The sequence below is a fragment of the Micrococcus sp. genome (genome assembly GCF_034179925.1).
Classification (GTDB): Bacteria; Actinomycetota; Actinomycetes; order Actinomycetales; family Micrococcaceae; genus Micrococcus.
This window is the reverse complement of record NZ_JAXFPG010000016.1, coordinates 1-57,123: the sequence shown is the minus strand read 5'-3', so window position 1 is coordinate 57,123 and position 57,123 is coordinate 1. Positions and strand designations below refer to the sequence as shown.

Here is a 57,123-nt window from a genome sequence, read left to right as displayed (position 1 = left end):
CAGCGGGGCGTCGTCCTCGGATCCGTCGCGGCCGCGCTCGCTGGCGGCCAGGCCGGCCTCCACGCGCACAGTCAGCCGTTGCACGGCGGCGCTGAGCTGCCTGCGGTAGACGATCCGGGTCGTCTCCTCCACGGGGGCGATGATCCGCGGCAGGATCCCGACGGCGGCGCGTCGGGCGGCGGGGTCGCCCATACCCTCGGTGGAGATCTTGTCCTCCACGAGGGCCTCGATCTGCCAGACCACCATGCGGTCGGTGAGCTGGCCGATGGAGCGGGCCAGGGACAGGGCGGTCTCCTCGTTGAGCACACCGTCCTGCACGAGCCCGACCATCGCTCCGAGCGCCTCGGCGTCCTCCTCCGAGAACGCGGGTGCGCCCTCCTGCGGGGCCGTGTAGCCGAGGGCGCGGCCGATCCGGCGCACGGTCTGCACGGGCATGCCGAACCGGGCGGAGAGGTCCGCGAGGGAGTGCACGCGCCGGCCCGCCACAAGGCCGGCGTCGAGGGCGCGCACCGCTGTGGCCCATCCGTGCTCGTCGGTGTCGTGGTCGGTGCTCATCGTGCTCCTGCTGATCCTGCGGGGTGGGGGGCCGACCATGCGGCGGCGTGGGCCTGGCGGGTGACCTCGGCGAGCGCATCCTCGAAGCGCGCAGGCTCGGGCAGGCCCGTCAGGTGCCAGATCTCCTGCCGGGACGGGTCCTGGGGGTCGGCGTGGCCGAAGACGACCACCAGCTCACCGGCGGAGCTGCGGCCGCGTCGCCGGACGTCTGCGATGTGCACGAGCGGACGGGCACGGTCCCGGCCGCCGCCCCAGCCCGGGCGCACCACCAGGCAGCGGTCGGTGACGACGACGGCACCGGTGGCCCACCGGAGCACAGGCCGCAGCGTGCCGGCGGCAACGGCGAGCGCGGCGGCGATCCACACGGCCGCCTCGAGGCCGGGGCGCACGCCCGCCAGCACGGAAGGCAGTCCGGGGCGGGCCAGGGCTCCGAGGGCGAGCCCGACGGCGAATGCGACGAGCACGAGCACAGCGGCCGGTCCCAGCAGGGACCGGGTGCGGGTGCGGGCGAGGACCATGACTCGCTCACCGGGCTCCAGCCGCACGGCATTCCCTTCTCTGCTCCTGGGTTCCCCAGTCCTGGCCTCATCCTGCGTCCGCGGAGGGCTCAGCGGCCCCGACGCACATCCCCACGGAGGTGGACGACGTCCCCGGCGCTGATCTCCCGCTCCATTCTGTCATGTCTGTCACGTCCTTCGTCGAGCGGCCGGACCCGCAGGGTGCCGCCGGGGCCCAGCCCGAGGGCCTCGGCCTCGAGGACCTCCCCACCGGGAAGCTCCGCACGCACGGTGCGCCCCACCGTGGACAGGCGGGCACGCACCGCCGCGACCGCCGGGTGCCCGCCGTCCACCGGCTCGTCGACCCCGCTGAGCTCCGCGGCGAGCCGGTCGGACGCTGCCACGACAGCCTCCCGGACTCGGACGGCCAGCTCACGCGGGGCGGGCACGCGGCCGGCGTCGACCCAGTCCGCCAGGGCGGTGGCGGTCTCCACGGGGGCTCCGCCGGAGTGGTCGAGGTTCACGCCGATGCCCACCACCACGCCGCCGTCCGGGGTGAGGGTGGCGAGGATCCCGCACATCTTGCGCCCGTCCGCGGCGAGCACGTCGTTGGGCCACTTCACGTGCACGTCCGCGCCGAGCTCCTCGAGGATCCCGGCGACGGCGGCCGCGGCCACGAGCGAGAGCCAGCTCAGGTGCACGGCGGGCAACCGGCCGGCGGGGCCGGTGGGGCGCAGCAGCACGGACAGGGCGAGCGCGGAGCCGGGCGGGGCCGTCCACACGCGACCGCGGCGGCCATGCCCGGCGCCCTGGTCCGCGGTGGCCACGGCGGTGCCGTGCGGCAGGTCGGGGCGGTCGGTGAGGCGGCGCAGCAGCTCGTCCTGCGTGGAGCCGATGGAGTCGAGCCAGTCGAAGGTGTCCATGCCCCACATATATCGGACCCGGACCTCGTGCGGCGCCGACCGGCCCACGGCACAGCCCCCCGCGTAGACTTGGCGCCGCATCGACCACCCACGAGGAGAGCCGCGTGACCGATCCCGCCCAGAGCACCACCGCCGGCCGCCTGGCCGACCTGCACCGCCGCCTCGAGGCGACGGCCGCTCCGGGTGGTGAGGCCGCCGTCGAGCGTCAGCACGCCCGCGGCAAGCACACGGCCCGCGAGCGCATCGACCTCCTCCTGGACGAGGGCTCGTTCGTGGAGCTGGACGCGTTGGCCTCCCACCGCACCACCGCGTTCGGCATGGATGCCAAGCACCCGGCCGGCGACGGCGTCGTCTCCGGGTTCGGCACCGTGGACGGACGCCAGGTGGCCGTGTACGCGCAGGACTTCACGGTGTTCGGCGGCTCCCTCTCGGAGCGCAACGGGCAGAAGATCGTGAAGGTCCAGGAGTGGGCCGCCCGCAACGGCTGCCCCGTGGTGGGCATCCTCGACGGCGGCGGCGCCCGCATCCAGGAGGGCGTGGCCTCCCTCGCACAGTTCGCGGACATCTTCCGGAACAACGTGCTGGCCTCCGGGATGATCCCGCAGATCTCCCTGATCATGGGCCCGTCCGCGGGCGGGGCGGCGTACTCGCCGGCGCTGACGGACGTCGTCGTGATGGTGGACCGGACCTCGCACATGTTCATCACCGGCCCGGACGTGATCAAGACCGTCACCGGTGAGGACGTGGACATGGAGACCCTCGGCGGAGCCCGCGCCCACAACACGACCTCCGGCACCGCGCACTACATGGCGACCTCCGAGGAGGACGCGATCGCCTATGTGCAGGAGCTGCTGGAGTTCCTGCCCTCCAACAACCTCGCCGAGCCGCCGCAGTTCGAGCCGGTGGACGTGGACCGGACCACCGAGGAGGACCTCGCCCTCGACACACTCATCCCGGACTCCGCCAACCAGCCCTACGACATGCTCGAGGCGATCGGGGCGATCGTGGACGACGGCCACCTGCTGCAGCTGCAGGAGCTGTACGCGCCGAACGTGATCACAGGCCTGGCCCGGCTCGACGGCATGAGCGTGGGCGTGGTGGCCAACCAGCCGCTGCAGTTCGCCGGCACCCTGGACATCGCCGCCGCCGAGAAGGCCGCGCGGTTCGTGCGCCTGTGCGACTCGTTCAACCTGCCGATCCTCACCTTCGTGGACGTCCCCGGCTTCCTGCCCGGCACGGACCAGGAGTTCCAGGGCATCATCCGTCGCGGCGCCAAGCTGATCTACGCCTACGCGGAGGCCACCGTGCCCAAGCTCACCGTGATCACCCGCAAGGCGTTCGGCGGCGCGTACATCGTGATGGGCTCCAAGAAGCTCGGCGCCGACCTCAACCTGGCCTGGCCCACCGCCCAGATCGGCGTGATGGGTGCCCAGGGTGCCGTCAACATCCTCTACCGGCGCGAGCTGGCCGAGGCTGAGGCCGCAGGCGAGGACGTGGAGGCCCGGCGCGCCGAGATCGTGGCGGAGTACGAGTCCGAGCTGCTGAACCCGTACCAGGCCGCGGACCTCGGCTATGTGGACGCCGTGGTGGCTCCGCACCAGACCCGCGCCCAGCTCGTGCGTGCCCTGCGGGCCACATTCCACAAGCGGGAGGCGCGGCCCGCCAAGAAACATGGGAACATGCCGCTGTGAGCACCGAACGGCAGGACACACAGGAGCCTCAGGAGCCTCAGAAGACCGGCGAGGCCGGCCCGGACCAGCCCGTGCGGGTGGAGGGCTCGTCCCTCGGACCTGAGGAGATGGCTGCGCTCACGGCCGTGCTGGCCCAGCTCAGCGCGGAGGAGGCCGCCGTGGGCACGCAGTCCCGGCGCACCCGCTCTGGCCGCCCGGACCGCACCCTGCTGCGCCGCGGCGACCTCGGCCTGTGGGCACGGCCCGGCAGAGGCGAGTGGCGGCGGGCAGGAGGGTGGCGATGAGTACGGCTCATGGTGACGCGGTCGTCCGCCGCAAATCCCTGCCCTGGGTCGAGGAAGGCTCAGGGGCCGTCTTCGTCTCAGTGGGAGCCGAAGCTCCGCTCCGCTTGGAAGGGCCCGCCACATTCCTCTGGCACGCACTCGAGGAGCCCTGTGCGGAATGCACCCTGACCGACATGGTCGTCCGTGAGACCGGTGCGCCAGTCAGTGAAGCACTGCGACTGCTCCGCACGCAGCTCGCCGTACTCAAGGAGCTTTCCCTTGTGTGCGACGCTCCGCAGCGTCCCGGTCCCAACGGAGGGCCCGCCACGACTCCTGTCAACCGTATGATGGACGACTGAGACGTCAGATGACGGGACAACCGTAACCGTGCACGACGTGCTTCCTGTGAACCTACCCACCCCGAAGGGTCTCCACTTTGACGACTGACGCTGTTCCTCCGACGACGGCACCGCCGCTGATCTCCTTCCGAGACCTCCTGGCGACGATCCGGCGACACTGGCGCGTCGTGGTCACGGCCCCCCTGATCGGCCTCCTCATCGCGACGCTGTGGACTATGGCGCAGCCGGCCCGCTACACCTCCACTGCTTCCGCTCTGGTGTCGATCGGCAGTGGCGACAACATTGGCGTAGCGCTCACGGCCGACAACCTGGCCAAGTCCAAGGCCCGACAGTACGCCGAGCTGGGTCGTTCCCGCAGCGTGGCCGAGAATGCCCTCAGCCGTGTCAATGCGGACATCAGCACGTCCGAGGCGCTCGAGGATATCGAGGTCTCCAACACAGAGCAGAGCGCCCAGCTGACGATCCGGGCCACCGCCTCCTCTCCTGAACTGGCTCAGCAATTGGCTTCCGCTTGGGTAGCGGCACTGGGAGAACAGGTGGCCTCCCTCGAATCTGGCAACCTGACCAGTCCCGCACCGGGGGCCCCGACCTCCTCCAGCCCGATCCGCGTGGCTCCCCTGTCCGACGCAACGCTCCCGGGCACTCCCTCGAGCCCGAACGCCCCCTTGGCGCTAGCGCTGGGTTTCCTCGCCGGACTCGCCATCGGGCTCCTTTACGCGCTGGTCCGCAAGGTCCTCGACAACCGGGTTCGGTCTGCACGAGCCCTGGAGGAGCGGTTCGGACTGACCATCCTTGGGACCATCCCCGAGGTCAGCGGCTCCCGCCGCGGCGGGTCTCAGGCTCAGCGGACACATACGAATCGCGTCATGATGAACCATGACGAGTCCTCTCTGACTGCCAGCGAGAAGCGAGCACGGTTCCGGACCGTGGAGTCCTTCAAGGAGCTCCGCACCAACATCCAGTTCCTCCGGCCCGATCATGCTCCCCGAGCCGTTACCATCACGTCATCCCATCCAGCTGAGGGCAAGTCCTCGGTGGCTTCGAACCTAGCCCTGGCCCTGGCCCAGTCCGGCACTCCTGTGGTGCTGGTCGACGGAGACCTCCGCCGCCCGGTGCTGGCCAAGTCCTTCGGCCTGGTGGAGGGTGTGGGTGTCACCGATGTCGTCCTGGGTCAGGCATCCGTGGACGATGTGCTCCAGTATCTCCCCGACGTCCCTGGGTTCGCACTCCTGGGGGCCGGCCGGGTACCGCCCAATCCGTCCGAGATTGTCGCCTCCGACCGGTTCAACAACCTCATCCGAGAGCTCTCCGGGGAGGCCTTCGTAGTCATCGACGCGCCGCCTTTGCTGCCCGTGACCGACGCTGCCATCATGGCGCGACGCTTCGACGGATGCATACTCGTCGTAAGTGCCGGGCGCTCCACCTTCGACGAGCTCGAAAAGGTCGTCTCCAGCGTCCACAAGATCCAGGGCGAGATCCTCGGTGCTGTGCTCAATCGTGTGCCCACCTCCGGCTCGGAGGCGAGCAGCTACCAGTACTACGGTGACTCCTACTACTCGTCCACGACGGGCGACCAGTCGCCTACAAGAGGGCGGCGGAAGCTGTTCGATCGGAAGGATCCCCGATCCTGAGCACCAGCACTGAAGGAACGGGGGCGTCGGGTCACCTGCGCCCCCCGAGCGTTGACCTCCCTCTCCATGTAGCTGTGGACCTCGGCTATGGGATGGTTGCGAGGGCTCTAGAGGACGTGGACGGCCGAGGCCTTTTCTTCAAGGGGCCCACCGCTCAGACGGCAGGCCTGAGGCCCCGCAAGGTATCCTCCGACGTGGATGTCCTCGTGGCGCGTGAGTGTCGAAACGACCTCATCGCACTGCTGCGAGCCTCCGGCTGGGGGCCCCGTCCCAGCGGCGGTGCCCACGGTGTCGCCCCGACCCATGCCATCACACTGATCCACCCCCAGTGGCCCATTGACATCGACGTCCACGAGCGGGTGCCGGGATGCGATCAATCGCCCGATGCGGTGTTCGACTGCCTGTGGAGCTCCCGGACGAGCATGGAGCTGGCTCATACCCCCCTTCCCGTTCCCTCCCGTATCGACCATGCCCTCCTGCTGGCGCTCAACGCATTGAGGTCCCCGTGGGATCCCACCAGCACCGCCCTCTTGGAGTCCCTGCCCGCTGCGCTGTCCGTCGACGATGCGTCTGCCCTGCTGCAACGGGCCCATGCCCTCGGGGCTGCTGCTAGCGCGGCCCCCTTCCTCCGCCCTCTGGTGGGCAGCGACGCCGGCCCGTTCCAGACTCCCAGTCGAGAGTGGGTGCTCTACCAGCACATGGAGCACCCCGCCGTCACCTGGCTGGCAGCCCTGGAGGAGACCCCCTGGAGGAAACGCCCAGCCCTGCTGCTTGCCGCGATCCTCCCGTCACGAGCGCTCATGGCCAAGCGGAACATCCAGATGTCTCAGGCCGACGGCATCACCCTGACCCGAGAACGCCTCCGTCGCCTGGCATCGTTCACACGGCGCGCTTACCCGGCGTTTCGGGCCTACATGGACTTCAAGCGCTCTTTGCGCGCGCGGTCGCGAAACCCACAGAAGCACTGAACGAGGCCCCTTAGGGTAGGGCACCATGACCGGCACCACACCTGCACCCACCGGATCCCGCACCCCCACCGCCATCGACGCGCTCGCCGAGCGGCACGTCGCCGAGTACCTCCGTCTACGTCCGGACGAGGCCACCGCGATGGGCTTCCCCGGCGGGGAGACGGAGTACGGCGACCTCTCCCCCGCCGGACGGCGGGCCCTGGACGAGCTCAACGCGCGCACCCTCGCCGAACTGGACGGGCTCGAGCCGGCCGACGGCGTCGACCGCGTCACCAAGGCCACCCTGCAGGAGCGCCTCGGCCTGGCCCGCGAGCTCCACGCGGCCGGGCGCACCGAGCTGAACAACATCGCTTCCCCCGCCCAGAGCATCCGTGCCGTGTTCGACCTCATGCCCACGGACACCGCCGAGCAGTGGGGGCACATCGCCGGCCGCCTGGAGAACCTCCCGGCCGCCCTGCGCGGCTACACCACCTCCCTGCTGGCCTCCCGCGACGCCGGGCATGTGGCCGCGGTGCGTCAGGTGGACATCGTGGTCGAGCAGGCTCGCGCCCATGGTGCCGAGAGCGGGTTCTTCCCCAGCCTGGCAGCGCGGGCCGAGGCTGCCGACGTCGTCGACGGGGCCCTGGTGGAGCGCATTCGGGCCGGAGCGGAGGCCGGTGCCCGGGCCTATGCGGACTTCGCGGACACGCTGGAGGCGGAGCTGCGCCCGCACGCCCCGCAGGCGGATGCCGTCGGGATCGAGCACTATCGCCTCGCCTCGCGCGTGTTCCTCGGCGCTGAGATCGACCTTGAGGAGACGTACCGCTGGGGCCAGGAGGAGCTCGAGCGCATCATCGCCGCCCAGCAGGCGGATGCCGAGCGCATCCGCCCCGGCGCGAGCATCGAGCAGGCCCGCGCGATCTTGGACGCGGACCCGACGCGTCGGCTGGAGGGCGCCGAGGCCCTGCGTGAGTGGATGCAGCGGCTCTCAGACGAGGCCATCGAGGCCATGAAGGAGCACTTCGAGATCCCGGCCCCCATGGACCGGGTGGAGTGCATGATCGCCCCCACGCAGGAGGGCGGCATCTACTACACCGGCCCGTCCGAGGACTTCTCCCGTCCGGGCCGCATGTGGTGGTCCGTGCCCGCCGGCGAGGACGAGTTCACCACGTGGGCGGAGACCACCACCGTCTACCACGAGGGCGTGCCCGGCCATCACCTGCAGATCGCCACGGCCATGTTGGAGCGGGAGAACCTGAACCTGTGGCGGCGCAGCTTCTGCTGGACCTCCGGCCATGGGGAGGGCTGGGCGCTCTACGCGGAGAAGCTCATGGAGGAGCTCGGCTTCCTGGAGGACCCGGGCGACCACCTGGGCATGCTGGACATGCAGCGGATGCGGGCGGCCCGCGTGGTGTTCGACATCGGCTACCACTGCGGCTTCGAGATGCCGGCCTCCGAGGGCGGCGGCCCCTGGACCCCGGAGAGGGGGTACGCGTTCTTGGCCAAGCACCTGAACATCTCCGAGGGCCAGCGCCGGTTCGAGTTCACCCGGTACCTCGGCTGGCCCGGCCAGGCCCCCGCCTACAAGGTGGGTCAGCGGATCTGGGAGCAGATCCGCGCCGAGCACGAGCGGCGCGAGGGCGCCGACTTCGACCTCAAGGCCTTCCACACCCGGGCCCTGCGTCTGGGCGGCATGGGCCTGGACACCCTGCGCGAGGCCCTCGCATGAGCACGCCCGCGCACGACGACGGCGCCGGCACCCCCGGCGCGGGCCTCACCCTGGTGCTGGGCTCGGCCTCGGCCGGCCGCGCGGATGTGCTGCGTCGGGCACTGCTGCCGTTCCGCGTGGTGGTCTCCGAGGTGGACGAGCAGGCCCTGGGCCGGGCGCACCCCGGGGCCTGCCCGGCCCGGCTGGCCGAGCTGCTCGCCGAGGCCAAGGGCCGGGATGTGGCGGCCCGGGTGGCCGCGCAGGGGGTGGGGGTCCCCACCCTCGTGGTCGGCTGCGACTCCGTGTTCGAGCTGGACGGCACCGCCTACGGCAAGCCCCACGAGCCCGAGGTGGCGGTGGAGCGCTGGCGCCGGCAGTCGGGGCGCACCGGGCTGCTGCACACCGGCCAGTGGGCGGGGCTGGTCCTACCCGGTGAGGACGGGGCCGCCGTCGAGAGCCTGGAGCTGGTGAGCGCGGCGGTGCGGTTCGCCGAGGTGGACGAGGCGACCGTGCGCGCCTACGTGGCCACGGGGGAGCCGCTGGGCTGTGCTGGGGCGTTCACGGTGGACGGCGCCGGCGCGGCCCTCGTGGAGGGTGTGGACGGGGACCCGAACGCGGTGATCGGCCTGTCCGTGTCCCGGCTGCGGGCCCAGGGCGAGGCCCTCGGCGTGCGCCTGGTCGACTTGTGGGGTTCCTCCAACCCGACGGGGTGAGTCCACGGCACGCGGGCGCGTGCTGGGGCGATCCGGCGCCACGGCAGTATGGTGCAGGAGAACATCCGCGCCCTCGCGCGCGCCGACGACCTATCCGGGGTCGCGCTCCCGCGCGCCCCTCCGAGGAGCCCACCCCATGAGCACCGCCAGCGCGACCCAGCCCGGCAGCCCCGCCCCCGCGGACGGCTGGGCTTCCACGGACGTCCCCGCCGGGCGCCGCTTCTCGCGGGTGCTGATCGCCAACCGCGGCGAGATCGCCGTGCGCGTCATCCGCGCCTGCCAGGACGAGGGTCTCACCTCCGTGGCCGTCTACGCCGAGCCGGACCGCGAGGCCCTGCACGTGCGCCTCGCGGACGAGGCCGTGGCCCTCGGCGGGGAGACCGCCGCGGAGTCCTACCTGCTGATCGAGAAGATCCTCGACGCCGCCCAGCGCGCCGGCGCCGACGCCGTGCACCCCGGCTACGGCTTCCTCTCCGAGAACGCGGACTTCGCCCGCGCCGTGGAGGCCGCCGGCCTGGTGTGGATCGGCCCGCCCGCCGAGGCCATCGAGGCCCTCGGGGACAAGGTCTCCGCGCGGCGGATCGCGACCGCCGTCGGGGCGCCGCTCGCCCCGGGCACCACCTCCCCCGTCAAGGGCACCGAGGAGGTCCTGGCGTTCGCGGACGAGCACGGGCTGCCCGTGGCCATCAAGGCCGCCTACGGCGGGGGCGGCCGCGGCATCAAGGTGGCCCGCACCCGGGAGGAGATCCCGGAACTCTACGAGTCCGCCGTCCGCGAGGCGATCGCCGCCTTCGGCCGCGGCGAGTGCTTCGTGGAACGGTTCCTGGACCGCCCCCGCCACGTGGAGACCCAGTGCCTGGCGGACGCGCACGGGGGCGTCGTCGTCGTGTCCACGCGCGACTGCTCCCTGCAGCGCCGCAACCAGAAGCTCGTGGAGGAGGCCCCGGCGCCGTTCCTCACGGACGAGCAGAACGCCCGCCTGGCGGAGTCCTCCAAGGCGCTGCTGCGCGAGGCCGGCTACGTGGGCGCGGGCACGTGCGAGTTCCTCGTGGGCCAGGACGGCACCCTCTCCTTCCTCGAGGTGAACACCCGCCTGCAGGTGGAGCACCCCGTCACCGAGGAGGTCACGGGCATCGACCTGGTGCGCGAGCAGTTCCGGATCGCCCGCGGGGAACGTCTCGGCTACGGGGACCCCGTGGTGCGCGGGCACTCTTTCGAGTTCCGCCTCAACGGGGAGGACCCGGGCCGGAACTTCCTGCCCGCGCCCGGCACGCTGACCACCTTCCGTCTGCCTTCCGGCCCCGGTGTCCGCGTGGACACGGGCGTGGTGGAGGGGGAGACCGTCTCCGGCGCGTTCGACTCGATGATCGCCAAGCTGATCGTCACCGGGGCCACCCGGGCGCAGGCCCTGCAGCGGGCTGCCCGTGCCCTGGGCGAGGCCGAGATCGCCGGGATGGCCACGGTGCTGCCGTTCCACCAGGCCGTGGTGCGGGATCCGGCGTTCGCCCCGGAGATCGCCGGCTCGGACGCCCCGTTCTCCGTGCACACCCGTTGGATCGAGACCGAGTTCCAGAACACGATCGAGCCGGCCGCCCCGGTGGCCGCCACGGCCGACGTGCGCGAGCAGCGCCACACGGTGACCGTCGAGGTCAACGGCAAACGGGTGGACGTCACCCTGCCGACGTGGGGCTCGGCGATGCACCAGATCCAAGACGCCGCCGCGCGTGCCGGTGCGGGCCGGCGTCGTCCCCGGGGCGGTCGACGTGCGGGGGCTGCCCCTGCGGCACCGAGCACGGATGCGCTCACGGCACCCATGCAGGGCACCGTGGTGAAGGTGGTCTGCGAGAACGGGCAGTCCGTGGCCGAGGGCGACCTCGTGCTCGTGCTCGAGGCGATGAAGATGGAGCAGCCGCTCACGGCGCACCGCGCCGGTGTGGTCTCCGGGCTGGAGGTCTCCCCCGGCGAGACCGTGACCGCCGGCACCGTGCTGGCGACCATCTCCGACCCCTCCTGACCCAGCACTTCCGTTCGAGAAACAGGAGGTTCCGCGGGCACTTCCGTTCGAGAAACAGGAGGTTCCGCGGGCACTTCCGTTGAGGTGGCGGGACCCGCCCCGACCCTGCCCCGCGCCTCGGTACCCCGACGCACGACGCCGGCCCCGCCGTCGTGGTACTCGCCGCCCTGTGGCAGGTGGGTGGCGGGGCGGCTCCGTCGCGCGCACGCGTCGCCGCCTCCCTTCCATGCCGCGTGATGCCGCCATCAACGGATGAATGATTCCACATAATGGACTTCATGCCCCTAGGTATGTCCACTTGACGGACCTCATTCCTAGACTCGGCCGGACCAACCACGCCACCCCCGGCGCGGCCCGCAGACCGCGCCCGTCCCGAAGGTCCGCCCATGTCCCCCACTTCCACCTCCGCCGCCCCCGAGGGCGGCACCGCCCTCGGCGCGCCGGCACCCGGGGGTCCCGCCACGGCCGACGTGCCCCGCTCCCGCGTGGTCACCGCGTCCCTGGTGGGCACCTCGATCGAGTTCTACGACTTCTACGCGTACGCCACCGCGGCCGTCTCCGTGTTCCCCCTGGTGTTCTTCCCCGGGGCCCACGAGCCCGGCTCCACCACCGGCCTGCTGCTGTCCATGGCGACCTTCGGCGCCGCCTTCGTGGCCCGCCCGATCGGCGCCATCCTCTTCGGCCATCTGGGCGACCGCATCGGCCGCAAGGCCACCCTGATCGGCGCACTGCTGACCATGGGCATCGCGACCTTCCTCATCGGCCTGCTGCCGACCTACCAGCAGATCGGTGTGTGGGCGCCGGCCATGCTGGCGATCCTGCGCTTCAGCCAGGGCCTCGGCCTCGGCGGCGAGTGGTCCGGCGCCGCCCTGCTGGCCACCGAGTACGCCAAGGAGGGCAAACGCGCGCAGGCCGCCATGTGGCCGCAGCTCGGCGCCCCGATCGGCTTCTTCGTGGCCAACGGCCTGTTCCTGCTGCTCGTCACGGCCTTCAACTACGACTCCACGAACCCGGACTTCGACGGGTCCTTCCTCACCTGGGTGTGGCGTGTGCCCTTCCTGCTCTCCGTGGCGATGGTCGCCGTCGGCCTCTACGTGCGGGTGAAGCTGGAGGAGACCCCCGTGTTCCAGCGGGCCCTCCAGAACGACCAGCGCGTCAAGGCGCCGGTGGGCGAGGTCTTCCGACGCAACTGGTGGGAGCTGATCCTCGGCACGTTCATCATGTACGCCACCTACGTGCAGTTCTACCTGATGACCACCTGGATCCTCTCCTACGCCATCGGCTCCCCGCAGGCCGGGCTGCTGGGAGTGCCGTACTCGGAGTTCCTCGTACTGCAGCTCGTGGGCATCGTGTTCTTCGCGATCTTCATCCCGGTGGCCGGGTGGCTGGCGGACCGGGTCGGCCGCAAGCCGTTCCTGCTCGTCGTGAGCGTGGTGATGGTGGTGTTCGGCCTGAGCTTCGGCGCGTGGCTGGACCCGGCCGCCATGGGCACCGGTGCGGACGTGGACGTGACCCGCATGGTGCTGTTCCTCGTGGTGGGCATGGCGCTGATGGGCCTGGCCTTCGGCCCGATGTCCGCGGTGCTGCCCGAGCTGTTCCCCACCAACACCCGCTACACCGGCTCCGGGATCGCGTACAACGTGTCCTCGATCCTCGGCGCGGCGGTCACCCCGTTCCTGGCCAGCTGGCTCGTGACCGAGCACGGTGTGGGCTCGGTGGGGTGGTATCTCGCGGCGGCGTCGGTCGTCTCCCTGGTGGCCATCGCCCTGTCCCCGGAGACGCGCCACGCGGACCTCGACGCCGTCACCTCGGCCCGGGAGCGGCGCGCGGCCCGACGCTGAGCCGGACACGGCTCTCTCCCCTCTTACTCACCTCCCCCCTCCGCAGAGGCGGCCCGAACCCCAGCGCCCCGGCGACATTCCAGCGGTCCTGAACCGCTGGAATGTCGCCGGGGCGCTGGTATGTGCGGGGACGGGGGCAGGGGCTCGGGTCACACCCTCACGTGAAGTCGGCGGGCGGCCTCGGCGATCGAGCCGGACATGGAGGGGTACACGGTGAAGGTGTCCGCGAGGTCGTCCACGTGGAGCTTGTGGGTCACCGCGAGCGCGATCGAGTAGATCAGGTCCGACGCGCGGGGGGCCACCACCACGCCGCCGAGCACGGTTCCGGAGCCCTGGCGGGAGAAGATCTTCACGAATCCCTCCTTCACTCCCTGCATCTTGGCCCGGGGGTTGGTGGCGAAGTCCAGGCGCAACACGTCGGCCTGGTAGCGGCCGGAGTCCACCTGTTCCTGAGTGACGCCCACGGTGGCGATCTCCGGGGAGGTGAAGATGTTGGAGGCCAGCAGGTGAGGGCGCAGCGGCTTGAGCGCGTCCCCGAGCAGGTGGGCCACGGCGATGCGCCCCTGCATGGCGGCCACCGAGGCCAGCGCCATCATGCCGGTGCAGTCCCCGGCCGCGTAGATGCTGGGCACCGAGGTGCGGGAGACGCCGTCGACCTTCACGTGGCCGGAGGCGGTGAGCTCCACGCCGACGTCCTCGAGGCCTAGCCCAGCGGTGTTGGGAACCCCGCCGACGGCCACGAGCGCGTGGGAGCCGTCCACGTAGGGGCGGTCGGCGGCGCCCTCGCCGGACAGGTGCACGCGCACGCCGTCGGCGGTGCGCTCCACGGCCTCGGCGCGAGAGCGGGGGATCACGGTGAGGCCGTTCTCGCGGAAGACGTCCTCCAGGAGGGCGGCGGCGTCCGGGTCCTCGCCGGGGAGCACGCGGTCGCGGGAGGAGACGAGGGTGACCTTCGCTCCGAGCCGGTTGTAGGCGGAGGCGAACTCGGCTCCGGTCACACCGGAGCCGACCACGATCAGGTGGTCGGGCAGCTCGGTGAGCGCGTAGACCTGCTTCCAGTTGAAGATGCGTTCGCCGTCGGGCTTCGCGGTGGGCAGCTCGCGCGGGGAGGCGCCGACGGCCACGAGGATCGCGTCGGAGGTGATGGTCTCGGGCTCGGCGTCGGCGGGGGCGTCCGTGCGGCGCACCTGGACTTCGTGGGGGCCGGTCACCCGGGCGTCGCCGAGCACCACCTGCACGCCGAAGCGCTCGAGGGCGGCGCGGATGTCCCGGGACTGCTCTCCGGCGAGGGAGAGGACGCGCCGGCCCACCTCCTGCATGGCGGCGCGCGGTTCGGCGGGGCCGAGGTCCACGCCGAGTTCGGAGGCCGCCATGACCCGCCGCATGGATTCGGCGGCGGCGATCAGGGTCTTGGAGGGCACGACGTCGGTGAGCACCGCGGAGCCTCCGACCCCCTGACGCTCGACCAGGGTCACGCGGGCGCCGAGCTTGGCGGCCACGAGGGCGGCTTCGTAGCCGCCGGGGCCGCCTCCGATGATGGTCAGGGACGGGAGGAAGGTGGGGGTCTCGTCAGTCACGTCCCCCATTCTGTCGGCGCGGGGGCGGAAAGTCACAGGCCCCTGCTCGAGCCACGGGGCGGATCTAGACTGGCCGCGTGAACGAGCAGACCCCCCTCCCCGTCCCGGCGACGTCCTCGGAGGGCGCCGCCACCGCCGTCTCCCCCGGCCTGGCCGGAGACCATCCCGGCTTCGCGCAGGCCCGTGAGGCAGCCGCCGTCATCGCCGAGGCCACGGGGGTGGCCTGCCACCGTATCGCGGTGGTGTTGGGTTCGGGCTGGGGCGGTGCCGCGGACCTGATCGGCACAACGACGGCGAGCGTCCCCCTGGCCGAGGTCCCCGGCTTCCATGCCCCGCAGGTCCCCGGGCACAGCCCGGTGATCCGCTCGGTGGAGCTCGCCGACGGCTCCCATGCGCTCGTGTTCGGCTCCCGCACACACTTCTACGAGTCCCGGGACGCGCAGGCGGTGGCGCACACGGTGCGCACCGCGGCGGCGGCCGGAGCACGGACCGTGGTGCTCACGAACGGCTGCGGTGGCCTCCGCCCGGACATCGCCCCCGGCACGCCCGTGGTGATCTCGGACCACATCAACCTCACCGGGACCACCCCCTTGGCGGGGGCCACGTTCGTGGACCTCACGGACCTGTATTCTCCGCGCATCCGACGGATCGCCCGCGAGGTGGACCCGGGCCTCACCGAGGGCGTGTACGTGCAGTTCTCCGGTCCCCAGTATGAGACGCCTGCGGAGGTCCGCATGGCCCGCGTCCTCGGCGGGGATCTGGTGGGCATGTCCACGGCCCTGGACGCGATCGCCGCCCGACACGCGGGCCTCGAGGTGTTCGGCATCTCCCTGGTGACCAACCCGGGCGCGGGCATCTCCGAGACCCCTCTCTCCCATGAGGAGGTCGTGGAGGCCGGGCGCAACGCCGGCCCCCGCATCTCACGTCTGCTCGCCGAGATCGTGGGGCGGCTGTGATGGGCTCGGCCGCCCTGGATCCCCGCGTCCTCGCCGCCGCTGAGCGCTGGGCGGTCGAGGACCCGGACCCGCGGCACCGCCGCATCCTCGACGAGGAGCTGGCCCGCGCCGCCGGTGAGGGGCCCGACGCAGCTGCCGCCCGCGCGTCGTTGGCGTCCCGGTTCTCCGGACCCCTGGCCTTCGGCACTGCGGGGCTGCGCGCTGAGGAGGGTCCGGGCGAGTCCCGGATGAACCGGATCGTGGTGCGCCGCACCGCCGCCGGGCTCGCCCGCTTCCTGTGGGCCGAACTCGGCGAGGACCAGGGTGCCCCGCTCGTGGTGGTCGGATACGACGCCCGCCACGGCTCGGCCGGGTTCGCCGAGGACACCGCCGCGGTGATGACTGCCGCCGGTGCCCAGGTGGTGCTCCTGCCCCGTGCCCTGCCCACCCCCGTGCTCGCGTTCGCCGTGCGCCACCTGCGCGCCGACGCCGGCGTGATGGTGACCGCCAGCCACAACCCGCCTGCGGACAACGGGTACAAGGTGTACCTGGGCGGGCGCATGACCGACGAGGCCGGCCGCGGCGCACAGATCGTCTCCCCCGCGGACGCGCAGATCGCCGCCGCCGTCCGCCACGAGGACTGGCCCACGGACATCCCCCTGGCCGAGGACGGCTGGACGGTGGCCGGGCCCGACCTGCTCGAGGCCTACCGGGAGGACGCCCTCACGGTGCTGGACCCGGCCACGGAGGGGACCCGGGCGCTGCGGATCGTCTACACGCCGCTGCACGGCGTCGGCGGGGCGGTGCTGCCCGACCTGCTCGAGGCGGCCGGGTTCGGGCCGGTGGAGGTGGTGGCCGAGCAGGCCGTCCCGGACCCGGCCTTCCCCACGGTCGCCTTCCCCAACCCGGAGGAGCCCGGGGCCATGGACCTCGCCCTGGACCTGGCCCGGCGGGTGGACGCGGACCTCGTGATCGCCAACGACCCCGACGCCGACCGCCTCGCCCTGGCCGTGCCCCTGCCGGGCACGGGGGGCAGGACGGACGGGGGGTCTGAGCCGGGAGCGGCGGGCTGGCGCATGCTCACCGGCGACGAGGTCGGCACCCTCCTGGGTGCCCACCTGCTGCCCCGGCTGGCCGCCCGGGGCCGCTCGACGGCGAACTCCGTGGTCTCCGCCCCGCAGCTGGCCGCCCTCGCTGAGGCCGCCGGTGTGCCCCACCATGTGACCCTCACCGGGTTCAAGTGGATCTCCCGCGCCCCCGAGCTCGGCTTCGGCTACGAGGAGGCCCTCGGCTACTGCGTGGCCCCGGACCTCGTGCGGGACAAGGACGGCATGACCGCCGCCCTCGTGGCCGCCGAACTGGCCGCGGGCCTGCGCGCCCAGGGGCGGACCCTGCTGGACGCGCTCGCCGACGTCGACGCCGTCACCGGGGCCATGCCCAGCGCCCAGGTGGCCGTGCGCGTGGCAGACCTCTCCCTGATCGGCGGGCTCATGGCCCGCCTGCGCGCCCAGGGGCCGGCGAGCCTCGCCGGGGAGCCGGTGACCGTGCGTCGGGACCTCGCTGAGGGCGGCGAGGGTCTGCCGGCAACGGACGCCCTGCTGTTCGCCACGGACTCGGGCACCCGCGTGCTGGTGCGCCCCTCCGGAACCGAGCCCAAGCTCAAGTGCTACCTGGGTACCCGGGATGCGGACCCGGCCGTCGCGGCCGAGCGGCTGGCCCGGCTGAGGCAGGAGGTCGCTGCCCTTGTGGCAGTGCCCACTAGGCTGGCCCCATGACCGAGACCTCGCAGCTCTCCCGGGCCGATCTGGCCCAGTACATCGACCACACCGTCCTCAAGGCCGAGGCCTCGGAGGCGGACGTGCGCCGCGTCGTCGCGGAGGCGCGCGAGGCCGGGGTCAAGAGCGTGTGCGTGAACCCGGTGTGGGTGCCGCTCGTGCACCAGGAGCTGGACGGCTCGCCGGTGCTCACCTGCACGGTGATCGGCTTCCCCCTCGGTGCGAACCGGACGGTCGTCAAGGCCTTCGAGGCCGCCCAGGCGGTCCAGGACGGCGCCGATGAGGTGGACATGGTGATCGACGTCGCCGCCGCCCGCGCCGGGGACCGGGCCCGGGTGGAGGAGGACGTGCGTGCCGTCGTCGAGGCCGCCCGCGGCGCCGCCGGGGACCGCGGGGTGCTTGTGAAGGTGATCGTGGAGACCGCCCTGCTGAACGAGGCCGCGATCGTGCTGGCCTGTGAGGCCTCCGTGGCCGCGGGCGCGGACTTCGTGAAGACCTCCACGGGGTTCTCCACGGCCGGCGCCACGGTGGAGCATGTGGCCCTGATGCGCCGCACGGTCGGCCCCGAGGTGGGGGTCAAGGCCTCCGGCGGCGTCCGCTCACGCGAGGACGCCCTGGCGATGATCGAGGCGGGCGCCAGCCGCATCGGCGCCAGCTCTGCCCTTGCTATCCTGGGCGAAGACTGACCCCGGCTGCCCCGCCGGTGGGCACCCCGCTGAAGGAGACGCACATGATCCGCAACGGCAAGGCCATCGACCACTCCAACGTGGGCGGGCTCGGGGGTTCCCTGATCGCCTTCCTGGTGTCCCTGGCCTCCCTCGTGGGCACGCTCTACGCCACCTCGTTCTGGTCGCTGGACACCGTGTGGGTCCCGGGCCTGATCGCCCTGGCCCTGTCCGTGGTGGCCTTCATCATCCCGAAGCAGATCCTGGGCCGGGCCGACACCGTGGACACTGTGGCCGTCTACGCCCAGAACCCCACCGAGCTGCACGCCGGCCACCCCGCCGCCGGCACCCTGCCGGGCACCGGGTCCCACACCCTCGGCCGCCGCTGAGCCGACCCCGGACCCGCACCCCGCCTGTGACCTGGACCGCCCGCCCCCCGATCCGATCCCCCTTCGCGCCCACCCCCGGCGCCTCCGCAGGAGCCGGCGGCGGGGATGCGCCGTTGCGGATCCTCACCGTCTGCACCGGCAACATCTGCCGGTCCGCCTACGCTCAGCACGTGCTGCAGGCCCGCCTGGACGCCGCCCTCGGCCCCGGCGCGGTGGAGGTCTCCAGCGCCGGGAGAGGGCCGAACCAGGCCCTCTCCGTGCCCGAGGAGATCCTCGGCCTCGTCCCCGAGGGTCCGGTGCGTGAGGCACTCGCCGCCCACCGGCCGCGCATGCTCACAGCCCAGGTGCTCCAAGGCCAGCACCTGGTGTTGGCCGCCACGGACGCCCACCTGGAGGCGGTCCTGCGCGAGGCGCCGGCCGTCCTGCACCGCTGCCTGACGATGCTCGATGCCGGCACGCTGTTCTCCCGGGACGACGCCGTCACACCGGGCGGCGGCCCCCGCGCCCTGTCCACGGCGATCCGTCAGGGCCGTTCCACCCTGCGCGGCACGGGCACCCCGGGCAGCACCCGGGGCACCGCAGACCTGCCGGACCCCTTCCGCGGCCCGGCGGCCGGGTACACGGCGATGGCGCAGGCCCTGGACCCTGCACTCGAAGCTGTGGCCCGGGCCGTGGAGCGCGCGATGGGCCCGGCCGACCCCGCGCTGGGTTCGGGAGCCGCACCGGGTTCGGGGCCCGCTCAGCCCCAGCGGGACTGAGCAGCGCCGACCACCCGTGTCCGCAGGCGTTCCTGCTCGTTCTCGTCGAGCGGGGTCTCCGCCTCTCCAAGGGCGAGGCCAGCGCCGGCGGCGATCACGAGCATGCTCGGGGTGGTGATGAACACCTCGCCAAGCTGGGACGCCACCACGAGCATCACCAGGGCGGCCGCCTCCACAGCCACCCGGGCCGGAGTGCGGCGGCGCCCGCTGGCCAGGCGCAACCCGTAGACCGCGTAAGCCAGGAGCAGGCCTGCTGTGAGGATCACCCCGCCCTCGGTGTAGAGGGCGAGATAGGAGTCGTGGTAGAGCCACCGCCCAGTGTCCAGCTCCACGAACGCCTCCCCCAGACCCCGGCCCGTCCACGGGGTGGCCGCCGTCTTGGCCTCGGCGGCAGAGCGGATGAGGGCGCGGAACCAGTCGGTGCCCTCCCGGTCCGCGTAGATGCCCACCCGGGCGAGGTTCTCGCTGGCGAAGCGCACGAGGCCGGCGAGCCCCACGGCCAGCAGCAGGCGCAGAACCGGACCCATCCGCGGGGTCAGCAGCATCCACACGGCCGCGCAGAGGAGCCCGGCCAGGGCGGTGCGAGAGCCGGTGAGGAACACGGCCCCGGCAGCGCCGACGAGCAGGGCCAGCCGCACACCAGGGCGGCGGGTCAGGGACATCGCGAGCACGGGGATGACGGCGTAGTACATGCCGGCCACGTTCTTGTCCCCGAGGAATCCCGTGAGGAAGCCCTGGTAGGGTGCGGGTACCAGGCCCGCATAGAACAGGGGGACGTTCACGGCCATGGCGGCCAGCAGCCCCAGCAGGGTGGAGCGCAGGTCCAGCCGCCGCCCGGCGAAAGCCCCCACGAGGAAGGTCAGGGCGAGCATCCGCACGATCCGGCGGATCCACTGCTCGTCCGGGAGTCCGAGGGCCAGGGACAGACCCGCGAGGTAGAGGAGCACGAGCCCCGCAAGCAGCCCGGTGACCTGGAGTCGGGAGGTGTCGCGGAGGGGGCGGCGGAGCACGGCGAGCGCCACGAGCACGAGCACGGCCAGCTCGTTGGTGGGGACATGGCCCACGCCGGGCAGGTCGACGGGGTAGACCTCCAGGCAGAGCGCGACGCCGAGCAGCAGCTCGGGCAGGCGCACGGAGCGCAGGCCGCGATGGTCCCCGGACGGCGGAGCCACCGGGGAGGCGGCTCCGGCGGCGTCCGGCGCAAGCCAGTCCGCGGCACTGCCCCGAGCCAGCCGACGGCGGTGTTCAGCCAGTGCGGCGAGGGCGGCCCGATGCCGGGCATCGGCCGGGTCGAGACCGGGCACAGGCTGGCGGGTCATGGCTGTCCTCTCGGGGCCGGCGGCGTGGACCGCAGGGTCCCGTCCAGCCTAGTCGAGGCCGGGTCCAGAGGGTTCCAGACGATAGAGTGAACCGACTCGTCCTGCCCCGTCTTCCGCTGAGGGACCATGAACCTCCTTGACTTCCTGCGCGTGATCCGCGCCAACCGCCTCATCGTCGCAGGCGGGCTGTCCGCAGGGGCGCTCCTCGCCCTGGTGTGGTCCCTTCTGCAGCCCACGCTCTACACCTCGGTCTCCTCCGGATTCGTGACCGTGCAGGGCGAGGCCAGCATCTCCGGCACGGAGACGGCGCAGACCCGCGCCCAGTCCTATGTGCCGCTGATCAACAGCCGTACGGTGCGCGAGCAGATCGCCGAGGCCGGCGTGGACACTGCCGGTGCCCGGCTCGAAGCCGCCATCGTGCCGAACTCGAACCTGATCTCCGTGTCCGCCACCGCTCCCACCCCGGAGCAGGCTGCAGACCTGGCGAACACCGCCCTCGTGGCCACCGCAGATGTGGCCAACAACCTGGACCCCACCTCGGATGTGCGGGTTACGGCTATGGAGGACGCACTGCCGCCGGAGCGCCCCTCGAGCCCGGACCACGTGCGCCATGTGATCGTCGGCGGTGTGCTGGGCCTGTTGCTGGGCCTGGCCGTCGCGTTCCTGCGGCGCATGCTGGACGTGGCGGTGCGCACCACCACCGACGCCACCACACTCGGCGGATCGGGTCTGCTCGGCGTGGTCCCGAACGATCCGACCATGCGCAGCAGCACCCGCACCGACCCGCTGCAGGTGCTCTCCCCGCGAGCGGGCGAGGCGATCCGCCACCTGCGCACCAATCTCCGCTTCGCCGCGGTGGACGATCCGCCTCGCACCATCGCCTTCACCAGCTCCAACCCGGGTGAGGGCAAGTCCACGGTGGTGGCGAACCTCGCCCTGGCCACAGCGGCCTCCGGTCAGCCCGTCGTCCTGATCGACGCGGATCTGCGCCGCCCCCGGCAGGCCTCCCAGTTCGGGGTGGACGGCCGGGTGGGCCTGTCCGAGGTGCTGAATGGGGATGTGGAGCTCGCTGACGCTCTGGTTCCGGTGGGCGAGGACGGGTTGCTGCTGCTCCCGGCCGGCCGGACCCCTCCCAACCCGTCCGAGCAGCTCGGCTCGGACCGCATGCGGGAGCTACTGGCCCTGCTGGCGCAGACGCACATGGTGCTCGTGGACGCCCCGCCGCTGCTGCCGGTCACGGACTCCACGCTGCTGGCCAAGGCCGTGGACGGCACGGTGATCGTGGTGCGGCACGGCAGGACCCGCAAGGAGCACCTGCAGGTGTCTCGCGCCATGCTGGAGAACGTCTCCGCCCGCGTGCTGGGGATCGTGCTCAACGGCACCCCATCCTCCGGGGTGGGCCAGGACTACTACGGCGGCGGCTACGGCGCGGACGGCGACTCCTACGCGGCGTACTACCAGTCCGTCCCGGATCAGCGCCCCTGACACGCAGGCGTCCCAACGACGAAGGCCCCGCCGGATGGATCCGGCGGGGCCTTTCTGCCCGTGCTGTCTGCGATCAGCAGGTGGGCGGGGTCTCGTCGAAGCACCGCTCCGGCAGGAAGATGGTGTCGCAGACCTCGGTGTCCGCGGCGGCGGCCCCCACGATCTCCACCTTGAGCGTGGAGGTGATGCAGCCGGCCTCGTTGGCGGAGTTGCCGGTGTTGTTCACCAGGTAGAAGAGGGGGGTGCTCTGGCCCGGTTCGAGTGCGAGCAGGGAGCTGCCCGCCTCCAGGAGGGTGGCGTCCGCATTGCACGGGGACTTGTCGTACAGGCGCGCCTCGCCGGTGCGCTCGCCGAACCTCTTGAAGTTGACCTTGGCGGTACCCGGGGTGATACGGACCGGCAGCTCGGTGTTGTTGGTGACGACGATGTCAAAGCCGTAGGCCTGACGGATGCCGCCGCCGTGGCTGTTACCGGGGAACTTCACGGCTTCGCCGATGACCTTGACTTTCGGGCAGACCACGGGAGAGGCGGCGGCGAAGGGGGCGGTGCTGACGGCGGCGACGGCGGGGACGGACCACGCCAGGCCGGAGGTGACGGTACGGCGGCTGAGGGCGTTCTGCTTCTTCTGCATGTGCTCTCCAGGGGATGGGAGGGAAGGGTGACAACGTTCGGGATGCCACACTGACCTGGAGTGGGACTGTGCATATCCAGAACTGACACTAGTCCAATCGGTACAGACCATGCAGGTTTCCTTGACGGATCATCAGACTCGGCTGCCCCGTCCACCGACTAGGCTGGCCCCATGAGCCCCGGCACGCCGTCCTCCCGCCTTCCCGTGGGCGGCGAACCGGCGCTCGGACTCGCCGAACGGGTCCGCCTCGCCCACGCCCGTATCGCCACCGTGCTCGAGGACGCCGGTCTGCGGGGGCTGCATGTGAAGGGGTATGCGGCCTCCCCCGGCGTCTACACGCCACACCGCACCAGTTCGGACGTGGACTTGCTCGTGCCCCCCGCTGATGCCAGCGAAGTGTGCCGCGCCCTGGCGGAGCACGGCTGGGCGAGGGTCACAGACTTCTCCGAGGGGTCGATCTTCCGCCATGCCGCCACCTTTTGGCACGACCATCTGGGCTACGTGGATGTGCACCGCCTCTTCCCCGGCCTGGGGTCAGACCCGGAGGCCACCTTCGCCCGCCTCTGGGCGGAGCGTTCCCATCGGGTGATCGCCGGCAGGACGGTGCCGGTGCCCTCGCTTCCCCATCAGCGCCTCGTGGTGGTGGTGCATGCCGCCCGGGACCCGAATCGAGGGGCTCGGGATGTGGAGCATCTGCGCGCCACACTCAGCACCGAGCAGTGGCAGCAGCTGCGCGAGCAGGCCCAAGCGTTCGGGGCCGGAGCGGCCTGGCATGTGGCCACCGGAGAGGAACCCACCACCGGCTCTGAGGACGCTGCCGAGCTGCGCCTGTTCCAGGCGCTGTCCGCCCACGAGTCCGGAATGGACCTGTTCGCCACCCGCTGGGCCTCGGCCACGGGCTTGCCTGCCAAGGCCGCCCTCGTGTGGGGAGCGGTGGGAGTGAACCGTCCGCATCTGCGCATGCGTCTGGGCCGTCCGCTCCGCCGCGGTGACGTCACCCGCGCTCAGCTCGGCCGTATCGCCGCCCTCGCCCGGTGGGCCTGGAACAAGGGAGTGCACCGTGACCGCTGAACAGCACACACGTAACCACCGCCCCGGCGGCCAGGCCTGGAAACCAGCCCACGGAGCCGCCTGGATCCGGAACCCGGAGGGCGAGACAGTGGTCATGGGGTTAGAAGCTGGCCGACCGCAGCGGTTGAGCCCGTCCGCCGGCGTCGTCTGGGAATGCCTGCTGGGGGGCCTGGGCCCGGAGGAGGACCTCGCTGAGGCCGCCCCCCGCACAGAGGCCGAGATCGTGGCGGATGTGGCGGCTGCGTTCGGGCTACCGGAGGCGGAGGTGACCGAGGGCGTCACCGCGTTCCTGCGGATGCTTGAGACCTCCGGAGTGGCCGAACGCATCTGAGCCCCGCCCACCCGCGGGCGGCCGGGGAGCCGGTCAGCCCTCGGTGGGTCGCTCGGGCGCGAAGATCGCCTGCACCACCTGGTCCGCCCACTCCAGCAGTGGGGCGTCCACGAGGTCCTGCCCGCCCACCGGCTTGGTCTTGGGCCGCGGGATGAGCACCGCGTTGAGGGCGGGCTTGAGCTGGGCACCCTTGTACATGCGTTGCAGGCGCAGCACGCGGGACTCGGGCAGCTCGGAGGCCGGCCCGAACTTCACGTTCTGGCCCAGCAGCATCACCTCGGTGACCCCAGCGGCGCGGGCCCGGTTGCGGAACCGGGCCACGGCCACGAGGGCCTGCACGGGGGCGGGCGGCTCGCCGTAGCGGTCCTTGAGTTCCTCGACCACGGCGTCCACCGCGGCGTCGTCCGTGGCCGTGGCCAGGGAGCGGTACATCTCCAGGCGCAGGCGTTCCCCCGGCACGTAGTCATGCGGCAGGTGGGCGTTCACCGGCAGCTCCACCTTCACCTCGGCGGGAGTGGTGTCCTCCTCGCCCTTGAAGTCGGCCACGGCCTCCCCCACCATGCGCAGGTAGAGGTCGAAGCCCACCCCGGCGATATGGCCGGACTGCTCACCGCCGAGCAGGTTGCCCGCACCGCGGATCTCGAGGTCCTTCATGGCCAGCTGCATGCCCGCGCCGAGCTCATTGTGCTGGGCCACAGCCTTGAGCCGTTCCATGGCGACCTCGCCGAGAGGGCGCTGGGCGTCGTAGAGGAAGTAGGCGTAGGCCCGCTCGCGCCCACGGCCCACCCGGCCCCGGAGCTGGTGCAGCTGGGAGAGGCCGTAGCGGTGGGCATCCTCCACGATCAGCGTGTTGGCGTTGGCGATGTCCAGGCCGGTCTCGATGATCGTGGTGGAGACGAGCACGTCGAACCTCTTCTCCCAGAAGTCCACCATGATCTGCTCGAGCCGGGACTCGCTCATCTTGCCGTGGGCGACGGCGATCCTCGCCTCGGGCACGAGCTCGGCGATCCGGGAGGCGACCTTGTCGATGCTCGTGACCCGGTTGTGCACGTAGAACACCTGGCCCTCGCGCATGAGCTCGCGGCGGATGGCAGCCACCACCTGCTGGTCCGTATAGGGGCCCACGGAGGTGAGCACGGGGTGGCGCTCCTCCGGGGCGGTGGCCAGCGTGGAGGTCTCGCGGATGCCCGTCAGGGACATCTCCAGGGTGCGCGGGATGGGCGTGGCGGACATTGCAAGCACGTCCACGTCGGTGCGCATCTTCTTCAGTGCCTCCTTGTGTTCCACACCGAAGCGCTGCTCCTCGTCCACGATCACCAGGCCGAGGTCCTTGAACTGCACCTCCTGGCCGAGCAGCCGGTGGGTGCCGACCACCACGTCCACCTCGCCGGCGGCCAGGCCCGCGAGCACCTCCTTGGACTCCTTGGCGGTCTGGAACCGGGAGAGCGCGGCCACGGTCACGGGGAAGCCGGCGAACCGACCCGAGAACGTCTGGTGGTGCTGGCGGGCGAGCAGCGTCGTCGGGACCAGCACGGCCACCTGCTTGCCGTCCTGCACGGCCTTGAACGCGGCGCGGACAGCCACCTCGGTCTTGCCGAAGCCGACGTCCCCGGAGACGAGCCGGTCCATGGGCACCGGGGACTCCATGTCCTTCTTGACCTCGTCGATGGTGGTCAGCTGGTCCGGCGTCTCCATATAGGGGAACGCCTCCTCCAGCTCCGCCTGCCAAGGGGTGTCTGTGGCGAACGCGTGGCCGCGGGAGGCCATGCGAGCGGAGTACAGGCGGATCAGCTCCCCGGCGATCTCCCGGGTGGCGCGTTTGGCCTTGGACTTGGTCTGCGCCCAGTCCGAGCCGCCCATCTTGGACAGCGCGGGGGCGTCCCCGCCCACGTACTGGGAGATCAGGTCCAGCTGGTCGGTCGGCACGAACAGGCGGTCCCCGGGGGCGCCGCGCTTGGCGGGGGCGTATTCCAGCACGAGGTACTCGCGGTAGGACTCCTCCCCCGGGCGCTTACGGGCGCCCCCGGTGACGGGGCGGCGCTGCAGTTCCACGAACCGGGCGATGCCGTGCTGGGCGTGCACCACGTGGTCGCCCGGCTGCAGGGTCAGCGGGTCCACCGCGTTGCGTCGCCGCCGGGCCAGGGTGGCCCCGGCAGTGCGCGTGCCTGCGGTGCGGTGGCGCCCGAACAGGTCCTGCTCGGTGATCACGGCGAGCCGTGCCTCCGGCACCGTGAAGCCGGTCCCGACGGCGGCCGTCGCCACATGCACCTGGCCCGCCGCCGGTGAGGGGTCCACGGGGCCGGCGAGCACCGAGGCGGTGAGGCCGGCGTCGCTGTGGAGCTCGGCGACCCGGCGGGCGGATCCGGGCCCGTCGGTGAGGACCACCGCCCGCCAGCCCTCGGCGAGGCGGGCGCGGGTGTGCTCGACCATGGCGGACATGTCCCCGCCGAACGTGGTGGGCACCCCGAGCGCGGCACGCAGGGCGCCGGCCTCGGGCAGCAGCTCGTCGTCCGGGGCCAGGGCCGTGGTGGACCAGTGCCCCTGGTGGCGGTCCAGTGCCTCGGCGCGCAGCTCCGCGAGGGTGAGGAAGCCGCCGGCGGCGGACTGGTCCGCCTCGGCCAGGTCCACGGGGGCCTCGGCGCCCTGGGCGGTACCGGCCCATGCGGCACGCAGGAACTCCTCGTTGGTGGTGAGCAGGTCGTCGGCGCGGTGGCGGATCCGCTCGGGCTCCACGAGCACCGTCAGGGACCCGTCGGGCAGCAGGCGGGTGAGGGAGGTCATGGCGTCGGCGAGCAGGGGGGACAGCGCCTCCATGCCCTCCACGGCCGCGCCCTCGGCGATCCGCTCGAGCATGTCCGCGGCCCCGGGCAGGCGCTCCTTCAGCGCCCGGGCCCGCTCCTGCACGGCCGGGGTGACCAGCAGCTCCCGGCAGGGCGGGGCGTACAGCTCTGTGGGGTGCCCCGAGCCGTCCGCGGAGGTGTCCTGCAGGGAGCGCTGATCCGCTACGGAGAACCAGCGCATCTGCTCCACCTCGTCGCCGAAGAACTCCACCCGCACGGGGTGGGCGGCGGTGGGCGGGAACACGTCGATCAGGCCACCGCGCACGGCGAACTCCCCCCGCCGGGAGACCATGTCCACACGGGCGTAGGCGGCGTCGGCGAGGGCCTGGACGACGCCGTCGAAGGCGACCTCCTGACCCACGGCCAGGTGCACGGGCGCCAGGTCTCCCAGGCCGGCCACGAGCGGCTGCAGCACCGAGCGCACCGGGGCGACGACGACGCGCAGCGGCCGCCGACCGTCCGCCTCGGGGTGTGCCAGGCGGCGGAGCACGGCCAGGCGGGCGCCCACGGTGTCCGATCGGGGCGAGAGGCGCTCGTGCGGGAGGGTCTCCCACGAGGGGAAGAGGGCGGCGGTGTCCTCCGGCAGCCACGCGGCGAGGTCCCCGAGCAGGTCCTCGGCCTCACGGGTGGTGGCCGTGACCGCCAGGACCACTGCGCCGGGCCCCTGAGCCCGGGCCACCGCGTCGCCGAGCAGGGCGAACAGCGGGGCGCGGGCGCCGTCGGGCAGGCCGATCTCCAGCTCCTCACCCCGGGACTCCAGCCCACGGGAGGCCGAGGCCACGGCGGCCTCGAATGCACGGTCACAGGCCAGCAGCGGCAGCAGGGGCGCGAGCACGGGCACGGCCTGCCCTGAGGGGCTGGTGGCCCCGGAGCGGGCGGGGGCGTCCACTGGGGTCACATCGGTGGGGGCGGTGGCCGGATCGGTCATCGGACCGAGGCCTCCGGGCCCGAGCCGGTGGTGTCGACGCTTGTGACAGGCGCCTCGGCCGCCATGATCTCCCGGACCTCCTCGAGCAGGGCCTGGACCTCCCCGGAGCCGAAGACCGGGCCTCCGGCGGTGAGCAGGTCCGTGCCGAGCAGCACGGCGCTGGGGAAGACGTTCAGACCCAGGCCGGTGGCGGCGGCACCCTGCGGGTCCAGGGCGACGAGCTCCCGGGGGATGGCCCCGAGCGCGGGCTCCTGGCCGGGCACGTGCTGGGGCACGAACACCCGCAGGCGCACCGGGCCCAGCGCATCGGCGAACTCAGGCAGCCGTGCGATCACGTCCTGGCAGGAGCCGCAGCCGGTGGACAGCCGCAGGCCCAGGACGGCCCCCGACCGGACCACCTCGTGCAGGCTTCGGTAGGTGCCGCCCTCCACCACGACGGCGTCTGGGAAGGGCACCCGCTCGGGCTCGCCGTCCTCGGAGGGCTGCGGGGCGTCTGAGGACGGTGCAGCCTCGAGCGGGCCGCCCTCGGCGGAGGAGGGAGCCACGGACTCCCGGCCCACCAGGAAGGCGCAGGCGGCCAACAGGACCGCCACGAGGGTGCCCCACAGCGGGACGGCGCTGCCGAAGCCGGTCAGAGGAAGCCACGCGATGCCGGCTCCGGCCTCCCCGAAGGAGACGACGGCTTCGAGCAAGGCCAGCACGGCCAGCAACAGGAACAGCACGTTGCGGACCACGGTGGACCCGGAGATCGGGGCCACAGAGGCCTGGCCGAAGCAGCCGCAGGAGACGCCGTCGCCCTTCACACGGACCACCAGCACGAGGAACGCCGAGAACAGGGCCACCGCGCCGACACCGGCCACGATCCGCAGCACGGTGAACGGCTGGACCAGCGCCACGGCCAGCAGCAGCTCGCACAGGGGGAAGGCCCGGGCCAGGAGGGGTGCATTCCAGGGACGGGGCACCCGCAGGCGGGTGAAGGTCTGCTGGACGTCCTCACCGGTGCGGAGCTTGGCGGCCCCACTGAGGAACATGATGAGGGCCACAGCCCACAGAGCGGACACGGCGGTGCCCCTTTCGGAAGCGGTCGGCAGGCGGTCCCGCATGCGCCGCGCACACCGGTGCACGAGCCGCGGCGGGCCATCTCCCAGCATATAGGCTGGAGATTCAGCACCGGCCGCCCCGTGCCGGCGCCTGACGCTTCCCATCCAGGAGGCGCCCCGACCGGATCGAGGACACCCATGGCATTCTCCGCCCAGCAGACCATCCCCCACCCCCCGGCCGCTGTGGCCGAGACGCTCCTGTCCGAGGACTTCCACCGCTCCGTGGTCGAGTCCTTCGGGGGCGCCCTGGAGTCCTTCTCCGCCGAGGGCACCGCCGAGGGCCCGATGACCATCACCACCGTGCGCACCGCCCCGGCGGACCGTCTGCCGGACATGGCGCGGAAGATCATCGGCAGCTCCCTGAAGGTCGAGCAGGTCGAGCGGTGGTCCGCCCCGGCAGCGGACGGCTCCCGCACCGGCACCACCACCATTACCGTCCCGGCTGCCAAGGCCACCGCTGAGGGCGAGCTCCGCCTGGATGCTGCGGGCGAGGGCAGCGAGTACGCCGTGTCCGGCGAGCTGGCCGTGAAGATCCCCCTGGTGGGCTCGAAGATCGCAGCGAAGGCCGAGCCGATGGTCGGCAAGGTCGTGGACCGCCAGGCCCGCGCCATTGCTTCCTGGATCGAGCGGGGCCAGGCCTGAACCCCAGGCCCCGCATCCAGGACCTTCCGGTCCCGGCGTCCCGGAGACGCCGGGACCGTTCCGCTGCGCGCCCGGCCCCAGACGCTGTCCTTTTCGTGTGCACGGGCAACATCTGCCGCTCGGCGTGGGCCGAACACTCCCTGCAGACCCGGCTGGACGCAGTGAGTCGCGGTGTCGCGGAGGCCGGCAGCGCCGGCACCCACCCGAACCAGGCCCTTACCGTGCCGGGGCCACTGCTCGCCCTGGGTGAGCAGTCGGGGATCGCCGGCCTGGGCCGACATCGACCGGCCCAGCTCACCACGGGGATGATCGACCAGTCCGCCCTCGTCCTCGCAGCGACGCAGGAGCACATGCGGGCGGTGCTGCGAGCGGTCCCCGGTGCGGTCTCCCGCACCTACACCGTCACCGAGTTCGCCGCCCTCGTGCGCGCCATGGACGAGCGCGCGGGGCAGGACTGGTTCCCGGGGGGTGCTGGTGTGGGGGAACTGGTCCGGGCCGCGTCCCGGAGCCGTGCGGTGGCCCGGTCGACCGGCGTGTCCCTGGACGTGCCGGATCCCTTCGGAGGCCCTGCCGAGGGCTACGCGGAGATGGTCGAGCTCCTGGAGCCCGCCCTCGAGACGATCGCCGGGGCCCTGGTCCGGGCTGTCAGTGGAAGCGCTGCTGCGCCGCTTCCAGCCCCTCGCTGACGAGTGCCTCCACGGCATCCGCGGCACGGTCCACGTGGAGTGGCAGCGTCTGCTGCTCGTCCTTGGTGAAGGGGCGGAGCACGAAGTCCGCCACGTCCATGCGGCCCGGCGGGCGGCCGATGCCCACCCGTACCCGGGCGTAGTCCTTGGACCCCATCGAGGCGCTGATGGACTTGAGCCCGTTGTGGCCGCCCTCTCCCCCGCCGCGCTTGAGGCGCAGGGTGTCGAAGGGGATGTCGAGCTCGTCATGGACCACCACGAGGTCCTCGACGCCGACGTCGTAGAAGCGCGCCAGGGCCCCCACGGGGCGGCCGGAGACGTTCATGTAGCCGGTGGACATGGCGAGCACGACGCGCGGCCCGCCCACACCCAGCCGGCCGGGCGCCACCACGGCGCCGCCGGACTTGTGGCGGGTGAACCCGCCCCCCATGCGGGAGGCGAGCTCACCCACCACCATCTGTCCGATGTTGTGACGGGTGCGCTCGTATTCGGGCCCCGGGTTGCCGAGGCCGACGATGAGCGTGGTACCCGTCATGGCGGATCAGGCCTCGGAGCCCTCGGTGGACTCGGAGGACTCGCCCTCGGCGGCCTGCTCCTCCTGCACGGACTCGTCGCCCAGATCCTGCTCGACGACCTCGGAGACGGTCGCGATGACGATCTCGTCGTCCAGCTGCAGGGTGGTGCCAGCCGGCAGGGTCACGTTCGGGGCGTATACGTGGTCGCCGGCCTCGCGGCCCTCCACGGAGATGGTGACGGACTCGGGCAGGTCCGTGGCGTCGGCCTCGAGCGGCACGGTGGCGTAGTCGAGCACGTACTCGTGGCCGGGGGCGACCTCACCCTCGACGTGCACGGGCACATCCACGACAACCTTCTCGCCGCGGCGGACCTCGATGAGGTCCAGGTGGTCCACGGTCTGCTTCAGGGCGTCGCGCTGGATGTCCTTGGGGAGCACGAGGCGCTCCTCGCCGGACTCGTCCATCACGGTGAGCAGGGCGTTGGGGTTGCGCACGGCGAGGGTGGTCTCGCGGGCCGGCAGCAGCAGGTGCACGGGCTCCTGGCCGTGGCCGTAGACGACGGCGGGGATCTGGCCGGCACGGCGGGCCTGGCGGGCCGCACCCTTGCCGAACTCGGTGCGCTGGGTGGCCTTCAGGATGGTCTTGTCAGACATCTCGTCCTCCTCTGGGGTTCTCTGCCGCGCAAGCCGGGGCGACCGGCGCGGGTGTGGCCAGGAAGGGGCGTCTGGGCCGGTCGGGAACGTGCAGTCCCTTCACGGCGGCCTCGTCGATCACGGAGCGGGTGCTCCCTCGCCTGGGCAACCGCACCAGGATAGCACCGGGGCAGTCCCCCGCCGGCTCAGGGCTGGCGTGCCCCTACAGGCCGCCCCTCCGCCCGACGCGCACGGGCCATCACTCGGCCCACACGACGTTGACGGGCCCTCTCAGCGGCGGTGAGCCCGTCCTTCTCATCCGCTTCCTGTGCGGTGAGCAAGAGGCCCGCAGCCACGACGATCACCCCGTAGATGGTGATGAACACCTCACCAAGCTGGGTGGAGGCCACCAGGATAATCACGGCGGCCGCCTCCACCGCCACCCGCGACGGCGAGCGGTGAGTGGCCGCAAAGGGACGCAGGGACAGAGCCACGTACAGACCGACCACGACGATCAGGAAGGGCCATCCACCCTCAATCAGGAGAGCGAGGTAGGAGTTGTGGAAGAACATGGTCACGTTGTCCAGGTGCACTTGGGCGGTCCCCAGCCCCTCCCCGTACCAGGGAGCGGCGTCCACCATGCGAGCGGACTCGGCCTGGATCCGGTCACGGAACCAGTCCGTGCCGGAACGGTCACCGAAGATGGCCGCGTCGGCGAGATACTCTTCCGCCCAGCCCACGAACCGAGCCATGCCGGCCACCAACACCAGGCGCAGCACCCGCCCCAGGTAGGGGCTGAGGAGGATCCACACCACGGCGCAGCCCAGGGCCGCCAGAGAGGTGCGGGAACCGGTGAGGAACACCAACAGGAATCCGACGCCAAGCACCAGGAGCTTGGGGCCCATGCGTTGCATTGTGGCCACCAGCAGCACAGGAATGAGGGCGTAGAAGAGCCCGGCGACGTTCTTGTCCGCCAGCCAGCCGGTCAGATATCCGCCGTAGTTGTCAGGAACCAGGCCCGCGTAGAACAGGGGCACGTTCACCAGACCACCGGCGGCCATGCCGTAGAGGATGGACTTGATGTCGATCCGCTCACTGGCCAGGGCATAGGCGAAGAGCATGAGCAGGCCGATGCGGATGGCACGACGGGCCGGGTCGAGGTCCTGGACGAGCGTCACCGCCACCAAATAGGCCAGCAGACCCAGGATGACCACCGTGAGCAGCCCATAGCGCGAGAGGTCCCGGCGCGGGGGCCGGAACCCTGCCAGCAGCAGCAGGAGGATCATCATCCCCTCGGGCAGAGGAATCCCAAGACCCGGCACCTGCATGGACTCTACCATCAGCCCGACGGCGAGCAACGCTTCGAGCAGGCGTGGGGATTCACTGGTGACCAGGGGGTTCCACGGAGACCGAGTCCAGGGGGACTCCGCCTGTCTCGCCAGACCGGGCATCCGGTCCAGCACCGGGCGGGAACCGGACGTTGCCGCTATGGACCGACGTCGACGCCCCCCGGAGGTCACGCTGCTCGGCATGGGGCCGCCTCTCGAAGGCTGGGAAGGGGAACGGAAGGACTGGGGACGCAGAACCGGGAGCTCGGCTCCGGGGGCCGTTCCCAGGGTAGTGCCCCGGACCGACTGCCCGCGGCCCGGGGCGGCGAGGTGGCGACAGGAGTTGCTAGGGTTGGGCAGCCGGGGCCGCTCGCCTCGCATCCTCCGCCGCGTCCTTGAGGTGTTCCCCGTGACCATCGTCGACTTCCTGCGCCTGCTGCGCGCCAATCTGTTGCTGCTCCTGGCGGCCACCCTCATCGGTGGCCTGTTGGGCTGGGGGTACTCCGCCCTCCAGCCCAGGATCTATGCCTCGGAGTCCACCGGCTTCTTGGCCCCGGGCAACACCGAGAACAGCGTGATCGCCGCTGGCCTGCCCTCCGACAGCCGCGCGTCCTCCTACCTCGCGCTCACCAACAGCCGAGCCGTCCTGGAGCGCGTGGCTCAGGAGACCGGGCAGAACGCAGCAGGCTCCCTGAGCGCCGCCTCTGTGCCGGACTCCAACCTGATCCGCGTCACCGCCACCTCCACGGACCCCGAAGCCGCGGCCCGCCTGGCGAACACCGCCCTCCAGGCCACCGCGGATGTCGCCGCCGAGGTGGACCCGAACAGCCCCGTGCGCGTGGTGCCGCTCTCCGACGCCCAGGTGCCCACCGCTCCCGTGAGCCCCAACACCCGCAACAACATCATCCTCGGTGCCGCCGCTGGCCTGATCGCCGGCCTGGCAATCGCCCTGCTGCGCCGCATGATGGATGTCAAGGTGCGCAGCCGGGACGACGTGCGCGCCCTCACGGACGCCGGCGTGATCGGCACCATCCCGGAGGACACCAGCCTGGGTCGGAAGGGCACCGAGGCCATGAATCTGGACCCTCGTGCCGGTGAGTCGATCCGAGCCCTGCGCACCAACCTGAACTTCGTCTCCGTGGACCAGCCTCCCCGGATCGTCTCCTTCACGAGTGCCAACCCGTCGGAGGGCAAGTCCACGATCGCCTCGAACCTGGCCCGTGCCTTAGCCCTCACCGGCGAGCGCGTCCTCCTGGTGGATGCCGACCTGCGCCGTCCGCGCCAGCACGATCTCTTCCAGGTGCCCGGCGACGTCGGGCTGTCTGAGGTCCTGGCCGGTGAGGTCCAGCCGGAGCAGGCCCTTGTGGACACCGGCATCCCGAACCTCACACTGCTGGCCGCTGGCCGCACTCCTCCGAACCCCTCCGAGCTGCTGGGATCCGAGCGCATGCGCGCCCTGCTGAAGCTGGCGTCGCAGGACTACTTCGTGATCGTGGACTCCCCGCCTCTGCTGCCCGTGACGGACGCCGCGATCCTCTCGCGGGCCGTGGACGGCACCGTGCTGGTGGTGCGCCAGGGCGAGACCCGCAAGGACCACTTGGAGGCCGCCGCCGAATCCTTGCGCTCGGTCGGTGCCCACCTGGTGGGCGTGGTGATCAACGGCATCGCTCCCGGTAAGGGCGGCACGAGCGGCTACTACGGGTACGGCTACGGCAGCACGTACCACAAGTCCCACGAGAAGTACCTCCAGGGTTCCTCCTCCGCCGGACGCAAGGGGCGCAAGCGCAACAAGCGCCGCAGCTAACCGCGAGTCGCCCGCAGGTGTGACGAGGCCCCGGCCCCACTGGAATCCGGTGGGGCCGGGGCCTCATGGCGTCCGCAGTGCTGGTCAGGCACGGGCGGTTAGGTACTCCTTCAGCCGCTGCCGCTGATCGGGGGCACGGTAGCCGGCGGTGACCAGAGGGCCGAGGTCAAGAGCGCTGTTCGTCGGGCGGGGGGCGATGCCCTCCTTGCCCTCGGTGTACGCGGCGGTGGTGGTCGGGCTGACGCGGTCGGCGTCGTGCCCGGTGTCCTCGAAGACCCAGCGGGCGACGTCGTGCCAGGTGACCGCATCCCCGCTGTTGGACATGTGGTACGTGCCCGTGGGCGCGTCACTGACCACCAGGTGAAGCAGCGCGTCGGCAAGGTCCTCGGCGAAGGTGAGCCGGCCGTGCTGGTCGGCGACGACGGCCGGGTCGATCCCGCGCTCGGCGAGGGAGGCCATGGTGGCCACGAAGTTTTTGCCCTCACCGATCACCCAGGAGGTCCGGACGATCCAGTGGCGGTTCAGCACGCGGACGGCGGCCTCACCGGCGGCCTTGGACTGGCCGTAGACGCCCAGGGGGGCCAGCGGCTGGTCCACGGGGATGTCCTGGCCGACAGGCACGGTGCCGTCGAACACGTAGTCCGTGGACACGTGTGCCAGGGGCACACCGGCGTCCGCGCAGCGGCGAGCCAGCTCAGCCACCGCGGTGGCGTTCACAGCCCAGGCGCGGGCGCGACCCTCATCGGTCTCGGCCTCGTCCACGGCGGTCATGGCGGAGGCGTTCACCACCGCGCGCAGACCGCGGAAGTGCTCGCGCGGCCAGGAGGCCGGGTCCGTGAGGTCCCAGGTGTCCCGGCCGTGGGCCTCCACGGGGATGCCCGCGGCCTCGGCCCGGGCCACGAGGGCCCGACCGAGCTGACCGCCGGCGCCGAGCACGAGGATCGGCGCGGCCGGCATGGGGGTGACGTCCGCGAGCATCGGGTGGACGCGGTCCTTGTCCGAGAGCTCGGCCTCCTCGAGCGGGATGGGCCAGGCGATGGCCGCGGTCGGGTCCGCGAGGTTGAGGAAGGTGTACTGGCCCTGGGCGTCGGCGGACCAGTGGTCGTTGACGAGGTAGGTGTACGCGGTGTCCGGCTCCAGCGTCTGGTAGGAATTGCCCACGCCGCGCGGGACGAACACGGCCTTCTCCGGGCCGAGCTCCACGGTGGCCACGGCCCCGAAGGTCTCCCCCTCGCGCAGGTCCACCCAGGCACCGAAGATGCGGCCGTGGGCCACAGCCACGAACTTGTCCCACGGCTCGGCGTGGATGCCGCGAGTGGTGCCCACGGCGTCGTTGAAGGAGATGTTGTTCTGCACCGGCTGCAGGCCGGCCAGGCGCGGGTGGGCTTCGGCGAGGGCGCGGAGCTTCTCGCGCTGCCAGTTCTCCTTGAACCAGCCGCGGTTGTCCCCGTGGACGTCCAGGTCGATGACCAGCAGGCCCGGGATGGCGGTCTCGGTGATCTTCATCGCCACTCCCCCGTCACTGGCCCTGGGCGGCGTAGGAGGCCTCCACGGACTCCTTGGCCGGTCGCCACCAGGACTCGTTCTCTCGGTACCAGCGCACCGTGTCCGCCAGGCCGGCCCGCAGGTCCGTGAACTGGGGTTCCCAGCCGAGCTCGGTGCGCAGGGCGGTGTTGTCGATCGCGTAGCGCAGGTCGTGGCCGGGGCGGTCGGCCACGAGGTCGTAGTCGTCCGCGGGGCGGCCGAACAGCTCGAGGAGGATCTCCACGACCTCCTTGTTGTTCTTCTCCCCGTCCGCGCCGATCAGGTAGGTGCGGCCGATCTGTCCGCGCTCGAGAATGCGCAGCACCGCGGAGGAGTGGTCCTCCGTGTGGATCCAGTCCCGCACATTCACGCCCTGGCCGTAGAGGCGGGGGCGGACGCCGTCGATCAGGTTGGTGATCTGACGCGGGATGAACTTCTCGATGTGCTGGTAGGGCCCGTAGTTGTTGGAGCAGTTGCTCAGCGTGGCCTCCACCCCGAAGGAGCGCACCCAGGCGCGCACGAGGTGGTCCGACCCGGCCTTGGAGGACGAGTACGGGCTCGAGGGGTTGTACGGGGTGGACTCGGTGAACTTCTCCGGCGTGTCCAGCGGGAGGTCACCGTAGACCTCGTCCGTGGAGACGTGGTGGAAGCGCGTGCCGTGCCGACGCACCGCTTCGAGCAGGGTGAAGGTGCCCACGATGTTCGTCTGGATGAACGGAGAAGGGTCATTGAGGGAGTTGTCGTTGTGGGACTCCGCGGCATAGTGCACCACAGCGTCTGCATCCTTCACGAGCGCGTCCACCAGGTCCGCGTCGCAGATGTCCCCGACCTCGAGGCGGACGCGCCCCTCCGGCAGGCCGGCGAGGTTCTCGCGGTTGCCCGCGTAGGTGAGCTTGTCCAGCACGACGACGTCGTGCTGGGTCTCGCGGACGAGGTGGTGGACGAAGTTGGAGCCGATGAACCCGGCGCCGCCGGTGACGAGGATGCGCATGGGGTCCAGGGTATCGGGGTCAGGAGAGGGAACGCCCTCGCAGTCGTCCGAGCCGGGTCAGCGCCGCCGTCCCCTTGTTCCACCAGCGCGGGCTGCCATGCTGCTCCAGGATGTGCCGAGTCTGCTCGATCTCCTCGGCGCGCAGCCTGGTGAACTCCGGGCTGCCCGAGGTGGTGCTCATGTCGGTTTCCAGCCCCGCACCTCGGAAGACCCAATTGGGGCGCCGCTGCGCCTGGAACAGCCAATCGTCGCCTCCCCAGATCAGCGGCCCCGGGGGCACCGGAACATAGTCTCGGCGACGCATGGCCATCAGCATCCCGAAGCCGGTTCGCACATGGTCGTAGGTCGCCGGCCGGATGCGGAGACGCCGGTCCCCGGGGCGGTTGGCATGGGTGCCGTCCGCGCCCACGATCCCCACGAAGGGCAGGCTGAGCCAGCGGGGGATTCGATCCCACAGCCGAGGGTCCACGGTGAGGTCATCGTTGACGAGGGCCACCAGATCGGCTGTCGCATGCTCCACGCCGAGGTTCCAGGCCGGATTGACGAAGATGTTCTCCTCTTGCTGGAGCACATGCGCCCCCTCGCAGGAGAAGTCCAATGGAGCCGTCGCATTGTTGACGACGATCACCTCAGCGATCCGGGGGTGGGCGGCGCAAGCACGGACCAAGGCCTCCAGCTGGGGAGCACGCTGAAGTGTCGGGATGACGACGGAGATGCAGGCAGGGTGCTGGTGGGCCACGCAGACGACGCTACCACCCATGCCGTCTCTGTCCCGGGGCGCCCGCAGGTTCGGTGCTAGAGACGGCAGGGACCGCCTCCCCACACTGCAGCAGCACCGTCCCAGAGCAGGGTCCGTCCTCCCCCGTCGCCTAGGATGACCGGAACCACCTCCCCTTCCAGGAGCAGACCTGTGCACGAGGCACCCCGCCCCTCCCTGTCCGTCATCATTCCGTGCTTCCGCAGCGGGGAACCCCTGCGATGGCAGCTGGAGGCGCTGATCGGCCAGCGCTGTGCTCCCCGGCGGGAGGTCCTGCTGTGCGACAACGGCGGCAATCCCGCCCTCACCCGGATGCTCGGGGAGCTCGAGACCCCTGACGACATCCTCATCCGCGTCGTGGACGCAACCGACCACCGCGGCGCGGCCTACGCCCGCAACCGCGGCATCGCCGAGGCGCAGGCGGACCTGCTCGCCTTCTGTGACGACGACGACCTCGTCCACCCCGACTGGTGCCGCCTGGCCGTCGACCTCCTCGCGGAGCATCCCGTGGTGAGCGGCGGCATCGTGGTGATGGACGACGTCGAGGTGGCGGAGCTGGGCCCCGCGGAGCGACGCGCGGTACTGGAGGAGCGGACGATTGCGGCCCCCGTCCGTCCGGCCGGACGCGGTTCCCTCGGGCCAGCGCTCATGGGAGGGAACTTCGCCGCGCGCCGGGACGTGCTCCTCGCGGTGGGCGGCTTCGACGCGGCCCTGACCCTGGGCGGAGAGGACAACGACCTCGCCTACCGGCTCGACCGGGCCGAGATCCCGGTGGTGGACGCCGGGGGGATGTCCATCATCTACGCCCGCCCCTCCGCCCTGCGGGACCGGGTGCGCGTGCGTCGACTCGCCGGACGGGCCCTGGTGGAGGCCGCCTCGGCGCGTGCGGCATGGATGCAGACCCCCGAGCTGCGCCGGCCACCAGTCGCCGAGCTGGCCAGAGCCGGAGGCGCCCTCGCGGCCATGGCCCTGGGCGCGAAGAGGCGGGACTGGGCCGGCGCTGCCGACCGCGCAGCGACCGCCTGGGGCCTGACCCAAGGGTGGGTGCACCGGCGCCTCCTCGGTCGGCGGGCGCCGTCGTCGGTCGGCCTGGGCCTTGAACAGGAGGCTCAGGCGTCAGCGGGTTCGTACTCGTCGTCCGGGATCGCCCGCCACTGAGGCAGTAGCAACGGCGATTCACCGCGGGCGTAGAGCCGGGTGAAGTGCAGCGGAGCCTGGACTGACCGGGCGCGCACCTGCGGCGGCAGCGCACTGGAGAGGTAGCCGCCCCAGTAGGAGAACGTGGAGTTCGCCAGGATCAGGTGGCGCCCTCCGGCGATCTGCGCCAGGTCGTCGAACATGTCGTGCGGCCCGGGGAGGGCATGCACGGAGGCGTGGTCGGCCAGGAAACCGAGGTTCCGTTGGCACCAGTCGACGTCGTCCGAGACCAGGACGATCCGCTGGAGGTCCGTCTCGGGCACGCGGGAGATGGCGGCGCGGACGTAGCCGGCGATGTCGAACCCGTAGTTGGCCCGGTGCACAGGATCGGAGTAGTAGTCGCCCCGGCGTACGTTCACGACGACGGCGTCGCGGTCCATCCTGTCCAGGCGGCGCTGGAAGCGCTCCGAGCTCAGCAGGTGGCCGGCGGCGAACTCCACGAGGTCCCGGTAGAACCAGTCCAGGTAGGCCTGCTGTCCCCATTCGACGGTCCGGGGCTGCCAGAAACTGACCTCCTCCTCCGCCACGGTGAGGGTCTGGAGCATGGGGAATTCCTCCAGCCACGGCATCATCTTCGGCTTCTGACGCACCAGCCAGGGACTGCCGGTCGCCCGGTGACGAGCCCAGGCGGTGGCCCAGAGGAACAGGAAGTTGCCGCCGTTCATGGGCTCGTTCCCCCAGATGACGGAAGGCCCCTGACGCCGGACCCTGTCGAGTATCCGCGCGGCCGTGGCGCGACCTCTCATACCGAGGTCCGTGACGATTCTGCTCATCAGATCTCCTTCACGCGTCGAGCGGGTACACCCGCATAGAGCCCGTTGGGTTCGCAGTCGCGGACGACGACGGCACCAGCAGCCACGACGCAGCCGCGCCCGATCGTCACGCCGGGCAGTACGACGGCACCGGCGCCGATCCAGGTCCCCTCACCGATGCGGACGTCCCGATGCACGGGCTGTCCCGCCCGACGATCGGGGCCAGCGATCTCGTGGGTGGCGGTCAGGATCATCGCCCGATGGCCGATGTAGACGCCCGGACCGAGCTCGATCGAGCCGTCGTCGAGGAGGACCTCACGGTTGACGAAGCAACCGGGGCCCACGGTGAGATGCTCCGGAGCGAGCACCCGGACACCCGCGCACCACCACGAGTCCCGTGCCCCCCTCAACCCGAAGTACTCCAGGGCCCTCCCCCGCAGACAGTTGGGGAGAAGCTCTGTCCGAGCAACGGCCCGGGTGAGTCTCCGTGCGGTGGCACCGCCAGGAATCCTCATGCGTTCGTCCTCTTCCTCTGTCGGTGTCCGATCGGGTGTCCTCATGCACATCCGTGGCCAGGCTGCGGCCCATCGCCTGCGGGCGCCCCGCTCCGAGAAGACTACGGCTCCACTGTGCCGGTCGCGCCGACCGGCACCTGTCGGGGCTCATACGAAGCGAGGTGACCGGCGTCGGTGCGCCAGGCGCAGGGCCGGGCGCTCTACGAGAAGCCACGACCCCCACGCCGCCGCGACAGAGAGGCCGAGGGCGGCCAGAGCGTGCAGCCACACGGGCCACCCAGTGCCCGCGGCGACGACGAGCAGCTGTTGGACGGGGAAGGCGTAGATGTAGACGCCGTAGCTGATGTCGTTCACGGCGCCCACTCGGGTGGGCAGCAGCGCCCCGAGACTGAGCAGGGCCACCGCCAGCGGCAGGGAAGCCAGGTGTCCGAGGCCTGGCAGGGCGATGAGCCCCACGGTGATCACCAAGGAGGCCAGCGCGAGCGGCCAGGCGGCCGGCAGGCGGAAGCGCACACTGTAGACGAGCATGCCCGCCACGAAGCACCCTCCCAGGCGGATTCCCTGATTGAGAAGGTCCATCGGCAGCTGGATGCCGGAGCCCACCCCGGTGAGACCCGCCGCGGTGATCAGCACGAGGAGGACGGCCAGCGTGACGGTCAAGTGCCGGCGGACGAACACCGCCCCGAGCAGCACCATGGCAGCGAGGTAGGCGGCGAACTCGAACAGGAGGGTCCAGAGAGACCCGTTCCACAGGCCCTGCTCCGGGACATCCATCAGGGTGTGGCCTACCTCGTACCGCCGGAGCCAGAGGGTGGAGTTCTGCACTAGGTAGTCCAGCCCGGCCGCGACCGATGTGCTCCCGCTCCCGAGCAGGGCCGCCAGCGGGGCGAAGACCAGCCCCGTGACAGCCAGCACCACCCAGTACGCGGGGTAGATGCGCAGCACCCGCCGCCACAGGAACGGCCTCCACCGCAGGCGCAGCCGGGACCCGCAGATCAGGTACCCGGAAATCGCGAAGAATCCGTTGACCGCCCATGTGGCGCCCGTCGAAGCCAACGCCCCATCGGCACCCCGACCGAGCACCACGAACGAGTGCCACACCAGGACGGCGACGGCGAGCAGCAGGCGGAGTGCGTTCAAGGCGTTGTCACGCCCGGAGAGCGCATCCCCCAGGGAGCCAGGAGGACCGCTCTCGGGTGGTGCCGACGGGGCAGAAGCAGTCATGCGACGATCCTAGGGACCTGGGCAGACCGCGGCCGATACCATCGAACCCATGAAGGGCATCATCCTCGCCGGGGGAACCGGCTCCCGCCTGCACCCGATCACGCACGCCATCTCCAAGCAGCTCGTGCCGGTCTACGACAAGCCGATGATCTACTACCCGCTGTCCACGCTGATCCTGGCGGGAATCAGCGACATCCTGATCATCACCACCCCGCACGATGCCGGGCAGTTCCAGCGTCTGCTCGGGGACGGCTCCCAGTTCGGGATCTCGCTCAGCTACGTGCAGCAGCCTTCCCCGGACGGACTGGCCCAGGCATTCCTCCTCGGCGAGGAGCACATCGGAGACGACCACGTGGCCCTCGTGCTCGGGGACAACATCTTCTACGGCCCCGGCATGGGTCAGCAGCTGCGCCGCCACACCGCTGTGGAAGGAGCCACCGTGTTCGGCTACTGGGTGAAGGACCCCAGCGCGTACGGCGTCGTGGAGTTCGATGCGACAGGCAAAGCCGTCTCCCTCGAGGAGAAGCCCGCCCAGCCGAAGTCCAACTACGCCGTGCCCGGCCTGTACTTCTACGACAACGACGTGGTGGAGATCGCCAAGGCCCTGAAGCCCTCCCCGCGGGGTGAGCTCGAGATCACGGATGTGAACCGCACCTACCTCGAGCGTGGTGCCCTGAACGTCGAGGTGCTGCCCCGCGGCACGGCCTGGCTGGACACCGGCACGTTCCACGACCTGAACGACGCCTCGAACTTCATCCGCACCGTCGAGTCCCGGCAGGGGCTCAAGGTGGGCTCCCCGGAGGAGGTCGCCTGGCGTCAGGGCCTGCTCACGGACGACGAGCTGCGCGAGCGCGCCGAGCCCCTCGTGAAGTCCGGGTACGGGGCATATCTACTCGAGCTGGTCGAGTGCGGGCGGTGAGCAGGACGGCCCGTCGGACAGGCGGCGAGGTTGGCGTCGTTGCGGCGCTGGTCCTCGCCTTCCTCGCGCTTCCTGCCTTCCTCGCGGCCCGAGCCGGGGCATTGTGGATCCCCCACAACGACTCCTGGGCTCACACGCGGATCGCCACCACCCTCGCCGAGGACGGCGTCCTGGAGCTGATCGGGTTCAACCGGGCGGCCATGGTGGGCATGATGGCCCCCCTGGGGCCGTTGGGGTCCAGCATCGTGGTCCAGCACCTGTTCGTGATGCTCTGCGGAGCAGCAGTGCTGGGCTTCTCCTACGCCACCGCACGCCGCGCCCACCTGCCGCTAACCTCCTCCGCCTTGGCCGCAGCCCTGGTGGGTCTGGCCCCTGGGTTCGCACTGCTGTCCACGTCCTACATGACGGACGTGCCGATGATGGCCGGGATCGCCGGAGCCCTCCACTTCGGAGTCCGGTTCGTGGAGTCGGGCCGCACCGGCGACTGGGCCTTGGCAGTCCTGAGCGCAGCCTGGGGGGTGACGGTCCGGGAACAGGCCCTCGCCGCGCTTGTCGCCGTCGCTCTGGTGTCCTGGCTGATGCGGCGTGACCGCCGTCGACTGATCGCCCTCGGTACCGGTGCGGCGCTGGTGGCACTCGCCGTCTTCGAGATCTGGCGCCGCTCCCACGCCGGGGACGACCCACCCCACGTGGGTCTGAACCCCTCCTACGCCGTCCGCTCCATGGCGATGGCACTGATGTCACTGATGTTCATCTGCGCCCCCGCCCTGCTGGCTTCCGCACGCCGGCCCCGCAGGCTCCTGACGTGGGCGGCCGCCGGCCTCGCAGCACTCATGGGGGCGGTCATGCTCGTGCTCATGGGTTCCGGCATGCTCCTGGGCAACTACCTCGCCCCCGAGGGGGCCTACGAGGGAATGCTCCACGGACAACGGAGCACCGTCCCCGCCCCGCTCATGTGGGCCGCGGCCCTCCTTGCAGCGGTGGCGCTGACGGCTCTCGCCACACACGTCCGTCCCCCTCACCGTCCACGCCCGGTCTCTCCGGCTTCGTGGGAGGCGGCTCCCGCGGTGCTCGCAGGCTTCCTCGTCCTCTACCTGGGCGGCACGTTCGTACAGTCGCTCTCCGGGCAGGCGATGTTCGAGCGCTACCTGTATCCGCTGGTGGTGCCGGTGGTGGTGCTGGTCCTGTGCGGAGCACACATGACCGCCGGCCGGTGGGCCGCCGCGGCGGCGGCCGGTGCCGTGGTGCTGTCGGTCACCTCTCTCATCACGGCGCACACCTGGGCGAGTACGGGTGCGGTGTGGCGCACGGCCGAGGAGATCGTCTCGCAGGGTACGGATCCCCGTGAGGTGGACGCTGGGTTCGCGTGGGTGGGCCATCACTCGCAGACCCCCCTGGCCGGCGAGGACGCCCGCACCGAGCCGGTCGACATCTGGGCGGGGCAGTTCCCCGACTCACGCCAGTGCCTGATCGTGGCGATGGGGTCCCCGGTGGCCGATGGCGGTGAAGTCGTGGAGGTGCGCTCCTACCCGAAGTACATCCTCGGGGGGACGGACCAGGTGGTCATCCAGCGGCTCCCTCAGTGCCGCTGACCGCCTCCCGCAAACGTGCGGCGATCCTGCCTCCGACGGCCTCCCAGGTGAGGCCTGCCGCATGCTGCCGGGCTTGCTCCCCCAGCGTCCGGGCCGTAGTCGGGTCGGCGAGTTCCACCATGGCCGCGGCGAGGGCATCCACGTTCTTCGGGTCCACCACCCGCCCGCCGGGGCCGATCATATCCGCCGCACCGCCCACCGTGGAACCGATCGCAGGGATGCCTGCCGCCCCCGCCTCCGCGTAGACGATGCCCGCCGGCTCCAGCTGGCTCGGCACCACTAGGCAGGTGGCGGAGGCGAACAGGGCCGCGAGGCGGCGCTGGGCTTCCGGGTCCCCCATGGGCAGGGCCCCATGGACGGTGACGCCAGGGAACTCCGAGGCGGAGGCAGGGACTCCCTGACCCACGAGGTGCAGCTGCGCTCCGGGGACACGGGCGTGCAGACGGGCGAAGGCTTCAAGCACGGCGGGGCCATTCTTGCGCTCCCACGCGTTGCCCACGAACAGCAGGCACGGTCGGGACCAGTCCCGGTCTTGCGCAGGCGGGACCGGCCGGTTCACACCCAGACCGGTGACGCTGATGCGTTCACGGGGAACGCCGTAGTCCTCCGCCACGGAGGAGGCGGCCCACGATGTCGCCAGGAAGCAGACGTCCGCGTTGCGGTACACGCTCTGCTGGAGCCGACGGCGTCCCTCGACGAGGCGCTCCGGCAGCGCACCGATCTCCCCCCAGGCGTGGCGTCGTCCCTGCACCACGGTCATGTCCTCGAAGGTGGCCCGCACCCGCCCGAACGCCCGGTAGCCGGTGCCGATCTGCAGGACGGCGTCCGCATCCCTCGGCACCCGGAGGGCCGCCGTCGCTGAGACGAGACGCGCATACGGAGTACCCTGCCGGGTGATGGTCAACAGGTGGTCCGGGCTGGGACGCAGCTGCCCTGCCACAGCCCGGGTCCACAGTGCGGCCAGCCGCCGCGGGGGTGTGACGTCCACGGGGACCACCTCCACTCCCGCCCCCTGCAGGCCGCCCACCAGTCCCGCCGGAGTTCCGGACCACACGCGAGGGTCGGTGGGATCACCGGGGAAGACGACGGCCACGCGTAGACGATCCGTGTGCTCGTCTGTTGCCTTCATACCCAAGCCTCCTCGTCTGCAGTGGGGCCTTCTTCTGTTCCTTCTCCCATGATCCCCATCAGAGCGCCGATCTGCCGAGCGAACTCCGCCTCGGAGAACCGCTCGGCGTGGTCCTGCATGGCGGTGCGGTCCCAGTTACGGCTGAGAGTCCGCCGGAGACCCTCCGTCACGTCCTCCACGGTCGGGGCGTCCACGAACACCCCGTTCACGCCCTCCACGATGGTGTCCAAGTAGCCGCCGGCCCGCAGTGCGACGGTCGGCACACCCCAGGCGCTGGCTTCCAGGGGTGTGATGCCGAAGTCCTCGTGGCTGGCCGCGATCAGTGCGGTCGCATGGGAGTAGGCCCAGCGCAGCTGCGCATCCGTAAGGTCTTGGGCAAAGACGACGTCTGGCCCGGCCATGGCTTTCAGGCGTGCCTCCTCGGGGCCCTTGCCGATCACCAGGAGCGGCCGGCCTGCCCGCGCGGCAGCCTCGATGGCCACGTCTACGTGCTTGTAGGGCATCAGGCGTGCCACGGAGAGCAGGTAGCCACCCTCGGCCAGGTGCTCGGCGCCGGGGATCGGCTCCTGTGGCCCGTCCGTGCTGACGGAGTGCGGCGGGAAGACGAGGTCCACGTCCTGAACGCTGTAGACCTCCTCGATGCGCCGCTTCACCACCGTCGAGTTGGCCACGTACCGGGTACGACGGCGCTGGGCCGCGCGGTCCCAGGCGGTGAGCCCGGGACGCAGCGCGCGGGCCACGCGCCCCTTGAGGCTCTTCTGCCCGCCCTCCCCGAGGTAGTCCTCGAGTAGGTACACCCAACGGGCGGGGGTGTGGCAGTAGACGAGCGTGTCGCCGTCGTAGCGGAACCCGTGGGCCCAGCCTGAGGTGGACACCACCGCCAGCGGCTCCCGCACGTGCATCAGGGAGGAGGCCAGCGGCAACAGCGGCAGGGCGCGCCGGGGGTCTTTGCGGAGCATGCCCACCCGGTTGAGCGGGGAGGTGATGATTCTGGCGTCCTTGAACTCCGGGAAGGTCCCTTCCGGTTCGTAGAACGTCGTGTAGATCGGTGCGTCCGGGAACATCCGGTGCAAAGCGAGCACCACGCGCTCGGCCCCACCCTTCTGGGTGAGGTAGTCGTGGGCGATCGCGATGCGCCCGGGGGCGGCGTCGATGGTCATGGCGTCAGTCCTCGTGGGGCAGGCGGTCAGAACGTGCGGCGGGCGCGCTTGGGATGGACGCGGCCGGTCTCCGCAGCGGCCTCCACCTGCAGCGCGATGAGCTTGCGGGCCACCGGGGCAGGCAGCACGGCCGCGGCGCGGTCGATCAGCGCCGAGCCGCGCTCGACCGTGGCCTCCGTGGTGACGGCGGCCAGCGCGCGCACAGCGGCACCCCACAGTCCCGTGGGGGCGCTGTCGCCGCCCAGGGGCTCCACGCCGTGCTTGGCGGCGAAGGTCTGGCGGGCGGAGCCCGAGTGGAGGGCGCGGCGGGCCTTGGTGTACGTGGTCACGGCGGCCGCGTGGTGCCGGGTCTCCAGCTCCGGGTGGATCACCACGGGGTAGCCGGCCGCGTGGAGGCGGTACCCGAAGTCCACGTCCTCCCAACCGTAGCGGCGGTAGTCGGCGTCGTACCCGCCGAGCTCCTCGTGCAGGGCCCGGGGCACAGAGACGTTCCCTGCCCAGTGCCGCCACTGCTGATCGGCGGGCAGTGAGTACGCGTGGGCACGGTGGGCGCGGCCCTGGGCCGTGCCGTAGACCTTCTGGTATGCCGTCTCGGGGATGATGTCCTCGGTCAGCCCGATGACGCCGCGGGGCCCGGCCTCGTGCGCGGCCACATGGTCCCGGATGTAGTGCAGGCCGGGATCGAGGTCGTCGTCGGCGCGGATGAGGATCCGGCCGGTGGTGGCGTCGGCCCCCGCGTTGAGAGCGGCCACGCGGCCGCGGTTCTCCTCGAAGACCGTCCAGGTCAGGGATAGGCCTGGGTGTTCCTGACGCAGGCGGGCCAGGACGGCGTCAGAACCGTCCACGTCCCCGTCCACCACCACGTGCACCTCGAACGGCGGGGCGTCCTCCTGGGCGGCCAGCGCCCCGATGAGCCGGGGCAGGCGCTCAGCACCCCCGCGGCTGGGGACGATCACGCTGGCCTCGCAGACGTTTTCGGGCACGGGGCGGGCGGTCTCGGTCATGGTCTCCTCCATCAGATGTGCAGGTCCTCGAGCAGGACGGCGACGGCGGCACGCCCGGCCTCCGGGGAGAAGCGCTCCCGCCAGCGCTCGTGCTGGGCGCGGGCGAGGGCGGGCCGGTCCACCTCGGCGGCCCGGCGGAGGGCGGCCACCAGCCCTGCGACGTCGCGCTGGACGAAGGTCAACGGGTGGTCCGGACCCACCACCTCGGGAAGGGCTCCGGCATCCGAGACGACCACGGGGACGCCTGCCGCCATGGCCTCGGCGCTGACCAGGCCGAACACCTCGGCCCATTGGGAGGGCACCACCAGCAGGTCCACGCGGGAGAGGAATGCGGTGGTGTCCTGCCAGCCGAGCAGTTCCACGGCTCCGCCGGCCCGCGCCAGAGCTTCCCCGATGCGCGCTTGCTCTGGAGCGGGGACAAACCGGGACTCCCCGGCGATCAGGAACCGGAAGGCCCCCGGAGTCTCCTGATCCAGTCGGGCCGCCGCCTCCAGGAGGGTCAGCACACCCTTGTCCTCGGACAGGCGGCCCAGGAAGCCCACCTGGAGCGGCCTCTCGGGCACGGAGGGCCTGGAGCGGGGGGCATCAGGGGTATCGGTCGGTGCCGGCACCCAGTTGGGCAGCACCCGGGCCCCGGTGATCCGCTCCGCGGCGAAGCGCGAAGGAGCCAGGACCGCCAGGGCACCCGGGCGGGCGACCGCGCTGAAGGCGCGCAGCTGTGGTTTCTCCGGGACCTGGTGCAGGTGCACGATCCGCCGGCCCCGACCGGCCAGCGCGGTGGCAGGCAGCAGGCCGTTGCACCACACGACCTCGTCCCGGTGGGCCCGGTGCCAGCGGCGCAGGGCCCGCATGTATCCGGCTCGGCCGGGTCCGCCGACCCGTTCCACGGTAAACCCGTCCGCCGCGAGCCGGTCGGCGGTCTCCGCAGGCACGGCGGGGGCGACGACGGCCACGTCCCGGCCGAGCTCCCGCAAGGCCGTGGCGATGTGGTGGAGCATCACCTCACCGCCGCCCACCTCACCCTGATTGGCGGCGACCCAGATGCGGGTGCTCATCACGGGCTCACCCACCCCCGGCCGGTGCGGCGGGCCCGGCGTTCGACGACGTCGAGGGTGGCCTCCGCGGTCTGCCGGGCCATCTCGGCCACGTCCCCCACCTGCACGGGGCCGGGCCCCTCGGTGGCGGCGCGGCGGACGGCCTCCAGCACGGTGGACGGCTCGATGTCCGCCACGAGGCGCTCGGCGGGCAGGATCTCCCCGTTGCCGCCCACGTCCGTGGCGACGGCGGGCAGGCCGGCGGCGGCGGCGTCGAGCAGGGTGTAGCTGAGGTTCTCCCACGCGGAGAGCTGGACGAGCACGTCGTGCTCGGCCATGGCCGGCCACGGGTCCACGTGTCCGGGCAGCGTGACTGCGTCCCCGAGGCCGAGGGCGTCGGCCTGGGCGCGCAGGTCCGCGGCCAGCGGGCCGGAGCCGGCGAGGGTGAGCCGGGCGGCCGGGTCCTGGGCGTGCAGGCCTGCGAAGGCCTCCACGAGGCGGTCCAGGCGCTTCTCCGGAGACAGGCGGGACAGCGAGAGCACCCGCAGGCCCTCCCCCGGTGCCCTGCGCTCCCCGACGGCGGCGGCTCGCACCGCGGCGACGTCCACCCCATTGCGGATCACCCGCACGGGCGCGGCCGGGCGCCACTTGGCGGCGAGCACGTCCGCGGTGGACTGCGCCACCGCGATCACCAGGTCGGTGCGGCGCAGTCGGGCCCGATGGGCCAGGTTCTTCACCCGCGCCGCCGCGGCGGAGTTGTACAGCGTGTCGTCGGGGGCGATGCCGTGCTCGGTGCTGATCAGCGCGGTGCGCCGGTCCGAGGCGAGCGCCGCCGCGGCGGCGAGGTCCGCATAGGCCAGGTGGGTGTGCACCGCGGCCGGACGCAGGGTGCGCACAAGCCGGCGCAGGGTGCGCACCGAGGCGGCCAGGCCGGCGTCGGGACCGAAGGGGCCCGTGAACACCGCCGCACCGCGCTCCCGGAGCCGCTCGGCCAGGGGCCCCTCAGGGCACAGCACGGCCAGGCGCAGCCCGGGCAGGCCGACGCCGGCCACGTCCAGCACATGCCGGGCCACACCGCCGAGGTCCGGGACGGGCACGCACCACAGGGTCAGGGGTACCGGCAAGCCGTCAGCCGGTGCGCTCACAGCCCCTGCGCTCACAACCACTGCTCCAGGCGGTCCAGAGCGATCCAGAAGCCCTCGCCGTTGTTGATGTGGCCCTGCCAGATCTCCGGGATGAAGCTCACCCCGGGGGCCAGGCGGTCGAGCTGCTCGCACAGCACGGGCCAGTCGACGTCGCCCTCGCCGATCTGCGGGCCCTCGCCGTCCACACCGGTGGCGTCCACGATGTGCAGGTGGATGCTGTGGGGGGCCAGCTTCTCCACCATCTCGGAGAAGGGGATCCCGAGGAAGGTGGCCGAGAGCTTGGAGTGGGAGATGTCCAGGCACAGGGGCACACCCGTGGCCTCCACGAAGGCCACGGTGTCGTCCGGGTCCATGAAGAGGTTGTGGTACTGCTGACCGCCCATGAGCCACGGGAACGGCGGCAGGGTCTGAGCGGCGATCCGCACCCCAGTGGTGTCCAAGCGCTTCACAGCCTCGCCGATGCGGCTGTACTTGGCCTGGCGCGCCTCGGGAGCGATGTGCCGGTCCAGAGTGAACCCGCCCATGGTGATGACCATGATGGGGGCCTCCTCGTTCGGGAACCAGCGCTTGAGGTCCCGGGTGATGTCGATGGTGCGCTGCACCTCGGCGATCGAGCGCTCCCACACCTGCTCGTCCTCGCTGGCCAGGTCCACGAGGAAGTCCCCGGCGAAGATGTCCGGCAGATGGGTGGTGAAGCCCATGGGCATCGGCTCGGTGAACACCGTGTCGATGTCGATCTCGAGGTCCTTGTAGGAGAAGTGGAACTCGAGGAAGTCCGGGGTGCAGTCCTTCGTGAGGGCTGCGACGTCGTGGTAGCGCACGGGCAGGCCCCACGGACGGTTGAACTGGAAGTCACGCCCGGTGGGGACGGTGTCCGTGAGGTCGCCGGCGAAGAAGAAGTCACCCTCGGCGAGATCACGGTGCACGGTGCGCCCGACCAGCTCGGGCAGCTGGTTCGGCTGGAGGCCTCGGCCCGGGGACTTCACGGTGACGTCCGCCTCCGTGATCACATCGCCCTTGGCCAGCGGGCGGGCAGCCACGAGGGACTTGGCCAGGTTGATGCGGTTCATGGCCTCACCCGTGGAGACCACACGCTCCTCGGCCACGCCGATCGACTCCTCGATCTCGCGGGTCTGCTGCACCATCTGGGCGAACTCCTCCGGCAGGAGGGAGACCTTGTGGTCGTTGCCCTCCAGGGAGCGGTCCACGGTGAAGTGCTTCTCCACGATCGAGGCCCCACGGGCCACGGCCGCCAGGGCCACGTGGAAGCCGCGCTCATGGCCGGAGTAGCCCACCGGGGTCTGGGCGATCTCCGCCAGGCGGTCCAGGTACGCCAGGTTCACGTCCTTGTAGGGCGCCGGGTAGGTGGACTGGGCGTGGAGCATCGCGAAGGGGACCCCGAGGGAGCGCACCAGCTCCACGGTCTCCCGGATCTCCTCCTCCCGGGACATCCCCGTGGAGAGCACCATCGGGATCCCGTGGGCGCCGGCGTCCCGCAGCAGCCCGTGGTTGGTCAGATCCGCAGAGGCGATCTTCACGCCGTCCACCGGGTAGTCCGCCAGCACCTGCATGGAGGGGGCGTCCCAGGGGGTGCACATCAGCGCGACGCCGGCGGCGCGCGTGTGGTCGAACACCGTCACCATGTCCTCGGCGGACAGGGAGAACTTGGCCAGCTCGTCCAGGGTGCGCTGGGCGCCCAGGTCCTCACCCGCCGTCGCCGCCCCGGACTGCCGGTAGAGGGCGTCCATGTCCCGCAGCTGGAACTTCACGGCATCCGCGCCGGCCTCCACGGCCAGGTCCACGAGGCGCCGGGCCAGGTCCACATCGCCCTGATGGTTGTTGCCGATCTCAGCGATCAGGAACGCCGGGTGGCCCGGGCCAATCCGGTGCGAGCCGATCCGCAGCTCGTCCTCGCGGTCCACGGCCAGGGCGGCCAGTCGCCCGCGCTCATCCAGCAGGGGCAGGTGCGCGGCCCCGGTCGGCAGGGCCTGGCGCATCTGCTCCGGCGTGGCTCCCAGCGGTGCGGTGGCCGGGTGGGGGTTGACGGCGGCGGAGGCCGGGGAGTCCAGCGACGCCGAGGGGTTCGCCAGCAGCCAGCGGCGGAAGTCCCCGTCCGTGAGGGAGCCCTGCAGGAAGCCGTGGGAGTCCACCACAAACACGATGCGCTCACGGTTGTCCGTCATCTTCTGCAGCGCGGTGAGGAGGGACTCCTCCGGGAAGACGAGGTAGGGGGTGAGGGTGCGTTCGATAATCACTGGGCGCCTCCCACGGCGGAATCAGGGACGGTTCGGGAAGAGAGGAGGGTGGGGCCGGACAGCTCCGGCCGGCGGTGCAGGACCTTCTCCACCGCCAGGTACTGGTCCATCTGCTGCTCGGCGAGCGCGAAGTCCAGCTCGGTGTCGATGTCCACGCCCTCGAGGTCGTCGAGCTCGAGCAGCGCGATGCGCCCCCCGAGGCGGTTGTGCAGCTCGTCGTACACCCAGGGGGCCGTCACGTACAGGGAGCCGTTCTCGCGGAAGCGCAGATCCATGGGGACCATGTCCTGGCGGCGCTTGCGCGCCATCACGTCGTAGTCCGCCAGCGGGGGCGCGGCCGGGTCCTCAGCGTGGCGCCAGATGAACGGGGAGACCGGCACGACGCCGACCACCGAATCCACCCCCGGCTCACGGAAGCGGGCCACGGCGCGGTCCAAGGTGCCGGGCAGGCGCAGGGGGCTGGTGGCCTGCAGCAGCATCACCGCCTCCGGCTCCACCCCCCGGGCCCGCTCGGCTGCGAGCGCGTGCTCCACCACCGGTTCGGTGGGGGTCTCGTCCTGGGCGAGCTCGGCCGGGCGCAGCCCGGGCACGTCCGCGCCGTAGCGCAGGGCGACCTCGGCGATCTCCTCAGAGTCCGTGGAGACCACCACATGCAGGTCCGCCTCGGCCTCGAGGGCCGCGCGGACGGTCCAGGCCACCAGCGGGTGCCCTCCGAGCATGCGGATGTTCTTGCCGGGCAGGCCGCGGGAGCCTCCCCGGACGGGGATGACGCACAGGATGCTCATCAGGTGCTCCTCCAGAGATGGTCGGCGATCGCCGCCGCAGGGTCCGGCGTGGGCGAGGACAGCGGCGGGGTGGGGCTCGGCGGAGTCCCAGGGGTCCAGCGGGTGATCCCGTAGCGCTCCCAGAAGCCCTCGAGCCAGGCGGGCGGGTCCGGGTGCACAGCCCAGGCGGGTCGGCCGGCCTGGGCCGCCTCGAGGATGCCCGTGCTGAAGACGGCGGCCACCGGGCCCGTCGTGGATGCCAGCGGCACCCCGGTGCGGTCCAGCACGACGCCGGCCCCCTCCCAGCGGGCATGCTGTGCCCGGGAGAGGCGGTCCCGTTCGGCTGGGTGCGGCCGGTACACGGCGCCGGTGGCACGGAGGTACTCCTCGGCGGCGCGGACGAAGTCCGTGCGGGGCAGCTCTGCCCCGTGGAGCTGGCCCAGGAAGACGCCCGGGCCGGCGTCGTGGTCCCCGGCCCCGGGTGCCGGGGCGGCACGGCGGGCGTGCTCGAGCAGGGCCGAGCCCACCGGCACTGCCTGTACGTCCGTCCGGCCCTGGGCCCACCAGGCGGCGTCCTGCGCGGTGAAAGCGTAGAGCGTGGCCGCCCGGGGCACCGGCGGCGTGGATACCGCGAGCAGCCCGTGCTGTACCACGGCCACCTCCGCCCCGCGCTCGCGGGCCCAGCGCACGGCGGCCTGGCCCGCGGGCAGGTACTCCCCCGCCACGAGCACGCGGCGCAGCCCGTCCAGGCGTGCACTCAGGTCCGGGTCCACCCCGGACACCGTGGTCAGCTCCGTACCGGCGGGCAGCTCGGGGCGCAGGGACTCGGCCGTCTCGGCGGGCATCACCCAGCCGACGCCGGCGAGGACGGCCGCGGGGTCGGTGACGCCTGCGGCACGGCCGGCGGCCAGCGCGAGCACGGGCTCGACCAGTGCGGCCCGCTGCGTGGGGCCAGCGGACTCGACCGCCACGAGGGTGTGCACGGGGCCGGCCGGCACGAGCACGCGCAGCCCCTCCTCCGGGGAGGACGCATCACGGCGCAGGCGGGCACGCAGGGTGCGGACGGCGTCGGCGGCGCGGCGCGCGGCAGGCCACTGCGCCCGCTGCCAGCGCCGCCAGGCCGGCAGGTCCTCGGGACGCCAGAACAGCGGGGCGTCCCCGGCAGGGTGCCGCGGGGCCGTCACCGCCACCACTCCTGGGCCCGAGCCGCGCGGTGGGCGAAGGTGTGCTCGGCATGGGAGCGGCGCCGTCCCGCCTCGCGGATGCGCTCACCCCAGGCGGGCTCTGCCACGATCCGGCGGCCGAGCTCCACGAGGTGGTCGGCATCCTCGAACACGAGGACCTCCTCACCGGGCTCGTAGAACTCCGCCACATCCTCCCGGTCCACCAGCTGCAGGCCGCCCATGCCAGGCACCTCGAAGGTGCGCATCGCGTGCCCGGCCTGCAGGCCGTGGATGTTGATGGCCCCGGCGGCCGCTGCCTGCACGGCGTAGGCCTCCTCCAGCGGGATGTCCCGCTCAGCGGGCAGCGCCGGACGGGAAAGCTCCCAGGTGCGCAGCCGGTCCACCGGGTGGTGGCTCCACTGCCGGCCGTAGGCACGCACGGGCACCCCGGCCCGAGCCAGGCGCTCGAGCAGCTCCACCCGGTTGGGGTACCGGGAGCCGACGAAGACCAGCTCGGGGCGCCGGGGCACCTCGGGCAGGTGCAGGCCCGGGTCGAAACCGTTGGGCATGTAGTGGGCATCCACGCCCTCGGCTGCGAGCTGCTCGGCCTCGGAGCGGGCATAGCTGAGCACCGGTCCCACCCGACGCAGGAAGTCCATGGTGTAGCTGTGGCGGTGCAGGTCGTCGTACAGCCAGAGCATGCGCGGCACGCCCAGGGCCTCGACCTCCGCCCAGAACGACTCCCCCAGGGAGTCGCCCTTGATCACGAGCACACGGTCCGGGCGGACCTGCCTCAGCGCATCCAGGGCACGCTGGGTGTCCCAGGCCACGCGGGCGGCGGAGCGGTCCACACCGAGCCGGTGCGGCAGCTCCAGCAGCGCCTTGTTGCGCAGCTTCATGGACACCGTGCTGTAGGCGTCGTAGGCGTGCACGCTCACATCGAAGCCCTGCTGCGCCCAGGCGCGGGCGATCGAGCGGTGGTAGCCGTGGAACGCCGGGGAGACCAGCAGCAGGCGCTCGGGACGGCCGGAGCGTGCGGCCCCGGCGGCGGGCACAGTGTACGCGGCGGTCATCGGCGCGTCCCCTTCCAGATCAGTGCCATCTCATCACGACGCACGGCGGCAGCGTCCACGTCCGTCCCCCGCGCCTGCCGGAGACGGTTCACAGCCCAGTTCACGCCGGTGGCGGCAGTCAGGGCCCCGCGCAGCAGGCGCGGGTGCCCGTGCAGGCGCGCATAGCGGAAGCGGGAGTCCACGAGCCAGGCACGGCGGCGCAGCGGGTCCGAGGATCCGCCCTGGGCGTGGGCCACCTGCACGGAGGGGACCACGAGGGATCCGACGCCGCGACGGCGCAGACGCAGCTGCAGGTCCACCTCCTCAGAGTTCATGAAGTAGTCCTCATCGAAGCCGCCGACTGCGCGCACCTGGTCCAGGGGCAGCAGCATCACCGCCCCCATGACCCAGTCCACCGGGGTGGGCGCCGTCGCCCGGGCGGCGCCGACGTCGTGCCCCACGGCCTCGTGGAGGACGGGCAGGTGCCGGAATCGGGCCAGCGGGATCAACCACTCCACGGTCTGGTGCAGCACCGTGGGGAAGTGACGACCCGTCCACTGCGGTGTGCCGTCAGGGTTGAGCACCTGTGGGGCGGCCACCACGGGCTGGTGGGGTGCAGCGGCCTCCACGAGGGCGTCGATCTGCTCGCCGGTGATCTCCGCGTCCGAGTTCAGCACGAGGGCCAGCGGGGTGCGCACCTGGGCCAGTCCCGTGTTCACGTTGGCGCCGAAGCCGCCGTTGGACTCGCGGCGCACCACCTGCACCATCCCGGCGGACTCTGAGGAGGCCGGGTAGGGGGTGGGCGAGGCGTCGTCGGCCACCACGATGCCGGCCATGGTGCGGGCGGGGTCGGCCATGAGCCGGGTGACGAGTGCCTGTGTGGGGGCGGGATCCCCGTAGTGGGGAATCACCACCGTGACCGTCTGGGGGCGCGGCGATACAGACATGGAGATGCCTCCGAGAGACGGTGGGGATGGTGGACTGAGAACGTGCTCTGCCCCGCCCAGTATAGGCCGCCGCCGACGGACGGACCCGATGCACTCCCCCTGGCAGGGCCCCGTGCGGCGTCCTCACTAGACTCAAGAGGACGGCGCACCGGCGCCGGGCGGCGATGCACCGCACCCCAACGGACAGGAGCACCCCCATGGGCCCCGGACCCCTCGAGCCCGCGCAGGCCGACACGCGCGCCCTGCGCCTGACCGCCGGGCGCGGGCACCTCGTCGTCGGGGGCCTGGACGAGGAACACGCCGCCCTCGTGGCCCGGGACTGGTCGCGCTGCGACCCCCGCCCCGCGGCTCCGGAGGACAAGGCAGACCTGTCATGGTCCGGCGGCGATGCACAGGCCTGGGAACGCTTCCATGAGGAGCTCGTCTACCGGATCACCGCCCGCACCATCGACTCGGCCCGCGGCAGTCACCTGATGTTCCACGGTGCCGTGCTCGCCGACCAGCGCACTGGAGCCGGGATCGTGCTCGCCGCCGCCTCGGGCACCGGCAAGACCACCGCCACCCGACGCCTGGGACCGCACTACGCATACCTGACGGACGAGACCGCGATCCTCGACCCCGAGGACCTGTCCGTCACCCCCTACCCCAAGCCGCTGTCCCTGCTCGGCCCCGACGGCGCCCGCCCCAAGCACCAGGCAGGCCCGGAAGAGCTCGGCCTGGGGCCCACCCGGCCCGCGCAGATCCGCGCCGTGGCCGTGCTGGACCGCGTCCGCGACCCTCAGGGGCAGGTGCCGGCCCGCGCCGAGCGGATGTCCCTCGTGGATGCCCTCGCCGTGCTCGTGCCGCAGACCTCATCGCTCGCTCGGCTCCCCCGCGGCCTCGTGGCCCTGTGCCGCACCCTCGACCGGCTCGGCGGCGCCCGCCGGCTCGTCTACGCCGAGTCCGAGGACCTGCGCCCCGTGGTGGACGGCCTCCTGGCCGAGGAACCCCAGCCCGTGGAGCCGGCCTGGGAGCCGCTGGCCGAGTACGAGCTCACCGCCTCCCTCGAGGACCCCGAGGCCCCCGAGGCCCCGACGGCGTCCGGTCCGGTGCTGCGCAGGTCCGGCGCCGACTGCGGGATCGAGCTGCCCGACGGCCGCCTTGTGCTCCTGGCCCACGAACAGCTGGTGATTCTGGACGGTCTCGGCCCCGCCCTCTGGTCCCTGCTGGACACCCCCCGCAGCGTGGACGGGCTGCTGGCCGAACTCGAGGCGTGGGCCCCGTTGCCCGAGGGCGCCCGTGCCTCGGTTGAGGCCGCCCTCGACGCTCTGGCCGGCGAGCGCCTCGTGACCACCGAGGACGCCGCCCCAGGGAGTTGAGCCCTCCCCTCCTCCTCCCCCCCCAGGTCCCCAGACGGACGGGGCGCCGCCCCCCCGGCGGGGGGCGCCCCCCCCCCCGCCACAGCGG

50 protein-coding genes (1 of these 50 only partly in view) are annotated in these 57,123 nt (G+C 71.9%); 23 read left to right on the top strand and 27 right to left on the bottom strand.

From position 1 onward, the window contains the following. The 3 genes from SPI96_RS03010 to SPI96_RS03000 all read right to left on the bottom strand — a co-directional run. Window positions 1-555 carry the 5' portion of an adenylate/guanylate cyclase domain-containing protein gene (locus tag SPI96_RS03010; RefSeq protein ID WP_321080885.1) on the bottom strand. 513 nt of this gene lie to the left of the window's left edge, so the window shows 555 of its 1,068 coding nt (coding positions 1-555); its start codon is at window positions 553-555; its stop codon lies beyond the left edge, outside the window. Then, window positions 552-1,100, bottom strand: coding sequence for a PH domain-containing protein (locus SPI96_RS03005; protein ID WP_321080884.1), 549 nt, complete (start codon window positions 1,098-1,100; stop codon window positions 552-554). The genes SPI96_RS03010 and SPI96_RS03005 overlap by 4 nt, the downstream gene beginning before the upstream one ends. A 62-nt stretch (window positions 1,101-1,162) precedes the next feature. After that, entirely contained in the window at window positions 1,163-1,975 is an 813-nt protein-coding gene (locus SPI96_RS03000; RefSeq protein WP_321080883.1) for a biotin--[acetyl-CoA-carboxylase] ligase, read from the bottom strand. Between the two features lie 104 nt (window positions 1,976-2,079). Here SPI96_RS03000 and SPI96_RS02995 point away from each other — a divergent pair, with 104 nt between their 5' ends. The 8 genes from SPI96_RS02995 to SPI96_RS02960 all read left to right on the top strand — a co-directional run bounded on the left by SPI96_RS02995 (window position 2,080) and on the right by SPI96_RS02960 (window position 13,142). Then, window positions 2,080-3,666, top strand: coding sequence for an acyl-CoA carboxylase subunit beta (locus tag SPI96_RS02995; protein WP_321080882.1), 1,587 nt, complete (start codon window positions 2,080-2,082; stop codon window positions 3,664-3,666). Then, a complete protein-coding gene (locus tag SPI96_RS02990) occupies window positions 3,663-3,950 on the top strand; it encodes an acyl-CoA carboxylase subunit epsilon (RefSeq protein WP_321080881.1) in 288 nt (95 codons plus the stop codon). Before SPI96_RS02995 ends, SPI96_RS02990 begins: the two co-directional genes overlap by 4 nt. Before the next feature lie 415 nt (window positions 3,951-4,365). Next, complete coding sequence (locus SPI96_RS02985) at window positions 4,366-5,919, top strand: polysaccharide biosynthesis tyrosine autokinase (RefSeq protein ID WP_321080880.1); 1,554 nt, start codon at window positions 4,366-4,368, stop codon at window positions 5,917-5,919. 74 nt (window positions 5,920-5,993) lie between these two features. Continuing rightward, complete coding sequence (locus SPI96_RS02980; protein WP_321080879.1) at window positions 5,994-6,887, top strand: nucleotidyltransferase family protein; 894 nt, start codon at window positions 5,994-5,996, stop codon at window positions 6,885-6,887. Between the two features lie 25 nt (window positions 6,888-6,912). After that, window positions 6,913-8,595: a DUF885 domain-containing protein gene (locus SPI96_RS02975; protein ID WP_321080878.1), complete on the top strand. Its 1,683-nt coding sequence runs from the start codon at window positions 6,913-6,915 to the stop codon at window positions 8,593-8,595. Continuing rightward, window positions 8,592-9,287, top strand: a complete 696-nt coding sequence (locus SPI96_RS02970; protein WP_321080877.1) for a nucleoside triphosphate pyrophosphatase — start codon at window positions 8,592-8,594, stop codon at window positions 9,285-9,287. Before SPI96_RS02975 ends, SPI96_RS02970 begins: the two co-directional genes overlap by 4 nt. A 136-nt stretch (window positions 9,288-9,423) precedes the next feature. After that, window positions 9,424-11,301 (top strand): acetyl/propionyl/methylcrotonyl-CoA carboxylase subunit alpha, encoded by a 1,878-nt coding sequence (locus SPI96_RS02965; protein WP_321080876.1) that lies wholly within the window; start codon window positions 9,424-9,426, stop codon window positions 11,299-11,301. Window positions 11,302-11,687: 386 nt separating this feature from the next. Then, a complete protein-coding gene (locus tag SPI96_RS02960) occupies window positions 11,688-13,142 on the top strand; it encodes an MFS transporter (RefSeq protein WP_321080875.1) in 1,455 nt (484 codons plus the stop codon). A gap of 149 nt (window positions 13,143-13,291) precedes the next feature. Here SPI96_RS02960 and SPI96_RS02955 read toward each other — a convergent pair whose 3' ends face one another. After that, on the bottom strand, window positions 13,292-14,728 hold the full coding sequence (locus SPI96_RS02955; protein WP_321080893.1) for an NAD(P)H-quinone dehydrogenase: 1,437 nt from the start codon (window positions 14,726-14,728) through the stop codon (window positions 13,292-13,294). A gap of 140 nt (window positions 14,729-14,868) precedes the next feature. Here SPI96_RS02955 and SPI96_RS02950 point away from each other — a divergent pair, with 140 nt between their 5' ends. The 5 genes from SPI96_RS02950 to SPI96_RS02930 are packed head-to-tail and all read left to right on the top strand — an operon-like array spanning window position 14,869 to window position 19,241. Continuing rightward, window positions 14,869-15,675 (top strand): purine-nucleoside phosphorylase, encoded by an 807-nt coding sequence (locus tag SPI96_RS02950; RefSeq protein WP_321080892.1) that lies wholly within the window; start codon window positions 14,869-14,871, stop codon window positions 15,673-15,675. Then, window positions 15,675-17,429, top strand: a complete 1,755-nt coding sequence (locus tag SPI96_RS02945) for a phospho-sugar mutase (protein WP_321080874.1) — start codon at window positions 15,675-15,677, stop codon at window positions 17,427-17,429. The genes SPI96_RS02950 and SPI96_RS02945 overlap by 1 nt, the downstream gene beginning before the upstream one ends. Continuing rightward, a complete protein-coding gene (gene deoC, locus SPI96_RS02940) occupies window positions 17,426-18,115 on the top strand; it encodes a deoxyribose-phosphate aldolase (RefSeq protein WP_321080873.1) in 690 nt (229 codons plus the stop codon). The genes SPI96_RS02945 and deoC overlap by 4 nt, the downstream gene beginning before the upstream one ends. A 44-nt stretch (window positions 18,116-18,159) precedes the next feature. Next, window positions 18,160-18,483 (top strand): hypothetical protein, encoded by a 324-nt coding sequence (locus SPI96_RS02935; RefSeq protein WP_321080872.1) that lies wholly within the window; start codon window positions 18,160-18,162, stop codon window positions 18,481-18,483. A 26-nt stretch (window positions 18,484-18,509) separates the two neighbouring features. After that, complete coding sequence (locus tag SPI96_RS02930; RefSeq protein WP_321080871.1) at window positions 18,510-19,241, top strand: phosphotyrosine protein phosphatase; 732 nt, start codon at window positions 18,510-18,512, stop codon at window positions 19,239-19,241. On the opposite strand, the gene SPI96_RS02925 is transcribed toward SPI96_RS02930, so the two are convergent. Next, a complete protein-coding gene (locus SPI96_RS02925) occupies window positions 19,223-20,560 on the bottom strand; it encodes a hypothetical protein (protein ID WP_321080870.1) in 1,338 nt (445 codons plus the stop codon). The genes SPI96_RS02930 and SPI96_RS02925 overlap by 19 nt on opposite strands. 126 nt (window positions 20,561-20,686) lie before the next feature. Here SPI96_RS02925 and SPI96_RS02920 point away from each other — a divergent pair, with 126 nt between their 5' ends. Further along, complete coding sequence (locus tag SPI96_RS02920; RefSeq protein WP_321080869.1) at window positions 20,687-22,045, top strand: polysaccharide biosynthesis tyrosine autokinase; 1,359 nt, start codon at window positions 20,687-20,689, stop codon at window positions 22,043-22,045. A gap of 73 nt (window positions 22,046-22,118) precedes the next feature. On the opposite strand, the gene SPI96_RS02915 is transcribed toward SPI96_RS02920, so the two are convergent. Further along, on the bottom strand, window positions 22,119-22,676 hold the full coding sequence (locus SPI96_RS02915) for a hypothetical protein (RefSeq protein WP_321080868.1): 558 nt from the start codon (window positions 22,674-22,676) through the stop codon (window positions 22,119-22,121). Window positions 22,677-22,847: 171 nt separating this feature from the next. Between SPI96_RS02915 and SPI96_RS02910 the strand changes: the two genes are divergently transcribed. Further along, a complete protein-coding gene (locus tag SPI96_RS02910; protein ID WP_321080867.1) occupies window positions 22,848-23,747 on the top strand; it encodes a nucleotidyltransferase family protein in 900 nt (299 codons plus the stop codon). 94 nt (window positions 23,748-23,841) lie between these two features. After that, window positions 23,842-24,078, top strand: a complete 237-nt coding sequence (locus SPI96_RS02905; protein WP_414601896.1) for a PqqD family protein — start codon at window positions 23,842-23,844, stop codon at window positions 24,076-24,078. Between the two features lie 33 nt (window positions 24,079-24,111). On the opposite strand, the gene mfd is transcribed toward SPI96_RS02905, so the two are convergent. Next, window positions 24,112-27,846, bottom strand: coding sequence for a transcription-repair coupling factor (gene mfd, locus SPI96_RS02900; RefSeq protein ID WP_321080865.1), 3,735 nt, complete (start codon window positions 27,844-27,846; stop codon window positions 24,112-24,114). Next, window positions 27,843-28,907 carry a MauE/DoxX family redox-associated membrane protein gene (locus SPI96_RS02895; protein ID WP_321080864.1) on the bottom strand — a complete coding sequence of 355 codons (1,065 nt, stop codon included), beginning with the start codon at window positions 28,905-28,907 and terminating at the stop codon, window positions 27,843-27,845. The genes mfd and SPI96_RS02895 overlap by 4 nt, the downstream gene beginning before the upstream one ends. A 177-nt stretch (window positions 28,908-29,084) precedes the next feature. Between SPI96_RS02895 and SPI96_RS02890 the strand changes: the two genes are divergently transcribed. Together SPI96_RS02890 and SPI96_RS02885 are read left to right on the top strand one after the other, a co-directional pair. Continuing rightward, complete coding sequence (locus tag SPI96_RS02890; protein ID WP_321080863.1) at window positions 29,085-29,588, top strand: DUF2505 domain-containing protein; 504 nt, start codon at window positions 29,085-29,087, stop codon at window positions 29,586-29,588. Between the two features lie 95 nt (window positions 29,589-29,683). Then, a complete protein-coding gene (locus SPI96_RS02885) occupies window positions 29,684-30,274 on the top strand; it encodes a phosphotyrosine protein phosphatase (protein WP_321080862.1) in 591 nt (196 codons plus the stop codon). Here SPI96_RS02885 and pth read toward each other — a convergent pair. From pth to SPI96_RS02870, 3 genes are all read right to left on the bottom strand, one after another. Next, window positions 30,234-30,809: an aminoacyl-tRNA hydrolase gene (pth, locus tag SPI96_RS02880; protein ID WP_321080861.1), complete on the bottom strand. Its 576-nt coding sequence runs from the start codon at window positions 30,807-30,809 to the stop codon at window positions 30,234-30,236. The genes SPI96_RS02885 and pth overlap by 41 nt on opposite strands. Window positions 30,810-30,815: 6 nt before the next feature. Further along, window positions 30,816-31,442, bottom strand: coding sequence for a 50S ribosomal protein L25/general stress protein Ctc (locus tag SPI96_RS02875; RefSeq protein ID WP_321080860.1), 627 nt, complete (start codon window positions 31,440-31,442; stop codon window positions 30,816-30,818). 185 nt (window positions 31,443-31,627) lie between these two features. Beyond that, complete coding sequence (locus tag SPI96_RS02870; protein ID WP_321080859.1) at window positions 31,628-32,761, bottom strand: hypothetical protein; 1,134 nt, start codon at window positions 32,759-32,761, stop codon at window positions 31,628-31,630. A gap of 397 nt (window positions 32,762-33,158) precedes the next feature. Between SPI96_RS02870 and SPI96_RS02865 the strand changes: the two genes are divergently transcribed. Further along, window positions 33,159-34,553, top strand: coding sequence for a polysaccharide biosynthesis tyrosine autokinase (locus SPI96_RS02865; protein WP_321080858.1), 1,395 nt, complete (start codon window positions 33,159-33,161; stop codon window positions 34,551-34,553). Window positions 34,554-34,637: 84 nt separating this feature from the next. Here SPI96_RS02865 and SPI96_RS02860 read toward each other — a convergent pair whose 3' ends face one another. From SPI96_RS02860 to SPI96_RS02850, 3 genes are read right to left on the bottom strand one after another with little or no spacing between them, the layout of a single operon-like run. After that, window positions 34,638-36,059, bottom strand: a complete 1,422-nt coding sequence (locus tag SPI96_RS02860) for a sugar nucleotide-binding protein (RefSeq protein WP_321080857.1) — start codon at window positions 36,057-36,059, stop codon at window positions 34,638-34,640. A gap of 13 nt (window positions 36,060-36,072) precedes the next feature. After that, window positions 36,073-37,068, bottom strand: coding sequence for a dTDP-glucose 4,6-dehydratase (gene rfbB / locus SPI96_RS02855; protein ID WP_321080856.1), 996 nt, complete (start codon window positions 37,066-37,068; stop codon window positions 36,073-36,075). A gap of 19 nt (window positions 37,069-37,087) precedes the next feature. Next, entirely contained in the window at window positions 37,088-37,807 is a 720-nt protein-coding gene (locus SPI96_RS02850; protein ID WP_321080855.1) for a glycosyltransferase family 2 protein, read from the bottom strand. A 171-nt stretch (window positions 37,808-37,978) separates the two neighbouring features. Here SPI96_RS02850 and SPI96_RS02845 point away from each other — a divergent pair, with 171 nt between their 5' ends. Next, window positions 37,979-38,983 (top strand): glycosyltransferase family A protein, encoded by a 1,005-nt coding sequence (locus SPI96_RS02845; RefSeq protein WP_321080854.1) that lies wholly within the window; start codon window positions 37,979-37,981, stop codon window positions 38,981-38,983. On the opposite strand, the gene SPI96_RS02840 is transcribed toward SPI96_RS02845, so the two are convergent. The 3 genes from SPI96_RS02840 to SPI96_RS02830 all read right to left on the bottom strand — a co-directional run bounded on the left by SPI96_RS02840 (window position 38,935) and on the right by SPI96_RS02830 (window position 41,513). Then, complete coding sequence (locus SPI96_RS02840) at window positions 38,935-39,687, bottom strand: alpha-1,2-fucosyltransferase (RefSeq protein WP_321080853.1); 753 nt, start codon at window positions 39,685-39,687, stop codon at window positions 38,935-38,937. The two genes, SPI96_RS02845 and SPI96_RS02840, sit on opposite strands and share 49 nt — an antisense overlap. 107 nt (window positions 39,688-39,794) lie before the next feature. Beyond that, window positions 39,795-40,118: an acyltransferase gene (locus tag SPI96_RS02835; protein ID WP_321080852.1), complete on the bottom strand. Its 324-nt coding sequence runs from the start codon at window positions 40,116-40,118 to the stop codon at window positions 39,795-39,797. A 318-nt stretch (window positions 40,119-40,436) separates the two neighbouring features. Then, on the bottom strand, window positions 40,437-41,513 hold the full coding sequence (locus tag SPI96_RS02830; protein ID WP_321080851.1) for an acyltransferase: 1,077 nt from the start codon (window positions 41,511-41,513) through the stop codon (window positions 40,437-40,439). Between the two features lie 49 nt (window positions 41,514-41,562). Between SPI96_RS02830 and rfbA the strand changes: the two genes are divergently transcribed. Continuing rightward, window positions 41,563-42,432: a glucose-1-phosphate thymidylyltransferase RfbA gene (rfbA, locus tag SPI96_RS02825; protein WP_321080850.1), complete on the top strand. Its 870-nt coding sequence runs from the start codon at window positions 41,563-41,565 to the stop codon at window positions 42,430-42,432. Further along, entirely contained in the window at window positions 42,429-44,024 is a 1,596-nt protein-coding gene (locus tag SPI96_RS02820; RefSeq protein WP_321080849.1) for a glycosyltransferase family 39 protein, read from the top strand. The genes rfbA and SPI96_RS02820 overlap by 4 nt, the downstream gene beginning before the upstream one ends. Here SPI96_RS02820 and SPI96_RS02815 read toward each other — a convergent pair. Genes SPI96_RS02815 through SPI96_RS02770 form a run of 10 tightly spaced genes read right to left on the bottom strand, consistent with a single transcriptional unit; the run spans window position 43,996 to window position 55,677 of the window. Then, a complete protein-coding gene (locus tag SPI96_RS02815) occupies window positions 43,996-45,153 on the bottom strand; it encodes a glycosyltransferase family 4 protein (RefSeq protein ID WP_321080848.1) in 1,158 nt (385 codons plus the stop codon). The genes SPI96_RS02820 and SPI96_RS02815 overlap by 29 nt on opposite strands. Further along, window positions 45,150-46,313, bottom strand: a complete 1,164-nt coding sequence (locus SPI96_RS02810; RefSeq protein WP_321080847.1) for a glycosyltransferase — start codon at window positions 46,311-46,313, stop codon at window positions 45,150-45,152. Before SPI96_RS02810 ends, SPI96_RS02815 begins: the two co-directional genes overlap by 4 nt. A gap of 26 nt (window positions 46,314-46,339) precedes the next feature. Next, window positions 46,340-47,317 (bottom strand): glycosyltransferase family A protein, encoded by a 978-nt coding sequence (locus SPI96_RS02805; RefSeq protein WP_321080846.1) that lies wholly within the window; start codon window positions 47,315-47,317, stop codon window positions 46,340-46,342. An 11-nt stretch (window positions 47,318-47,328) separates the two neighbouring features. Continuing rightward, window positions 47,329-48,372 (bottom strand): glycosyltransferase family 4 protein, encoded by a 1,044-nt coding sequence (locus SPI96_RS02800; RefSeq protein WP_321080845.1) that lies wholly within the window; start codon window positions 48,370-48,372, stop codon window positions 47,329-47,331. Continuing rightward, complete coding sequence (locus SPI96_RS02795) at window positions 48,372-49,448, bottom strand: glycosyltransferase (protein ID WP_321080844.1); 1,077 nt, start codon at window positions 49,446-49,448, stop codon at window positions 48,372-48,374. Before SPI96_RS02795 ends, SPI96_RS02800 begins: the two co-directional genes overlap by 1 nt. A 59-nt stretch (window positions 49,449-49,507) precedes the next feature. Continuing rightward, window positions 49,508-51,751: an N-acetylneuraminate synthase family protein gene (locus SPI96_RS02790; protein ID WP_321080843.1), complete on the bottom strand. Its 2,244-nt coding sequence runs from the start codon at window positions 51,749-51,751 to the stop codon at window positions 49,508-49,510. Next, a complete protein-coding gene (locus tag SPI96_RS02785; protein ID WP_321080842.1) occupies window positions 51,748-52,536 on the bottom strand; it encodes an acylneuraminate cytidylyltransferase family protein in 789 nt (262 codons plus the stop codon). Before SPI96_RS02785 ends, SPI96_RS02790 begins: the two co-directional genes overlap by 4 nt. Beyond that, window positions 52,536-53,699 carry an RNA-binding protein gene (locus SPI96_RS02780; protein ID WP_321080841.1) on the bottom strand — a complete coding sequence of 388 codons (1,164 nt, stop codon included), beginning with the start codon at window positions 53,697-53,699 and terminating at the stop codon, window positions 52,536-52,538. The genes SPI96_RS02785 and SPI96_RS02780 overlap by 1 nt, the downstream gene beginning before the upstream one ends. After that, window positions 53,696-54,751, bottom strand: a complete 1,056-nt coding sequence (locus tag SPI96_RS02775; RefSeq protein WP_321080840.1) for a glycosyltransferase — start codon at window positions 54,749-54,751, stop codon at window positions 53,696-53,698. Before SPI96_RS02775 ends, SPI96_RS02780 begins: the two co-directional genes overlap by 4 nt. Then, window positions 54,748-55,677 (bottom strand): glycosyltransferase family 2 protein, encoded by a 930-nt coding sequence (locus tag SPI96_RS02770; RefSeq protein ID WP_321080839.1) that lies wholly within the window; start codon window positions 55,675-55,677, stop codon window positions 54,748-54,750. Before SPI96_RS02770 ends, SPI96_RS02775 begins: the two co-directional genes overlap by 4 nt. 197 nt (window positions 55,678-55,874) lie before the next feature. On the opposite strand from SPI96_RS02770, the gene SPI96_RS02765 reads away from it, so the two are divergent. After that, complete coding sequence (locus tag SPI96_RS02765) at window positions 55,875-57,035, top strand: PqqD family peptide modification chaperone (RefSeq protein WP_321080838.1); 1,161 nt, start codon at window positions 55,875-55,877, stop codon at window positions 57,033-57,035. Window positions 57,036-57,123: the final 88 nt, after the last annotated feature.

What these genes read in the sequence shown, in the direction of transcription:
- SPI96_RS03000 (WP_321080883.1), bottom strand. Translation starts at nt 1,975, where the DNA reads ATGGACACCTTCGACTGGCTCGACTCCATCGGCTCCACGCAGGACGAG.
- SPI96_RS02975 (WP_321080878.1), top strand. Translation starts at nt 6,913, where the DNA reads ATGACCGGCACCACACCTGCACCCACCGGATCCCGCACCCCCACCGCC.
- SPI96_RS02970 (WP_321080877.1), top strand. Translation starts at nt 8,592, where the DNA reads ATGAGCACGCCCGCGCACGACGACGGCGCCGGCACCCCCGGCGCGGGC.
- SPI96_RS02965 (WP_321080876.1), top strand. Translation starts at nt 9,424, where the DNA reads ATGAGCACCGCCAGCGCGACCCAGCCCGGCAGCCCCGCCCCCGCGGAC.
- SPI96_RS02960 (WP_321080875.1), top strand. Translation starts at nt 11,688, where the DNA reads ATGTCCCCCACTTCCACCTCCGCCGCCCCCGAGGGCGGCACCGCCCTC.
- SPI96_RS02955 (WP_321080893.1), bottom strand. Translation starts at nt 14,728, where the DNA reads ATGGGGGACGTGACTGACGAGACCCCCACCTTCCTCCCGTCCCTGACC.
- SPI96_RS02945 (WP_321080874.1), top strand. Translation starts at nt 15,675, where the DNA reads ATGGGCTCGGCCGCCCTGGATCCCCGCGTCCTCGCCGCCGCTGAGCGC.
- deoC (WP_321080873.1), top strand. Translation starts at nt 17,426, where the DNA reads ATGACCGAGACCTCGCAGCTCTCCCGGGCCGATCTGGCCCAGTACATC.
- SPI96_RS02935 (WP_321080872.1), top strand. Translation starts at nt 18,160, where the DNA reads ATGATCCGCAACGGCAAGGCCATCGACCACTCCAACGTGGGCGGGCTC.
- SPI96_RS02925 (WP_321080870.1), bottom strand. Translation starts at nt 20,560, where the DNA reads ATGACCCGCCAGCCTGTGCCCGGTCTCGACCCGGCCGATGCCCGGCAT.
- SPI96_RS02920 (WP_321080869.1), top strand. Translation starts at nt 20,687, where the DNA reads ATGAACCTCCTTGACTTCCTGCGCGTGATCCGCGCCAACCGCCTCATC.
- SPI96_RS02915 (WP_321080868.1), bottom strand. Translation starts at nt 22,676, where the DNA reads ATGCAGAAGAAGCAGAACGCCCTCAGCCGCCGTACCGTCACCTCCGGC.
- SPI96_RS02910 (WP_321080867.1), top strand. Translation starts at nt 22,848, where the DNA reads ATGAGCCCCGGCACGCCGTCCTCCCGCCTTCCCGTGGGCGGCGAACCG.
- SPI96_RS02905 (WP_414601896.1), top strand. Translation starts at nt 23,842, where the DNA reads ATGGGGTTAGAAGCTGGCCGACCGCAGCGGTTGAGCCCGTCCGCCGGC.
- mfd (WP_321080865.1), bottom strand. Translation starts at nt 27,846, where the DNA reads ATGACCGATCCGGCCACCGCCCCCACCGATGTGACCCCAGTGGACGCC.
- SPI96_RS02890 (WP_321080863.1), top strand. Translation starts at nt 29,085, where the DNA reads ATGGCATTCTCCGCCCAGCAGACCATCCCCCACCCCCCGGCCGCTGTG.
- pth (WP_321080861.1), bottom strand. Translation starts at nt 30,809, where the DNA reads ATGACGGGTACCACGCTCATCGTCGGCCTCGGCAACCCGGGGCCCGAA.
- SPI96_RS02875 (WP_321080860.1), bottom strand. Translation starts at nt 31,442, where the DNA reads ATGTCTGACAAGACCATCCTGAAGGCCACCCAGCGCACCGAGTTCGGC.
- SPI96_RS02870 (WP_321080859.1), bottom strand. Translation starts at nt 32,761, where the DNA reads ATGGTAGAGTCCATGCAGGTGCCGGGTCTTGGGATTCCTCTGCCCGAG.
- SPI96_RS02860 (WP_321080857.1), bottom strand. Translation starts at nt 36,059, where the DNA reads ATGAAGATCACCGAGACCGCCATCCCGGGCCTGCTGGTCATCGACCTG.
- rfbB (WP_321080856.1), bottom strand. Translation starts at nt 37,068, where the DNA reads ATGCGCATCCTCGTCACCGGCGGCGCCGGGTTCATCGGCTCCAACTTC.
- SPI96_RS02840 (WP_321080853.1), bottom strand. Translation starts at nt 39,687, where the DNA reads ATGAACGGCGGCAACTTCCTGTTCCTCTGGGCCACCGCCTGGGCTCGT.
- SPI96_RS02830 (WP_321080851.1), bottom strand. Translation starts at nt 41,513, where the DNA reads ATGACTGCTTCTGCCCCGTCGGCACCACCCGAGAGCGGTCCTCCTGGC.
- rfbA (WP_321080850.1), top strand. Translation starts at nt 41,563, where the DNA reads ATGAAGGGCATCATCCTCGCCGGGGGAACCGGCTCCCGCCTGCACCCG.
- SPI96_RS02815 (WP_321080848.1), bottom strand. Translation starts at nt 45,153, where the DNA reads ATGAAGGCAACAGACGAGCACACGGATCGTCTACGCGTGGCCGTCGTC.
- SPI96_RS02810 (WP_321080847.1), bottom strand. Translation starts at nt 46,313, where the DNA reads ATGACCATCGACGCCGCCCCCGGGCGCATCGCGATCGCCCACGACTAC.
- SPI96_RS02805 (WP_321080846.1), bottom strand. Translation starts at nt 47,317, where the DNA reads ATGACCGAGACCGCCCGCCCCGTGCCCGAAAACGTCTGCGAGGCCAGC.
- SPI96_RS02800 (WP_321080845.1), bottom strand. Translation starts at nt 48,372, where the DNA reads ATGAGCACCCGCATCTGGGTCGCCGCCAATCAGGGTGAGGTGGGCGGC.
- SPI96_RS02785 (WP_321080842.1), bottom strand. Translation starts at nt 52,536, where the DNA reads ATGAGCATCCTGTGCGTCATCCCCGTCCGGGGAGGCTCCCGCGGCCTG.
- SPI96_RS02775 (WP_321080840.1), bottom strand. Translation starts at nt 54,751, where the DNA reads ATGACCGCCGCGTACACTGTGCCCGCCGCCGGGGCCGCACGCTCCGGC.
- SPI96_RS02770 (WP_321080839.1), bottom strand. Translation starts at nt 55,677, where the DNA reads ATGTCTGTATCGCCGCGCCCCCAGACGGTCACGGTGGTGATTCCCCAC.
- SPI96_RS02765 (WP_321080838.1), top strand. Translation starts at nt 55,875, where the DNA reads ATGGGCCCCGGACCCCTCGAGCCCGCGCAGGCCGACACGCGCGCCCTG.